The 54,596-nt window shown below is 69.7% G+C and carries 46 protein-coding genes and 1 riboswitch; of the genes, 15 read left to right on the top strand and 31 right to left on the bottom strand.

Annotation, left to right across the window (positions count from 1 at the left end; translation table 11 throughout):
- From gatB to ACFULQ_RS29675, 9 genes are all read right to left on the bottom strand, one after another.
- The coding region (gatB, locus tag ACFULQ_RS29715) for an Asp-tRNA(Asn)/Glu-tRNA(Gln) amidotransferase subunit GatB (protein ID WP_383549683.1) at nucleotides 1–1,346 on the bottom strand (1,346 nt) is incomplete at its 3' end.
- Between the two features lie 15 nt (nucleotides 1,347–1,361).
- Nucleotides 1,362–1,601 carry a hypothetical protein gene (locus tag ACFULQ_RS29710; protein WP_381341263.1) on the bottom strand — a complete coding sequence of 80 codons (240 nt, stop codon included), beginning with the start codon at nucleotides 1,599–1,601 and terminating at the stop codon, nucleotides 1,362–1,364.
- Nucleotides 1,598–3,100, bottom strand: a complete 1,503-nt coding sequence (gene gatA / locus ACFULQ_RS29705) for an Asp-tRNA(Asn)/Glu-tRNA(Gln) amidotransferase subunit GatA (protein WP_383549680.1) — start codon at nucleotides 3,098–3,100, stop codon at nucleotides 1,598–1,600. The genes ACFULQ_RS29710 and gatA overlap by 4 nt, the downstream gene beginning before the upstream one ends.
- A gap of 5 nt (nucleotides 3,101–3,105) precedes the next feature.
- Nucleotides 3,106–3,402 carry an Asp-tRNA(Asn)/Glu-tRNA(Gln) amidotransferase subunit GatC gene (gene gatC / locus ACFULQ_RS29700; RefSeq protein WP_007384860.1) on the bottom strand — a complete coding sequence of 99 codons (297 nt, stop codon included), beginning with the start codon at nucleotides 3,400–3,402 and terminating at the stop codon, nucleotides 3,106–3,108.
- 212 nt (nucleotides 3,403–3,614) lie between these two features.
- Nucleotides 3,615–5,855 (bottom strand): putative bifunctional diguanylate cyclase/phosphodiesterase, encoded by a 2,241-nt coding sequence (locus ACFULQ_RS29695; RefSeq protein WP_383549677.1) that lies wholly within the window; start codon nucleotides 5,853–5,855, stop codon nucleotides 3,615–3,617.
- Between the two features lie 272 nt (nucleotides 5,856–6,127).
- Nucleotides 6,128–8,320: an NAD-dependent DNA ligase LigA gene (gene ligA, locus ACFULQ_RS29690; RefSeq protein WP_383549674.1), complete on the bottom strand. Its 2,193-nt coding sequence runs from the start codon at nucleotides 8,318–8,320 to the stop codon at nucleotides 6,128–6,130.
- A 15-nt stretch (nucleotides 8,321–8,335) separates the two neighbouring features.
- Complete coding sequence (locus tag ACFULQ_RS29685) at nucleotides 8,336–9,334, bottom strand: methionine synthase (protein ID WP_383549671.1); 999 nt, start codon at nucleotides 9,332–9,334, stop codon at nucleotides 8,336–8,338.
- Nucleotides 9,331–10,029, bottom strand: a complete 699-nt coding sequence (locus ACFULQ_RS29680; RefSeq protein WP_383549668.1) for an SDR family oxidoreductase — start codon at nucleotides 10,027–10,029, stop codon at nucleotides 9,331–9,333. The genes ACFULQ_RS29685 and ACFULQ_RS29680 overlap by 4 nt, the downstream gene beginning before the upstream one ends.
- Nucleotides 10,030–10,036: 7 nt before the next feature.
- Complete coding sequence (locus ACFULQ_RS29675) at nucleotides 10,037–10,576, bottom strand: TIGR00730 family Rossman fold protein (RefSeq protein ID WP_383549664.1); 540 nt, start codon at nucleotides 10,574–10,576, stop codon at nucleotides 10,037–10,039.
- A gap of 50 nt (nucleotides 10,577–10,626) precedes the next feature.
- Between ACFULQ_RS29675 and ACFULQ_RS29670 the strand changes: the two genes are divergently transcribed.
- The 5 genes from ACFULQ_RS29670 to ACFULQ_RS29650 all read left to right on the top strand — a co-directional run bounded on the left by ACFULQ_RS29670 (nucleotide 10,627) and on the right by ACFULQ_RS29650 (nucleotide 16,197).
- Nucleotides 10,627–10,950: a DUF427 domain-containing protein gene (locus tag ACFULQ_RS29670; protein WP_383549661.1), complete on the top strand. Its 324-nt coding sequence runs from the start codon at nucleotides 10,627–10,629 to the stop codon at nucleotides 10,948–10,950.
- Nucleotides 10,951–10,987: 37 nt separating this feature from the next.
- Complete coding sequence (locus ACFULQ_RS29665; RefSeq protein WP_383549658.1) at nucleotides 10,988–11,770, top strand: alpha/beta fold hydrolase; 783 nt, start codon at nucleotides 10,988–10,990, stop codon at nucleotides 11,768–11,770.
- Nucleotides 11,771–11,897: 127 nt separating this feature from the next.
- Nucleotides 11,898–13,559, top strand: a complete 1,662-nt coding sequence (locus ACFULQ_RS29660) for a glycosyltransferase family 2 protein (RefSeq protein ID WP_383549656.1) — start codon at nucleotides 11,898–11,900, stop codon at nucleotides 13,557–13,559.
- On the top strand, nucleotides 13,556–14,545 hold the full coding sequence (locus tag ACFULQ_RS29655) for a glycoside hydrolase family 26 protein (protein ID WP_383549653.1): 990 nt from the start codon (nucleotides 13,556–13,558) through the stop codon (nucleotides 14,543–14,545). Before ACFULQ_RS29660 ends, ACFULQ_RS29655 begins: the two co-directional genes overlap by 4 nt.
- A gap of 11 nt (nucleotides 14,546–14,556) precedes the next feature.
- On the top strand, nucleotides 14,557–16,197 hold the full coding sequence (locus ACFULQ_RS29650) for an ArnT family glycosyltransferase (protein ID WP_383549650.1): 1,641 nt from the start codon (nucleotides 14,557–14,559) through the stop codon (nucleotides 16,195–16,197).
- Nucleotides 16,198–16,231: 34 nt separating this feature from the next.
- Here ACFULQ_RS29650 and mnmA read toward each other — a convergent pair whose 3' ends face one another.
- A complete protein-coding gene (mnmA, locus tag ACFULQ_RS29645) occupies nucleotides 16,232–17,362 on the bottom strand; it encodes a tRNA 2-thiouridine(34) synthase MnmA (protein ID WP_383549647.1) in 1,131 nt (376 codons plus the stop codon).
- A 60-nt stretch (nucleotides 17,363–17,422) separates the two neighbouring features.
- Here mnmA and ACFULQ_RS29640 point away from each other — a divergent pair, with 60 nt between their 5' ends.
- Together ACFULQ_RS29640 and ACFULQ_RS29635 are read left to right on the top strand one after the other, a co-directional pair.
- Nucleotides 17,423–18,088 (top strand): N-acetylmuramoyl-L-alanine amidase, encoded by a 666-nt coding sequence (locus ACFULQ_RS29640; RefSeq protein WP_383549644.1) that lies wholly within the window; start codon nucleotides 17,423–17,425, stop codon nucleotides 18,086–18,088.
- Between the two features lie 211 nt (nucleotides 18,089–18,299).
- Complete coding sequence (locus ACFULQ_RS29635) at nucleotides 18,300–19,790, top strand: multicopper oxidase family protein (RefSeq protein ID WP_383549641.1); 1,491 nt, start codon at nucleotides 18,300–18,302, stop codon at nucleotides 19,788–19,790.
- A gap of 22 nt (nucleotides 19,791–19,812) precedes the next feature.
- Here the strand turns inward: ACFULQ_RS29635 and ACFULQ_RS29630 are convergent, their stop codons facing one another.
- The 3 genes from ACFULQ_RS29630 to ACFULQ_RS29620 are packed head-to-tail and all read right to left on the bottom strand — an operon-like array spanning nucleotide 19,813 to nucleotide 21,504.
- Entirely contained in the window at nucleotides 19,813–20,982 is a 1,170-nt protein-coding gene (locus ACFULQ_RS29630) for a cysteine desulfurase family protein (RefSeq protein WP_383549639.1), read from the bottom strand.
- Nucleotides 20,983–21,037: 55 nt separating this feature from the next.
- On the bottom strand, nucleotides 21,038–21,304 hold the full coding sequence (locus ACFULQ_RS29625; protein ID WP_383549636.1) for a DUF4190 domain-containing protein: 267 nt from the start codon (nucleotides 21,302–21,304) through the stop codon (nucleotides 21,038–21,040).
- A 35-nt stretch (nucleotides 21,305–21,339) separates the two neighbouring features.
- Nucleotides 21,340–21,504, bottom strand: coding sequence for a hypothetical protein (locus tag ACFULQ_RS29620; RefSeq protein WP_174269245.1), 165 nt, complete (start codon nucleotides 21,502–21,504; stop codon nucleotides 21,340–21,342).
- Nucleotides 21,505–21,637: 133 nt separating this feature from the next.
- Between ACFULQ_RS29620 and ACFULQ_RS29615 the strand changes: the two genes are divergently transcribed.
- On the top strand, nucleotides 21,638–22,264 hold the full coding sequence (locus ACFULQ_RS29615; RefSeq protein ID WP_383549633.1) for a TetR family transcriptional regulator: 627 nt from the start codon (nucleotides 21,638–21,640) through the stop codon (nucleotides 22,262–22,264).
- Between the two features lie 116 nt (nucleotides 22,265–22,380).
- Here ACFULQ_RS29615 and ACFULQ_RS29610 read toward each other — a convergent pair whose 3' ends face one another.
- From ACFULQ_RS29610 to ACFULQ_RS29600, 3 genes are all read right to left on the bottom strand, one after another.
- Entirely contained in the window at nucleotides 22,381–22,770 is a 390-nt protein-coding gene (locus tag ACFULQ_RS29610; RefSeq protein ID WP_383549630.1) for a hypothetical protein, read from the bottom strand.
- A 114-nt stretch (nucleotides 22,771–22,884) separates the two neighbouring features.
- A complete protein-coding gene (locus ACFULQ_RS29605) occupies nucleotides 22,885–23,889 on the bottom strand; it encodes a helix-turn-helix transcriptional regulator (protein ID WP_383549628.1) in 1,005 nt (334 codons plus the stop codon).
- 28 nt (nucleotides 23,890–23,917) lie between these two features.
- Nucleotides 23,918–24,772, bottom strand: coding sequence for a thioesterase family protein (locus tag ACFULQ_RS29600; RefSeq protein ID WP_383549626.1), 855 nt, complete (start codon nucleotides 24,770–24,772; stop codon nucleotides 23,918–23,920).
- A gap of 142 nt (nucleotides 24,773–24,914) precedes the next feature.
- Between ACFULQ_RS29600 and ACFULQ_RS29595 the strand changes: the two genes are divergently transcribed.
- Complete coding sequence (locus ACFULQ_RS29595) at nucleotides 24,915–26,135, top strand: alpha/beta hydrolase (protein ID WP_383549623.1); 1,221 nt, start codon at nucleotides 24,915–24,917, stop codon at nucleotides 26,133–26,135.
- Here ACFULQ_RS29595 and ACFULQ_RS29590 read toward each other — a convergent pair.
- From ACFULQ_RS29590 to ACFULQ_RS29545, 10 genes are all read right to left on the bottom strand, one after another.
- On the bottom strand, nucleotides 26,044–26,700 hold the full coding sequence (locus ACFULQ_RS29590) for a trimeric intracellular cation channel family protein (protein WP_383549620.1): 657 nt from the start codon (nucleotides 26,698–26,700) through the stop codon (nucleotides 26,044–26,046). The genes ACFULQ_RS29595 and ACFULQ_RS29590 overlap by 92 nt on opposite strands.
- A gap of 23 nt (nucleotides 26,701–26,723) precedes the next feature.
- The gene (locus ACFULQ_RS29585; protein WP_383549617.1) at nucleotides 26,724–28,115 is read right to left on the bottom strand and encodes a M1 family metallopeptidase; all 1,392 of its coding nucleotides are present in this window, start codon (nucleotides 28,113–28,115) and stop codon (nucleotides 26,724–26,726) included.
- A 98-nt stretch (nucleotides 28,116–28,213) separates the two neighbouring features.
- Nucleotides 28,214–29,518 carry an ABC transporter ATP-binding protein gene (locus ACFULQ_RS29580; protein WP_383549614.1) on the bottom strand — a complete coding sequence of 435 codons (1,305 nt, stop codon included), beginning with the start codon at nucleotides 29,516–29,518 and terminating at the stop codon, nucleotides 28,214–28,216.
- Nucleotides 29,515–30,606, bottom strand: coding sequence for an ABC transporter ATP-binding protein (locus ACFULQ_RS29575; RefSeq protein WP_383549612.1), 1,092 nt, complete (start codon nucleotides 30,604–30,606; stop codon nucleotides 29,515–29,517). Before ACFULQ_RS29575 ends, ACFULQ_RS29580 begins: the two co-directional genes overlap by 4 nt.
- On the bottom strand, nucleotides 30,603–31,610 hold the full coding sequence (locus ACFULQ_RS29570; protein WP_020139913.1) for an ABC transporter permease: 1,008 nt from the start codon (nucleotides 31,608–31,610) through the stop codon (nucleotides 30,603–30,605). Before ACFULQ_RS29570 ends, ACFULQ_RS29575 begins: the two co-directional genes overlap by 4 nt.
- A 69-nt stretch (nucleotides 31,611–31,679) precedes the next feature.
- Nucleotides 31,680–33,428 (bottom strand): ABC transporter substrate-binding protein, encoded by a 1,749-nt coding sequence (locus ACFULQ_RS29565; RefSeq protein WP_383549609.1) that lies wholly within the window; start codon nucleotides 33,426–33,428, stop codon nucleotides 31,680–31,682.
- 59 nt (nucleotides 33,429–33,487) lie between these two features.
- Nucleotides 33,488–34,486, bottom strand: a complete 999-nt coding sequence (locus tag ACFULQ_RS29560) for an ABC transporter permease (RefSeq protein WP_383549606.1) — start codon at nucleotides 34,484–34,486, stop codon at nucleotides 33,488–33,490.
- A gap of 335 nt (nucleotides 34,487–34,821) precedes the next feature.
- Nucleotides 34,822–35,616 carry an enhanced serine sensitivity protein SseB C-terminal domain-containing protein gene (locus ACFULQ_RS29555; RefSeq protein WP_383549603.1) on the bottom strand — a complete coding sequence of 265 codons (795 nt, stop codon included), beginning with the start codon at nucleotides 35,614–35,616 and terminating at the stop codon, nucleotides 34,822–34,824.
- A gap of 138 nt (nucleotides 35,617–35,754) precedes the next feature.
- Entirely contained in the window at nucleotides 35,755–36,546 is a 792-nt protein-coding gene (locus ACFULQ_RS29550) for an enhanced serine sensitivity protein SseB (RefSeq protein ID WP_383549600.1), read from the bottom strand.
- A 281-nt stretch (nucleotides 36,547–36,827) separates the two neighbouring features.
- On the bottom strand, nucleotides 36,828–37,496 hold the full coding sequence (locus ACFULQ_RS29545) for an AAA family ATPase (protein ID WP_383549597.1): 669 nt from the start codon (nucleotides 37,494–37,496) through the stop codon (nucleotides 36,828–36,830).
- A gap of 182 nt (nucleotides 37,497–37,678) precedes the next feature.
- Nucleotides 37,679–37,775, top strand: a riboswitch (glycine riboswitch).
- Nucleotides 37,776–37,921: 146 nt separating this feature from the next.
- Here ACFULQ_RS29545 and gcvT point away from each other — a divergent pair.
- From gcvT to ACFULQ_RS29525, 4 genes are all read left to right on the top strand, one after another.
- On the top strand, nucleotides 37,922–39,037 hold the full coding sequence (gcvT, locus tag ACFULQ_RS29540) for a glycine cleavage system aminomethyltransferase GcvT (RefSeq protein ID WP_383549594.1): 1,116 nt from the start codon (nucleotides 37,922–37,924) through the stop codon (nucleotides 39,035–39,037).
- 98 nt (nucleotides 39,038–39,135) lie between these two features.
- Nucleotides 39,136–39,513: a glycine cleavage system protein GcvH gene (gene gcvH / locus ACFULQ_RS29535; RefSeq protein WP_007384830.1), complete on the top strand. Its 378-nt coding sequence runs from the start codon at nucleotides 39,136–39,138 to the stop codon at nucleotides 39,511–39,513.
- Between the two features lie 14 nt (nucleotides 39,514–39,527).
- Nucleotides 39,528–40,805, top strand: coding sequence for a serine hydroxymethyltransferase (gene glyA, locus ACFULQ_RS29530; protein ID WP_383549591.1), 1,278 nt, complete (start codon nucleotides 39,528–39,530; stop codon nucleotides 40,803–40,805).
- A gap of 57 nt (nucleotides 40,806–40,862) precedes the next feature.
- On the top strand, nucleotides 40,863–42,230 hold the full coding sequence (locus ACFULQ_RS29525; RefSeq protein ID WP_383549588.1) for an L-serine ammonia-lyase: 1,368 nt from the start codon (nucleotides 40,863–40,865) through the stop codon (nucleotides 42,228–42,230).
- Between the two features lie 68 nt (nucleotides 42,231–42,298).
- On the opposite strand, the gene ACFULQ_RS29520 is transcribed toward ACFULQ_RS29525, so the two are convergent.
- From ACFULQ_RS29520 to ACFULQ_RS29505, 4 genes are all read right to left on the bottom strand, one after another.
- The gene (locus ACFULQ_RS29520) at nucleotides 42,299–43,165 is read right to left on the bottom strand and encodes a carbohydrate ABC transporter permease (protein WP_383549585.1); all 867 of its coding nucleotides are present in this window, start codon (nucleotides 43,163–43,165) and stop codon (nucleotides 42,299–42,301) included.
- The gene (locus ACFULQ_RS29515; RefSeq protein ID WP_383549582.1) at nucleotides 43,162–44,142 is read right to left on the bottom strand and encodes a carbohydrate ABC transporter permease; all 981 of its coding nucleotides are present in this window, start codon (nucleotides 44,140–44,142) and stop codon (nucleotides 43,162–43,164) included. Before ACFULQ_RS29515 ends, ACFULQ_RS29520 begins: the two co-directional genes overlap by 4 nt.
- A gap of 100 nt (nucleotides 44,143–44,242) precedes the next feature.
- Complete coding sequence (locus tag ACFULQ_RS29510) at nucleotides 44,243–45,568, bottom strand: ABC transporter substrate-binding protein (RefSeq protein ID WP_383549579.1); 1,326 nt, start codon at nucleotides 45,566–45,568, stop codon at nucleotides 44,243–44,245.
- A gap of 671 nt (nucleotides 45,569–46,239) precedes the next feature.
- Nucleotides 46,240–47,235: a LacI family DNA-binding transcriptional regulator gene (locus ACFULQ_RS29505; protein ID WP_383549686.1), complete on the bottom strand. Its 996-nt coding sequence runs from the start codon at nucleotides 47,233–47,235 to the stop codon at nucleotides 46,240–46,242.
- A 384-nt stretch (nucleotides 47,236–47,619) separates the two neighbouring features.
- On the opposite strand from ACFULQ_RS29505, the gene ACFULQ_RS29500 reads away from it, so the two are divergent.
- Together ACFULQ_RS29500 and ACFULQ_RS29495 are read left to right on the top strand one after the other, a co-directional pair.
- A complete protein-coding gene (locus ACFULQ_RS29500; RefSeq protein WP_383549577.1) occupies nucleotides 47,620–50,427 on the top strand; it encodes a DNRLRE domain-containing protein in 2,808 nt (935 codons plus the stop codon).
- 237 nt (nucleotides 50,428–50,664) lie between these two features.
- On the top strand, nucleotides 50,665–53,775 hold the full coding sequence (locus tag ACFULQ_RS29495) for an RICIN domain-containing protein (protein ID WP_383549575.1): 3,111 nt from the start codon (nucleotides 50,665–50,667) through the stop codon (nucleotides 53,773–53,775).
- A gap of 102 nt (nucleotides 53,776–53,877) precedes the next feature.
- Here ACFULQ_RS29495 and ACFULQ_RS29490 read toward each other — a convergent pair whose 3' ends face one another.
- Complete coding sequence (locus ACFULQ_RS29490) at nucleotides 53,878–54,351, bottom strand: MarR family winged helix-turn-helix transcriptional regulator (RefSeq protein ID WP_383549573.1); 474 nt, start codon at nucleotides 54,349–54,351, stop codon at nucleotides 53,878–53,880.
- Nucleotides 54,352–54,596 lie beyond the last annotated feature (245 nt).

Genomic DNA, 54,596 nt, shown 5'->3' with positions numbered 1-54,596 from the left:
ACGGCGGTGCCGAGGGCGCCTTCGTCCGACACGACCTTCAGACCGCGCTTCTCGACGACCTCGTCCGGGGTGCCTTCGCCCGCGAGGACGCCTTCGATGACCTGGCGGGCCAGCTTGTCGTTGAGGTCGCCCTTCGAGACCAGCTCGGTCACCCGGGCGACCTGCGCCGGGGTGATGGCCAGTTCGTCGAGCGCCTTGCCGGACTCGTTGGCGCTGCGGGCGAGTTCGCCCATCCACCACTTGCGGGCGGAGGCCGCGTCGGCACCGGCGTCGATCGTGGCCACGATCGGGTCCAGCGCACCGGCGTTGAGGATCGCCTGCATGTCGAGGGCCGTGATGCCCCACTCCGCGACCAGGCGGTTGCGGCGGGCCAGCGGAAGCTCGGGCAGACCGGCGCGGATCTCCTCGACCCACTCACGCGAGGGGGCCACCGGAACGAGGTCCGGCTCGGGGAAGTACCGGTAGTCCTCGGCCTCTTCCTTCACTCGGCCGGAGGTCGTGGACCCCGTGTCCTCGTGGAAGTGCCGGGTCTCCTGGATGATCGTCCCGCCGGAGGAGAGCACGGCCGCGTGCCGCTGGATCTCGAAGCGGGCCGCGCGCTCCACGGACCGCAGCGAGTTGACGTTCTTGGTCTCGCTCCGCGTGCCGAACTTCTCGGTGCCGATGGGGCGCAGCGACAGGTTCACGTCGCAGCGCATCTGGCCCATCTCCATACGGGCCTCGGAGACGCCGAGCGCCCTGATGACCTCGCGCAGCTCACGGACGTAGGCCCGCGCGACCTCGGGAGCACGCTCGCCCGCGCCCTCGATCGGCTTGGTGACGATCTCGATGAGCGGGATGCCGGCGCGGTTGTAGTCCAGCAGGGAGTGGGACGCGCCATGGATACGGCCCGTCGCGCCGCCCACGTGGGTCGACTTGCCGGTGTCCTCCTCCATGTGGGCGCGCTCGATCTCCACACGGAAGGTCTCGCCGTCCTCCAGCTGCACGTCGAGGTAGCCGTTGAAGGCGATCGGCTCGTCGTACTGGGAGGTCTGGAAGTTCTTCGGCATGTCCGGATAGAAGTAGTTCTTCCGGGCGAAGCGGCACCACTCGGCGATCTCGCAGTTCAGCGCGAGACCGATCTTGATCGCGGACTCGACGCCGGTCGCGTTGACGACCGGGAGCGCGCCGGGCAGGCCGAGGCAGACGGGGCAGGTCTGCGTGTTGGGGTCCTGACCGAGCTCGGTCGAACAGCCGCAGAACATCTTGGTCTTGGTGCCGAGTTCGACATGGACCTCGAGGCCCATGACGGGGTCGTACGACGCGAGAGCGTCCTCGTACGACACCAGGTCGGTCGTGGTGGTCACGGTCTAACTTCCCTCTCAGCCCAGCAGGACGTCGTCGTCGCCCAGCCGCTTCAGCTCGCGGTACAGGATGGCGAGGCCGGTGACGACGGCGACGGCGGACACGGTGGCGTCGATCAGGACCAGCGTGTCGTTCTCGGCGCGCGCCTTCCTGAGCCGCTTGGCGACACCGATGGCGCCGAACGCCGTGGTGGCGATGGACAGGTACGTACCGGACTTGGACTTCTTGAAGTCCTTCGCCTTGGTCAGCTTGCTCACAGCGACGGTGCCTCCTCCAGGAGCGGGTGGCCCCACCTTTCCACGAAGGCGGCCTCGACGGCGGCGCCGACCTTGTAGAGGCGGTCGTCCTTCAGGGCCGGGGCGATGATCTGGAGGCCGACGGGCAGGTTGTCCTCGGGCGCCAGACCGCACGGCAGCGACATGGCCGAGTTGCCCGCGAGGTTGGTCGGGATGGTGCACAGGTCGGCCAGGTACATCGCCATCGGGTCGTCGGCGCGCTCGCCGATCGGGAAGGCGGTGGTCGGGGTCGTCGGGGAGACGATCACGTCGACCTGCTCGAACGCCTTCTCGAAGTCGCGCGTGATGAGCGTGCGGACCTTCTGGGCGCTGCCGTAGTAGGCGTCGTAGTAGCCGGAGCTCAGGGCGTACGTGCCCAGCATGATGCGGCGCTTGACCTCGGGGCCGAAGCCCGCCTCACGGGTGAGGGAGGTGACCTCTTCGGCCGAGTGGGTGCCGTCGTCGCCGACCCGCAGGCCGTAGCGCAGGCCGTCGAAGCGGGCGAGGTTGGAGGAGCACTCGGAGGGCGCGATCAGGTAGTACGCGGAGAGCGCCAGGTCGAAGGACGGGCAGTCCAGCTCGACGATCTCGGCGCCGAGCTCCTTGAGGAGGGCGACCGACTCGTCGAAGCGCTGGATGACACCGGCCTGGTAGCCCTCGCCGCGGAACTGCTTGACGACACCGACGCGCATGCCCTCGACGCTGCCGTTGCGGGCGGCCTCGACGACCGGCGGGACCGGGGCGTCGATCGAGGTGGAGTCCAGCGGGTCGTGTCCGGCGATGACCTCGTGGAGCAGGGCCGCGTCCAGGACCGTACGGGCGCACGGGCCGCCCTGGTCGAGGGAGCTGGAGAAGGCGACCATGCCGTAGCGGGAGACGGCGCCGTAGGTCGGCTTGACGCCGACCGTGCCGGTGACGGCGGCCGGCTGGCGGATGGAGCCGCCGGTGTCGGTGCCGATGGCGAGGGGCGCCTGGTAGGAGGCGAGCGCGGCGGAGGAACCGCCACCGGAGCCACCGGGGATCCTGGTGAGGTCCCAGGGGTTGCCGGTCGGGCCGTAGGCGCTGTTCTCGGTCGAGGACCCCATGGCGAACTCGTCCATGTTGGTCTTGCCGAGGATGACGACGTCAGCGGCCTTCAGCTTCTTGGTGAGGGTCGCGTCGTACGGCGGGATCCAGCCTTCGAGGATCTTCGAGCCGACGGTGGTCGGGATGCCCTCGGTGGTGAAGATGTCCTTCAGCGCGAGGGGCACACCGGCGAGCGGGCCGAGCTTCTCGCCCCGCTCGCGCTTCTCGTCGACGGCGCGGGCCTGCGCGAGGGCGCCCTCGCGGTCGACGTGCAGGAAGGCGTGCACCTTCTCGTCGACGGCCTCGATCCGGGCCAGGTGGGCCTCGGTGACCTGCACGGCCGTGAGTTCACCGGAAGCGATCCTCGCGGCGGTCTCGGCGGCGGTGAGCTTGATGATGGTGACGTTGTCCGTCATGGCGGTTAGTCCTCCCCCAGGATCTGCGGCACCTTGAAACGCTGCTGCTCCTGGGCCGGGGCGCCGGAGAGCGCCTGCTCGGGGGTGAGCGACGGACGGACCTCGTCCGCCCGCATGACGTTCGTCAGCGGGAGCGGGTGCGAGGTCGGCGGTACGTCTTGGTCGGCGACCTCACTGACGCGGGCGACCGCGCCGATGATGTCGTCCAGCTGGCCGGCGAAGTGTTCGAGCTCTTCGGGCTTCAGCTCCAGACGCGCCAGCCGGGCGAGGTGGGCGACCTCCTCGCGCGTGATGCCAGGCATGCAGCGATCCTCTGGGGTGAGTGTGTGTGCTTTGGGCCCAATCCTAGGGGGCGAGGGCCTCCGGCCGTTAAACGGATTCGCCAGGGGATGCCCGCTGGGGTTCGGGAAGCGGCTGCGGGTCCGTCGTGGCTGGTCGCGCCCCGCGGCGGAGCCGCATGTCGATACAGCCCCGCGCCCCTAACAGCGAAAGCCGCACAGGTCGGCCGGAATGTTCACTCCGCCGCGGGCAGCGCTGCCCTTGGCCGCTGCCAGCCCCGCGCGCCCCGCGCCAGCAGCCACGCCGTCGTCTCCTCCGGCGGCATCGCCGCCGCGACCAGCCAGCCCTGTACGGCGTCGCAGCCCATGTCGCGCAGCCGCTCCCAGGTCTCGTCGTCCTCCACGCCCTCCGCCACGACCAGCAGGCCCAGGGAGTGGGCGAGGTCGACCGTGCAGCGGACGATCTCCGCGTCCTCGGTGTCGACGGCCAGTTTGGCCACGAAGGAGCGGTCGATCTTCAGTTCGCTGACGGGGAGGCGGCGGAGGTGGACGAGGGAGGAGTAGCCGGTGCCGAAGTCGTCGAGGGACATCTTGACGCCGTGGCCGGTCAGCGCGGCGAGGGTGTCGGCCGCGCGGGAGGGGTCCTCCAGGAGGACGTGCTCGGTGATCTCCAGTTGGAGCGCTCCCGCGGGAACGCCGTGCCGGGCCAGGCGGGCGGCCACGGAACCGGCGAAGCCGGGGGTGTGGACATCGCGCGGGGAGACATTGACCGCCACCGGGACGAACAGGCCCTGCGCCCGCCACTCGGCGACCTGCGCGAGAGCCGTGTCGAGGACGTACTCGGTGAGGTGCGGCATCAGCCCGGAGGACTCGGCGATCGCGATGAACTCGTCCGGCGGCACCTTCCCGCGCTCCGGGTGCACCCAGCGCACCAGCGCTTCCAGCCCCGCGACCTGCCCGTCGAAGCGCACCTTGGGCTGGTAGTGCAGCTGCACCTCGTGCGCGTCCAGCGCCCGGCGCAGATCGCCCAGGAGGCCGAGGCGGTCGGGGGTGTTGGAGTCCCGCTTGGACTCGTAGACCTCTACGCCCGTGCGGTCCCGCTTGGCCTGGTACATCGCCACGTCCGCCCGCCGCAGCATGCCCTCGGCGTCCACGGCGTGGTCGGGGAAGACGGCGACCCCGGCGCTGGCCTCCAGGACGAGGGTGAGTCCGTCGAGGTCGAGCGGGGAGCTGAGGGCGGCGACCAGGGTGCGGGCGACGCGGGTCGCGGAGGTGGTGGAGTCGGCGACCGGCAGTAACACGGCGAACTCGTCGCCGCCGAGCCGGGCCGCCTCCGCGCCGCGCGGCAGGGCGATCCTCAGCCGGTCGGCGATCTGGAGGAGCAGCCGGTCGCCGGCGAGGTGGCCGAGGGTGTCGTTGACCGAGCGGAAGCGGTCGAGGTCGATGAGCATCAGGGCGGACCGGGCGCCGATGCGTTCGGCGTCGTCCAGGGCGGTCCAGATGCGCTCCAGGAGCCACTGGCGGTTGGGCAGTCCGGTCAGCGGGTCGCGCAGCTGTTCCTCGGCGCGGGCCCGGGCCATCCAGAGCGTGGAGTCGAGGGCGATCAGGGGGATCGCGAACAGCGGGAGGAGCAGGGGCTTGGCGGCGGCGACCACGCAGACCAGCGGGGCGATGCCGAGCAGCGCGACCGCGACCAGGCCCTGTCTGACCAGGGCGGTACGGGCCATGGTGGGCAGTCCCGCGTGGCGCGAGGAGTGCAGGTACCAGCCGAGCGCGCGGGTGACCGCGAGATAGGCGACCGCGACGAGCACCACCTCGGGGCCGGTGTAGAACGTCCAGGTGTCCGGGTTCCACGGGGTCTCGACGGACGGCGACTGGCCGAAGGCGGCGAGGACGAGGGCGCCGGTGGCTATGCCGAGGATGTCCACCGCGCCGTGCAGGATGCCCTGCCGCCAGCGGTGGCGCCTGGCTATGCCGACCAGCAGCACGACGGTGAGGCTGACCATTCCGGCGGCCACCCAGCCGTAGAGCAGCAGGACGGCGAGGGTGAGGGCGGCGCCCGAGCCGGTGCCGCCCCACCAGCGGGCCCGGCCGAGGGCGACCAGATGGCCGACGATGACCCCGGTCAGCACGGCCAGCGACCAGCCGACGGTGCCCGACGGGAAGAGGGCGTGGCTGCCGGTGAAGGCCCGGTAGAAGCCCGCGCCCAGCACGAATCCGGCGGCCGCGACGACCGCCGTGGGCAGCGCGGGCCAGGACAGCTGCCGGTCGGGTTCGGAGTCGGGCCTACCGGGGGCGCGCTCGGCGGTGAGCTGTGCGGCACCGGGGCCGCCGGCCGCGGTGTAGGGTCCGGCGACGCGCCCTTCCGCGCCCGGACGCTCCGAAGGCCGTCCGGACCACCGGCTCGCCCGCCATGCGCCGGTGAGCCGGCGCAGGCGCAGCCGTGAGTCCGGGGCGGCGCTCTCGGTCGGTTCCATTCCCGTCCCTCTCACAGCCGGCGGTGCCCACGCCACGCGGCTCGTTCGCCCGACAAATCCCTCGACGGCGCCGCGTTGGAAAACCCTTCCCCTTGCTCATCAGGAGCACGGGGATGCCCCAACCGCAGCTGGGCACGGCAGGCGCACATCTCAACAGTAGGCCGCAGAAGGCTTCCACGGGCAGCGGTCGTCGACGGTTGCCCGAATGCGCCCCGGCCACCCGTATGCATCTGGTATGCGCCGAACGGGTGGCCTTCAACCGCCGCTCCTCGCTACTCCTGCGTGGGAAGTGCCACATCAGCGGCCGCTTCGGGGCCCTGTTCGAGCAGGACGTCGAAGCCGTCCTCGTTCAGAACCGGCACCTTGAGTTGCATCGCCTTGTCAAATTTCGACCCAGGATTGTCACCTACGACAACGAAAGATGTCTTCTTCGAAACCGAACCGGTCACTTTCGCCCCTCGGGACTGGAGGGCCTCCTTGGCCCCGTCGCGGGTGAAGCGCTCCAGGGTGCCGGTGACGACGACGGTGAGCCCTTCGAGAGGACGCGGCCCCTCGTCCTCCCCCGAGCCCTCCTCCTCCATGCGCACGCCCGCGGCCCTCCACTTGCGCAGGATCTCCTGGTGCCAGTCCTCCGCGAACCACTCCTTGAGGGACTTCGCGATGATCGAGCCGACGCCGTCGGTGGCCGCCAGCTCCTCCTCGCTCGCCTCCTCGATGCGCTCGATCGAGCGGAAGTTGCGGGCCAGGGCCTCGGCGGCGACCGGGCCGACATGGCGGATCGACAGACCGGTGAGGACCCGGGCGAGGGGGCGCTCCTTGGCGGCCGCGATGTTCTCCAGCATGGCGACGGCGTTCTTCTTGGGCTCGCCCTGCTGGTTGGCGAAGACGGTGACGACCTTCTCCTCGCCGGTCTTCGGGTCGCGCTTGGGCAGCCCGCTGTCCTGGTCGAGGACGTACGCCTTGATGGGCAGCAGCTGTTCGATGGTGAGGTCGAACAGGTCGCCCTCGTCCGCCAGCGGCGGGTCCGAGGGCTCCAGCGGCTTGGTGAGCGCGGCCGCGGCGACGTAACCGAAGTGCTCGATGTCCAGGGACTTGCGGCCCGCGAGGTAGAACAGGCGCTCGCGCAGCTGGGCGGGGCAGGTGCGGGCGTTGGGGCAGCGCAGGTCGACGTCGCCCTCCTTCATGGGCCGCAGCGGCGTACCGCACTCGGGGCACTCGTTCGGCATCACGAACTCGCGCTCGCTGCCGTCGCGCAGGTCGACGACCGGGCCGAGGATCTCGGGGATGACGTCACCGGCCTTGCGCAGCACCACGGTGTCGCCGATCAGGACGCCCTTCAGCTTGACGACGTCCTGGTTGTGCAGGGTGGCGAACTCGACCTCGGAGCCGGCCACCGTGACCGGCTCCACCTGGGCGTACGGGGTGACCCGGCCGGTACGGCCCACGCCCACGCGGATGTTGATGAGCTTGGTGTTGACCTCCTCGGGCGCGTACTTGTACGCGATCGCCCAGCGCGGGGCGCGGGAGGTGGAGCCGAGCCTGCCCTGGAGCGGGATCTCGTCGAGCTTGACGACCGCTCCGTCGATCTCGTGCTCCACGGAGTGGCGGTTCTCGCCGAAGTAGGCGATGAACTCCCGGACGCCGTCGAGGTCGTCGACCACCCTGTTGTGCTTCGCGGTGGGCAGGCCCCAGGACTTGAGGAGGTCGTAGGCCTCGGAGAGACGGGTCATGCCGTCGAAGCCCTCCAGGGCGCCGATGCCGTGCACGACCATGTGGAGCGGGCGGGTGGCGGTGACGCGCGGGTCCTTCTGGCGCAGCGAACCGGCCGCCGCGTTGCGCGGGTTGGCGAAGGGCTTGTCGCCGGCCTCGACCAGACGGGCGTTGAGCTCCTCGAACTTCTCCATCGGGAAGTAGACCTCGCCGCGGATCTCCACGAGGTCGGGGACCCGGTCGCCGGTGAGGCGGTCCGGGATCTCGGCGATCGTACGGACGTTGGGCGTGATGTCCTCGCCGGTGCGGCCGTCGCCGCGGGTGGCCGCTCGGGTGAGCCTGCCGTGCTCGTAGGTGAGGTTGACGGCGAGACCGTCGACCTTGAGCTCGCACAGCAGGTGGTAGTCGGTGGTGCCGACGTCCTTGGCGACGCGCTCCGCCCAGGCCGCGAGCTCCTCGTCACTGAAGGCGTTGTCCAGCGAGAGCATGCGGGAGCGGTGCTGGACCGCCGTGAACTCCGTCGCGTACGCCCCCGCGACCTTCTGGGTCGGGGAGTCGGGGGTGCGCAGCTCGGGGTACTCCTCCTCCAGGGCCTCGAGGGAGCGCAGCAGCTTGTCGAAGTCGGCGTCGCTGATGACCGGCGCGTCGTTCACGTAGTACCGGAAGCGGTGCTCCTCGATCTGCTCAGCGAGCTGCGCGTGCTTCTCCCGTGCCTCGGCGGGCACCGTCGTCTCCGCTTGCTTGTCGCCGGCCACCGTGTTGTCCTCCCGTTACTCTGGGTTGTCCGCGAGGGATCTCGCCGCCTGGACGCAGTGGGCGAGCGCCCTGCGCGCGTACTCCGGGGAGGCCCCCGCGAGTCCGCACGCCGGAGTGACCGTGACCGCCTCGGCGAGCAGTCCCGGATGCAGCCCCAGCCTGCGCCACAGCGTCCTGACACCCATGACGCTACCGGCAGGGTCTGACAATGGGCCGTCCGTGGCGGGCACGACACCGGCGAAGAGCCGGGTCCCTCCTTCCACCGCCTCGCCGATCGCGTCGTCGTCACGCTCGGTGAGGAGCGAGAAGTCGAAGGAGATCGCCGCCGCGCCCGCCCTGCGCAGCAGCGCGAAGGGGACGTCCGGTGCGCACGAGTGGACCACGACGGGGCCGTCGCCGTGAACCCCGACGACGTCCCGGAGCGTGGCCTCGACGAGCTGCCGGTCGACGGCCCGGTGGGTGCGGTAGCCGCTGGCGGACTTCACCTGCCCTCTCAGGACCGCGATGAGGGAGGGCTCGTCGAGCTGGAGCACGACCTGCGCGCCGGGGACCCGTCGCCGCACCTCCTCCAGGTGCAGCCGCAGCCCCTCCGCGAGCGAGGCCGCGAGGTCCCGGCAGGCGCCGGGGTCGGAGAGGGCGACCTCGCCGTTCCTGAGCTCCAGCGCGGCGGCGAGCGTCCAGGGCCCGACCGCCTGGACCTTCAGCTGTCCCTCGTACCCCTGGGTGAACTCCTCCAGCGCGTCGAGGTCCTCCCCCAGCCAGGACCGGGCCCGCTTGGTGTCGCGTCCGGGCCGGTCCCCGAGCCGCCATCCGCTGGGCTCCACGCGCGCGTACAGCTCGACGAGCATCCCGGCGGTGCGGCCGATCATGTCGGCGCCGGGGCCGCGGGCGGGCAGTTCGGGCAGGAAGGGAAAGTCCTCGAAGGAGCCGGTGGCGGTCCTGGCGGCCTCCCGGGCGTCGCCGCCGGGGAGCGAGCCGACACCGGTGGCGGGGGCGAAGTCGAACTGTGTCACCGGCCCGGCCTCACCGTCAGGTCGTTGATCTCCGCGTCCCGGGGCAGGTCGAGTGCCGTCAGGATCGTCGTCGCCACCGACTCCGGGTCGATCCAGCGCGAGGCGTCGTAGTCCTTGCCCTCCTGCTGGTGGACCTTGGCCTGCATGGGGCTCGCCGTGCGGCCGGGGTAGACGGAGGTGACCCGGACGCCGTTGCCGTGCTCCTCGTGGCGCAGGGAGTCCGCGAGCGCCTTCAGGCCGTGCTTGGAGGCGGCGTAGGCGGACCAGTCGGCGTGGGCGTTCAGGCCCGCGCCCGAGTTGACGAAGACGACATGGCCGCGCGCGAGGCGGAGTTGGGGCAGGAAGTGGCGGGTCAGCTCGGCCGGCGAGACGAGGTTGACGTTCAGCTGGTGGCGCCAGGTCTTCGGGGTGAGATCGCCGACCGGGCCCAGGTCGACCACGCCCGCGATGTGCAGCAGGGAGTCGACCCGGTCGGGGAGCGACTGGTGGGAGAAGGCCCAGCTCAGCTTGTCGGGGTCGGCGAGGTCGCCGACGAGCGTCCGCGCCCCGGGGAACCCGGCCGCCAGCTCCTTCGCCCGGCCCGCATCGCGCGCGTGCAGCACGAGGTCGTCCCCGCGCGCGTGGAGGCGGCGGGCGACGGCCGCGCCGATACCGGAACCCGCCCCGGTGATCACATGTGTAGCCATGCCCGCCATGCTCGCATCACTCGACGCCCAGGCTCTCCTCGATGTACGCGAGCGCCCCCACCGGCTCCTCCGCGAAGAACACCAGGTCGGTGAGCGGACGCGGCAGGAACCCCTCGGTCTCCATCCGGCGGAACTGCTCCTTCAACCCGTCGTAGAAGCCCGCCGTGTTCAGCAGCACCACCGGCTTCTCGGTGTGCCCGTGCTTCTTCAGCTCCAGGATCTCGGTCGCCTCGTCGAGGGTGCCGGTGCCGCCCACCATGATCACCACGGCGTCAGCCTTCTCCAGGAGCAGCCTCTTGCGCTCGGCGAGGTCCTTGGTGACCACCATCTCGTCGACGCCCGGACGGACCTTGGCGGCCAGGAACTCCACGGAGACCCCGACCAGCCGGCCGCCCGCCTCCTGCACCCCGTCCGCGACCACCTTCATCAGGCCCACGTCCGATCCGCCCCACACCAGCGTGTGGCCGCCCTTGCCCAGCAGCTTCGCGAACTCCCGCGCGGGGCGCGTGTAGCGGTCGTCGAGGTCGGCGGCGGAGAGGAAGACGCAGATTCGCATGCGGCCACCGTACGCGGGAAGAACCGGCGGCCCGCGAGCGCTCTTCCGGTATGGCCGAAGGACACAAGATCACCATCGAGCAAGCAGACCTGCACGTGCGCGTGGTGCACGGCGACCAGATCCTCGCGGAGAGCGACAGCCCGCTGATCCTCAAGGAGACGGGCAGCCCCACGCGGTACTACCTGCCCGCCGAGGACGTACGGCTGGAGCTGCTGACCCCCTCCGACACCCACACCTACTGCCCCTTCAAGGGGACCGCGTCCTACTGGTCCCTGCCGGACGCGCCCGACCTGGTGTGGTCCTACCCCGAGCCCAAGCCCGAGGTCGCGGAGATCAAGGATCATCTCTGCTTCTACGAAGTCGAGGTGTCGTGACGGATGATTTCCGTGCCGTGCGGCAGTCTCGACAGGCATGGACAACACCATCGTTTCGCGCGACGGCACCGCCCTCGCGTACCAGCGCACCGGTGAGGGCCCCGCGGTCGTCCTGGTGAGCGGTGCCATGTCGACGGGCGCCACCGTGGCGCCCCTCGGCCTGCCGCTGTCGGGCGGCTTCACCGTCGTCTCCTACGACCGCCGGGGGCGGGGGCAGAGCGGCGACACGGAGCCCTACGACGTCGCCCGTGAGGTCGAGGACCTCGCCGCCCTGATCGACGCGCTGGGCGGCGAGGCATGGCTCTACGGCCACTCCTCGGGCGGCGCCCTGGTCCTGGAGGCGGCGGCGAGCGGGCTGCCGGTGCGGGGCGTCGCCGTGTACGAGGTGCCGTACGCCGTCTACGAGGGCGGTGCCGAGGAGCGCGCCGAGTACACCGAGAACCTCACCGCCGCGCTCGGCGAGGGCCGCCGCGGGGACGCCGTGGAGCTGTTCCTGCGGCTGACCGGGCTGGCCGACGAGATGATCCAGGGCGCCCGCAACTCCCCCATGTGGCCCGGCATGGAGTCGATCGCGCCGAGTCTCGCCCACGACGACGCGGTGATGGGCGACGGACTGGTGCCGCGGGCCAGGCTGGCCGCCGTCGACGTGCCCGTGCTCTCCCTGGCGGGCGGCGCGAGCCCCGCCTGGATGCGTGAGGCCGCCCGGCTGGTGGCCGAAACCGCGCCCCAGGGGACGTATCGCGTCCTGGAGGGCCAGACGCACATGGTCGATCCGAACGTACTCGCCCCGGCGCTGACGGAGTTCTTCGGAGCAACCTGAGCACAAACCTTGAGCAACCCGAGACCGATCCACACTCATCAGTCACATAAGATTCACCATCAACTCGCGCTTTCGCGGCGAGCCTCCTTGTCCCCCGGCATTCCGGCTCGCTTGTGGAGCACGACCCATGAACACCCCGCACACCCTGCCCGACGGCGACCGACCCACGGTGCCGCCGCCCCGCCGCCGCCGGGCCGAACCCCGCAAGGCCGTTTCCGGCCGTAATCACCCCGGGCTGCTGCCCGCGCCCCCCGACGACCGGGAGAAGGTCTCCTACGTCCGACGGCACACCTGGGTGCTGACGTACTCGTCGCTCGTCGGGTTCGTCTGCCTGGTGATCAGCCAGGTGCGGGCGGCGGCGACGAGCGCCTGGATCTGGGCGTACATCCCGCTTCTGGTGCTGTCCCTGGTCAGCTATCTGATCTCGTTCCGGCTGGACGCCTTCACCCCGAGCTTCGATCTGCGCGCGCACCGGCGGCTGGTCAAGGGGTGGCAGCCGGGGCGGTACCCGGACGTGGACGTCTTCCTGCCGGTGTGCGGCGAGCCCATCGAGGTGCTGCACAACACCTGGCTGCATGTGCGCACCCTGGGCGAGCACTACCCGGGGCGGGTCACACCGATCGTGCTCGACGACTCCGACGACCCGGAGATCGGCGCGATGGCCGCCGACTTCGGCTTCCGGTACCTGGTGCGGCCCAACCGCGGCTGGATGAAGAAGGCCGGCAACCTGCGCCACGGCTTCGAGCGGTCCTCGGGCGACTTCATCCTCATCCTGGACGCCGACTTCGCCCCGCGCGCGGATCTGCTGCACGAGCTGCTGCCGTACATGGACCGCGATCCGCGCACCGCGATCGTCCAGTCCCCCCAGTTCTTCCGTGTCCTGGACCAGCAGAACTGGATCGAGCGCGGGGCGGCGGCCGTGCAGGAGCTGTTCTACCGCAGCGTCCAGGTGTCCCGGCAGCAGAGTGACGGCTCGATCTGCGTGGGCAGTTGCGCGGTCTACCGGCGCGCCGCGCTCGCCGAGATCGGCGGCACCAGCCTGGTCGAGCACTCCGAGGACATGTACACCGGGTTCGAACTGCGCGCCCTGGGCTGGGACCTGACGTACGTGCCGGTCGCGCTGTCCACCGGGGTGTGCCCGGACACCGTGGGCGCCTTCTACAGCCAGCAGTACCGCTGGTGCATGGCCTCGCTGGCGATGCTGGGCAGCAGGGACTTCTGGCGCACGAAGATGCGGTTCGCGAGCCGGCTGTGCTACTTGTCCGGTTTCGTCTACTACATCGAGACCGGACTGCTGACCTTCAGCGGCCCGCTCATCGCGCTCACGATCATGCTGGCGGCCCCTGAGCAGCTGAAGCTCGCGAACATCGGCCTGGTGCTGCCGAGCGTGCTCTACCTGACCGTGATCTATCCGATCTGGCACCGCAACCCGTACCGCCTGGAGGCCTGGGCCACCCGTGTCCTGTACGGCTGGGCGCACGCCTTCGCCATCTGGGACACGGTCCGCCGCCGCCCGATGGGCTGGACGCCGACCGGTGCGGGTGGCGCCAAGGGCAGCAAGACGCGCCGCCTGTGGATCGGCATGTGGGCCTGGAGCGGCACGACGGCGGTCGCGTGGATCGCGGTCGCGGTCTGGCGGATGAGCACCTCCCTCAACCCGTCCGACTACGCCCTGATGCTCGCCTCCGGCCTCTTCTACGGCGTCGCGGTCGCCCGTGCCCTCATCCAGCCGCACGCCGAGGAGGCCGCGCCCGCGCAGGCGCCGCTCGCCGGGGAGGTCGCCGTATGACCGGGCCCCGCCTCCTGCTGCTCGCCCTCGTCGGCTCTCTGCTCGTGACGCTCGGCGCCTGCGCGCCGCCCGCGCCCCAGGTCTCCTCGGCGGCCGCGAAGGCCCAGGTGGAGTCGCCGAGCGCCGAGGCGCCGTACGACATACGTCCGCTGCTGAAGCCGGACCACAAGTACTTCGGGGTCGCCTTCAACGGCTCGCCCCGCGCGGTCTCCCCGCTCACGGCCTTCAGCGAGAAGGCGGGCAAGGAGCCCAACCTGCGCGAGTACTACGCCAAGTGGGGCGACCCGTTCCAGGCGGACGTCAACCGTGCCGTCTGGGACGACGGCCAACTGCCCTTCCTGGTCTGGGAGCCCTTCTCCCACACCGCCGCGCAGATCGCCGACGGCGGACAGGACGCCTACATCCGGGAGTTCGCGGACGCCGTGCGCGACTACAACCGGCCGCTCGCGCTGAGCTTCGGGCACGAGATGAACGGCGGCTGGTACCCCTGGGGCAGCAAGAAGACCGGCGCCGCCGACTTCGCGCGCGCGTGGCGGCACATCCACGACCTGTTCACCGACGAGGGCGCGGCGGACGTCATCTGGGTGTGGAGCCCGAACGTGATCAACCCGGTCCCGGACGTGCGGCTCAAGCCCTACTACCCGGGTGACGCGTACGTCGACTGGATCGGTGTCGTCGGCTACTACGCGCTCAGCGGCCCGACGACCTTCACGACCCTCTTCGAGCCGACGCTGACGGAGATCCGCCGCTTCAGCCGCAAGCCGTTCCTGATCGCGGAGACCGGCGTGCAGGCCGGGGAGCGCAAACCTGCCCAGATCGCCGACCTGTTCGCGGGCGTACGCGCGCGTGCCGACATCCTGGGCCTGGTCTGGTTCAACCTCAAGAAGGAGGCCGACTGGCGCATCGACAGCGGCCCGTTGTCGCTCGCCGCGTTCAAGAAGGCGGCCGCGGACGACTCCTTCGGCTTCGACGTCCGGAAACCGTAGGGGGCCCGTAGATGGAGCACAACGACTCCACCATGCAGATATCCGTGGCCCAGCCGAAGAAGCGGTCCCGGGTTGCGGAAACGATGCAGCTGAGGGTGCTCACGCCGCGCCCGTCCGGCTACTCCCTGAGCCCCGTCCCGGACTCCGGCTGGTCGGCCGCCCCGAGTTCGCGCCGGATCTGGGTCAGCCGGCTCGTCCTGCTCGCCCTGCTCGTGATGCAGGCCGGCCTGTCGCTGCGGTTGCAGAACACGGCCTTCGAGGACGAGGCCCTCTACCTGTTCGCCGGCCACGCGGAGCTCGCCCATCTGCTGCACGGCACCCCGCTCTACGGCGGCTTCGACAGCTACTTCTCCGGCGCGCCCGTCCTCTACCCGGTCCTCGCCGCCGCCGTCGACTCGGTGTTCGGGCTGGCCGGCGCCCGCGCGCTGAGCCTGGCCTGCATGCTGGGCTGCACCTCGCTGCTGTACGCGATGACCCGCCGCCTCTTCAACGAGCGGGCGGGACTGTGCGCGGCCGGTGTGTTCGCGGTGGCCCAGTCCACCGCCTTCATGGGCAACTTCGCGACCTACGACGCCCTCGCCCTGTTCCTGCTGGCGCTGGCCGCCTGGATCGTCGTCCGCACCGCGGACTCGCACCCCCTGCTGACCCTGTTCGCGGCGCCGGTCGCCGCGCTCGCGGTGGCGGTCAAGTACGCCTCGGCCCTGTATCTGCCGACGGTGGTGCTGCTCGGGGTGCTGACGGTCTACCAGCGGCGCGGTCTGCCCAGGGCGCTCGGGCGCGGAGTGCTGCTCACGGTCGCCACCGTGGCGCTGCTGGGCGCCGGGCTGTACGCCTCCGGGTACCTGGCGGCGATCCAGTCCACCACGACGGCCCGTGCGGCCGGTACGACGCCGTCCTGGACCATCGTGAAGGACTCCGCCCGCTGGGGCGGCCTGGCGCTCGCGGTGGCCCTTCTGGGGGCCTTCAGCTACGTCCGCAGCGGCCGCATGAGCGAGATGCCGGGCTGGCGGGGCGCGCTGCCCGGTGCCCGCTGGCGGACCGCGCTCGGGCTGGTCCTGGTCGGCACGGCCCTGCTCGCGCCCGCCTACCAGCTGCATCTGCACACCGAGGTCTCGCTGCACAAGCACATCGGCTACGGGCTGTTCTTCGCCGCACCCCTCGCCGGGGTCGGCGTCACCCGTCTCATGGGCGCGCACTTCAAGTACCCGCAGTGGGCGATCTTCCTGGGCGTGGTGCTGCTCTCCAGCGGGATGTCGCAGTCCTACGACAACTTCCACGCGTGGCCCGACTCCAGGGGCCTGGTGGCGACACTGCGGCCCTACCTGAGCCCGCACGGCAGCTACCTCGCCGACACCTACGAGGTGCCCGTGTACGCGCTGGGCAAGGACACGTCGTACCGGCAGTGGAACTCGACGTACACGATCGACTACACGAGCCGCTCCGGGCGGCACCTGACGGGGGCGGCCGGTTTCAAGGCGGCCGTCGCCGACCGGCACTTCACCCTCGTCGTGCTCGACCGGGGCAATCCGACGGGCGAGAGCACCACGATCCGTGACGCGCTCCTGCACTCGACCGGCTACCGCCTCATCGGGACGGTGCCGTACGCCACGGCGTGGGGGACGAGCCGGTTCGAGCTGTGGGCGCCCTCCTGAAGCGCACAGCCTTACGCGACCGGCGTCGTCGTCCTTACGCGACCGGCGTCGTCGTCTTCGCGCGCGTGGTCGTCGCGATGGTGGCCGAGCCCACCACGCGTGTGTCGTCGTACAGGACGATCGCCTGGCCGGGGGCCACCCCGCGGACCGGCTCGGTGAACGAGACCTCCAGACGGCCGTCGACCAGCTCCGCGGTGACCTCCGTCTCGCCGCCGTGGGCGCGGAGCTGGGCGGTGTAGGTGCCGGGGCCCGCCGGGGCCGTGCCGCACCAGCGGGGCTTGATCGCGGTCAGGGCGGTGACGTCCAGGGCCGCGGCCGGGCCGACCGTGACCGTGTTGTTCACCGGGGAGATGTCGAGGACGTAGCGCGGCTTGCCGTCGGCGGCCGGGGTGCCGATCCGCAGCCCCTTGCGCTGGCCGATCGTGAAGCCGTACGCGCCCTCATGGGTGCCGATCTTCGCGCCCGACTCGTCGACGATGTCGCCCTCCGCCTTGCCGAGGCGGGAGGCGAGGAAGCCCTGGGTGTCGCCGTCGGCGATGAAGCAGATGTCGTGGGAGTCGGGCTTCTTGGCGACGGCCAGCCCCCTGCGCTCGGCCTCCGCGCGGATCTCGTCCTTCGTCGTCACGGTGTCGCCGAGCGGGAACAACGCGTGCGCCAGCTGCTTCTCGTCCAGGACGCCGAGGACGTACGACTGGTCCTTCGCCATGTCGGAGGCGCGGTGCAGCTCCCGGGAGCCGTCCGCGAGCGTGACCACCTTCGCGTAGTGCCCGGTGCACACCGCGTCGAAGCCCAGCGCCAGCGCCTTGTCGAGCAGGGCGGCGAACTTGATCTTCTCGTTGCAGCGCAGACAGGGGTTGGGGGTGCGGCCGGCCTCGTACTCGGCGACGAAATCCTCGACGACGTCCTCGCGGAAGCGGTCGGCGAGGTCCCAGACGTAGAACGGGATGCCGATGACGTCGGCGGCGCGGCGGGCGTCGCGGGAGTCCTCGATGGTGCAACAGCCCCGCGCGCCCGTGCGGAAGGACTGCGGGTTCGCGGAGAGTGCGAGGTGGACGCCGGTCACGTCATGGCCGGCTTCGGCGGCCCGGGCGGCGGCGACGGCGGAGTCCACTCCTCCGGACATGGCGGCGAGAACGCGAAGGGGGCGCTGCGTGGTGTCAGTCATAACCCTTCAAGAGTACGGGGACGCGGGAACCGGGGCCGCCGGGTATCCGTTGACGATCACATGGGGGCGACTGAGGGTTCCAGGGACACCGACCGGCGCATCGGGCGCCGGGCGCTGCTCGTCGGCGGGACGGCGGCCGCGGTGGGCTCCGCCGTGCTCGCCCGGGACGAGCTGGCGCGGCTGTGGTGGCGGGCCCCGGGGGTGGAGAAGCCGCGGGTCGAGGGCGCGGTGGATTTCCGCGGCGCACAGTGGGTGGCGGCGTCGGACGCGAACTGGCGGCGTGCGGACCGCCCCGACGACTACGGTGTGGACATGGTGATCATCCATGTCACCCAGGGCAGCTTCGCGAGCGCCGTGAAGGTGTTCCAGGACCCGGGCCACGGCGCTGCCGCGCACTACGTCGTCCGCAAGGACGGCCACATCACCCAGATGATCCGCGAGCTGGACGTGGCGTACCACGCGGGCAACCGCTCGTACAACGAACGCAGTGTGGGCATCGAGCACGAGGGATTCGTCGACCGGCCCGAGGACTTCACGGACGAGATGTACACGGCCTCGGCGCGGCTCACCGCCGGAATATGCACGCGGTACGACATACCCGTCGACCGCGAGCACATCATCGGCCATGTGGAGGTGCCGGGGACGGATCACACCGATCCGGGCAGGCACTGGGACTGGGACCGGTACATGAAGCTGGTGCGGCAGGCGCGGCGGACCTCCGCGTAGGTATGAACTTCCGGCGCGGATCGCGCGCCCGACATGTCCCGCGCTTCGACCATGACCTGCGGGTCGTCAACTTGGCTTTTTTTCAAGTGAGTTGACCCCGGCTCCCCCTTCACAGCTTCCCGGGCTCGCACCCAGTTTCGCCCCAGGGCGCGCACAGGCCGCGGCCCGAGGCTCCCCGACCATGACACACAGCACAGAGCCGGACACAGGCATGCACACACGAGACGAGAGCCGGGGGCGCAAGAAGGCGCTGCACCGGCGGAAGTTCCTCGGCGGGATGGCCGGGGTGGGCCTCGGCGCCGTCGCGGCGGCGGGAGGCGCCTTCTCCCTGCTGACCGAGGGCACCCGCAGCAAGGCGGCCGCGGCGACGCTCGGCACCCTCCCCATCCCGGACCTGCTGGAGGGCACCACGTCCGACGGCACCACCACCTTCACCCTGGCCGCCCAGACCGGCACCGCCGAGGTGCTCAGCGGCGTCACCAGCAGCACCGCGGGCTACAACCAGTCGTTCCTCGGCCCCACCCTGAAGTGGACCAGCGGCGACACCGTGCTGCTGAACATCACCAACAGCCTCGACGAGGACACCACCGTCCACTTCCACGGCGCCCACGTCCCGCCGAAGATGGACGGCGGCCCGCAGAACGCCTTCTCCGCCGGCGCCACCTGGGCGCCCACCTTCGAGGTCCTCGACGAGGCCAAGACCCTCTGGTACCACCCGCACGCCCTCGGCACCACGGCCAAGCAGGCCACCCACGGCCTGGCCGGGATGATCATCGTGGCGGACGACTCCGAGGCCTCGGCCGCACTGCCCAGCGACTACGGCGTGGACGACATCCCGCTGATCTTCCAGTGCCTCGCCGTCGACAGCGCCGGTGACATCAAGTACAACCAGAGCGGCTACCTGACCAGCGGCCTCAGCTTCCCGCTCCTGGTGAACGGCACCAACGTCGACGACACCACGCTCGGCTTCACCGCCACCAAGACCCGCAACCGCTTCCGGGCGCTCAACGCCTCACCCTCGGACATCATCACGCTCCAGCGCAGCGACGGCGGCACGCTGACCCAGATCGCCACCGAACAGGGCTATCTGACGGAGGCGACCGAGGTCACCAGCATCCGGCTGGTGGCCGGCGCCCGTGCCGAGTTCGTCATGGACGTCACCGAGGACGTCACCCTGGAGGCCGTCATCACGACCGGCTGGATCCGCGGCGGCTCCGGCACCTACGAGTTCCTCACCGTCGGCGCGGGCGGCGCCGACGCCCCGGACGACCTGCCGAGCACCCTCAACACCATCGAGCGGTACGACACCTCCGGCTTCACGGCCCGCACCATCACGCTCAGCAACACGGGCGCGACCATGAAGATCAACGGCTCGGCCGGTCTCACCATGGCCAGCATGGCCATGATCAGCACCACACTGGGCGCGAAGGAGATCTGGACGATCACCAACGCGAGCCAGCTGGAGCACTCGTTCCATCTGCACGACGTGCCCTACCAGTTGATCTCGATCAACGGGGAGGCCCCCACCGGGGTCGACCTGGGCTGGCGCGACACCTACGAGGTCGTCGGCGGCGGCAAGATCGTGATCGCCATGGAGTTCACCGACTTCGCCGACGACACGTACATGTACATGCTCCACTGCCATCTGCTCCAGCACGAGGACGAGGGAATGATGGCCTCCCTCATGGTCACGGAGAGCTGAGAGCGGAGCACGGCCGGCGCCGTTACGTCAGCCCCGCCGCGCGAGCGCGCTCCACGGCGGGGCCGATGGCCTTCGCGACCGCCTCCACGTCGGACTCGGTGGAGGTGTGGCCGAGGGAGAAGCGCAGGGTGCCGCGGGCCAGGTCCGGGTCGGTGCCGGTGGCCAGCAGGACATGGCTGGGCTGGGCGACACCCGCGGTGCAGGCGGAGCCGGTGGAGCACTCGATGCCCTGGGCGTCCAGGAGGAGGAGCAGGGAGTCGCCCTCGCAGCCGGGGAAGGTGAAGTGGGCGTTGGCCGGGAGCCGGCCCCCCGGGGAAGGGTCGCCGCCGAGGATCGCGTCCGGGACCGCCGTACGGACCGCCTCGACCAGGCTGTCGCGCAGGGCGCCGATCTCCGTGGCGAACCACGCGCGCTGTTCGGCGGCGAGGCGGCCGGCCACCGCGAAGGAGGCGATGGCGGGGACGTCGAGGGTGCCGGAGCGCACGTGGCGCTCCTGGCCGCCGCCGTGCAGGACGGGGACGGGGGTCCACTCCCGGCCGAGGACCAGGGCGCCGATGCCGTACGGCCCGCCGATCTTGTGGCCCGAGACGGTCATCGCGGCGAGTCCCGAGGCGGCGAAGTCGACCGGGACCTGACCGAAGGCCTGGACCGCGTCGGCGTGCAGCGGGACGCCGAACTCCACGGCGACGTCGGCGAGTTCGCGGACCGGCAGGACGGTGCCGATCTCGTTGTTGGCCCACATGACCGTGGCCAGGGCGACGTCGTCGGGGTTCTGGGCGATGGCCGCGCGCAGGGCGTCGGGGTGGACCCGGCCGTGCTTGTCGACGGGGAGGTACTCGACGGTGGCGCCCTCGTGCTCGCCGAGCCAGTGGACGGCGTCGAGGACGGCGTGGTGTTCGACCGGGCTGGCGAGGACCCGCGTCCTTGCGGGGTCCGCGTCGCGCCGGGACCAGTACAGGCCCTTCACGGCGAGGTTGTCGGCCTCCGTGCCGCCGGAGGTGAAGACGATCTCGCTGGGGCGGGCGCCGAGCGCCTCCGCGAGGGTCTCGCGGGATTCCTCGACCGTGCGGCGGGCCGTGCGGCCGGATGCGTGGAGCGAAGAGGCGTTGCCGGTGACACCGAGGTGGGCGCTGAGTGCCTCGACCGCCTCGGGAAGCATCGGGGTGGTCGCGGCGTGGTCGAGGTATGCCATGGTGACGCCGATTCTACGGGGCGTACGGCGGCGGCCTCAGGCCGGACCTGCGGCCTCACAGGCTCCAGGACACCGTGCTGTCGAACTGCATGAAGGCGACCAGGACCAGCAGGTCGGCCACGCCGAGACCGAGACCGAGGAAGGCACGGCCGCGGCGGGCGGTGCCGCGCCACAGGGCCACCGAGGCCAGGACGATGGCGATCGGGCCGAGGAAGACATTGAGGACGAGAAGGCCGAGGAGGCCGAGGACGAAGGAGGCCACGGCCATGCCGTCGGCGTCACGGGCGCCGGTGCGGGGGCTGGCCTGTGCGGTGAGCTGCATGGGAATCAGTGCTCCTGGGGACGGCGGGGCGGCGGTCAGTGGGACGGGGTGCGGCGGCGGGCGTGGCGCTCGCGCAGCGCGAAGACGCCCAGCCAGACGGCGATCACGGCGGCGGCGACGGCGGTGAAGGTGAACGGCGCGTGGGCGACGGTGCCCAGGACGACGCCGAGGAGCATGAGTGCGGCGACGAGGAACAGCATGGGACGGATCCCCCTCCGGTTCGGCTGTCGTTACGTTTGGGTGAACAGTTGTGGTTACAGTTGTTCACTGACTCCAGAGTCTAGCGCGTCCTACGGCTTTCCAATTACAGAGAACAGTTGTTAACTGGATGACATGAGTCACACCCTCGGCATCCGGCAGGCACAGAAACAGAAGACCCGGCAGGCGCTCCTGGACGCGGCGTTGGCCCTCCTGGAGGAGCAGAGCCTGAGCAGCCTGGGTCTGCGTGAGGTCACCCGTGCCGTCGGCGTCGCCCCGACCGCCTTCTACCGCCACTTCCGCTCCATCGCGGATCTGGGCGTGGCCCTGGTCGAGGAGGCGCTGGGCAGCCTGCACCCCATGATTCGGACGACGGTGTCCGCGGCCGACGACCACGACCAACGCATCGTGCGCGCCATCGAGTTGATCGCCGGCCATGTACACGCGTACCCCGCTCACGTCCGTTTCATCGCCCGCGAACGACATGGCGGAGTTCAGCCGGTCCGGGAGGCCATCCGGGAGCAACTGGCCCGTTTCGGGCAGGAGGTGAAGGAGGAGCTGGCCAAGGACCCCGTCTCCGACGGCTGGAGCGACGACGACCTGCTCATGCTCGCCAACCTCTACGTCGACCAGATGCTGATCACCGCCTCCCTGTTCCTGGAGGCACAGGAGGCGTCGGACGAGGAGCGGGCCCGGGTCGCCGAGGTGGCGAAGCGGCAGATGCGGTTGATCAGCGTCGGCCGGCATCACTGGCTGGACTGACGCTCCGGCAGCACGCGTCGGCAGCGGACAAGGGCTGTGCACAGGGGCAGCACACAGGGGCGGCACCCCCGTTCACCGGGAGTGCCGCCCCTGCCGTACGGCGATTTCGCGCCAGGTCAGCTCTTGGTGGCCGCCGCGCTCGGGGCGCCGCTGGGCGCGCCGCTCGGGGCCGCGCCGCCGCCGGCTCCGGGACCGCCGCAGCCACCGCCCATCCCGCCACCGGGGCCGCCCTGACCGCCCTGTCCGCCACCGGGCCCGCCGCTCGGCATGCCGGAGGGGTTGCCGCTGGGCGCGCCCGAGGGCCGGGCGGTCGCGTTGCCGGTGGGGGCGCCCGAGGGGGCACCGCTCGGCATGCCGGAGGCGTTGCCGGTCGGGGCCTGGCAGTTCTGCTGACCCGAGGTGCCGCTGTTCGACGTCGACGAGGAGTCGCCCGAGCCGCAGGCCACCAGGGCGAGGGGCGAGAGCGCCAACAGGGCCACGGCGGGGAGAAGACGCACACGCTTCATGAGAGACCGCTCCAGGGAGGATGAGGAAGTCCTGAGGCCCGGAACTCAACCAACGGCCCTTAGGGGCCCCTTGAGTCCGCGCTGTCCCCCGCCTGTGCGCCGGGCAAAGCGCGGCTAAAACACCCTCTCCGAGCTGGGATTCTTCTCCGCCCCGCCGGCAGCTCGCTGGTACAGGTCCGTGACAGAAGCGGCCGCCTCGGCCAGTTCCGCGCGCACCTCGGACGGCGCGAGGACCTCCACCCGGTCGGAGAACATCAGGAGTTGGCGGGCCTCGACGACCGCGCCGAACACCAGCCGGGCCGTCGCCCACCCGCTGTCGCCGCCGTCCTCGGGGAGTTCGGCCAGATACGGCGTCATCAGCCGCCGGAACAGGTCGAGTCGGTCCCGGCGGACCCGCACGGTGACCTCGACACCGGTGGGACGCTCCTCGACCTGGCGGCGCAGCGCCTCCCAGGCGTCGGCGAGTTCGACACCGGGCCGCCGCCGCACGGGGTCGTCCAGCACGGCCGCCGAGCGCACCCGGTCCACGCGGAACAGCCTCGGGAGGCCGCGCCGGTCGGCGACCAGGTACCAGACACCGGCCTTGGCGACCAGGCCGTACGGATCGACGGTGTACGTCCGGGTCGCGCGCTCGCCGCTGTGCCGGTACCGCAGTCGCAGCCGGCGGTCGGTGAACACGGCGTCCTGCAACACGTCCAGGTCGGCGGCGGGTTGGGGCCCGCCCTTCCAGCGGGTGGCGTCGACCAGGACGCGGCGCGAGGTGACCTCGGCGGCCGGGCGGTGCGGGGCGGGGAGCGCCGCCATCACCTTGCGCAGGGCCGAGCCCAGGGCGGAGTCCAGGCCGAGGGCCGCGTGCGCGCCCTGGGCGGCCAGGACGAACAGCGCCCGGGACTCGTCGGCGGTCAGGCCGGTGACGTCGGTGCGGAAGCCTGCGAGGAGTTCGATGCCGCCGTGCCGACCGCGCTCGGCGTAGACCGGGACACCCGATGCGGAAAGGGCTTCGACGTCCCGGTAGACGGTCCGGACGGAGACCTCCAGCCTCTCGGCGAGTTCGGGGGCGGTCACCCGGCCGCGGGTCTGGAGCAGGAGCAGGATCGACAGGAGGCGGTCGGACTTCACCCCACCAGGATCCCTCCCGGGGCCGGGCTCAGCCCAGTCGCACCCGGGCCAGCTGCCGCGACTGCGCCACCAGGCGGTCCGCGGTGTCCCAGACCTCGGCGTCCTCCTCCAGGAAGCCGCCCGCGAGATTGCGGGTGGTGATGGAGACGCGCAGGGGGCCCGGGGCGGGGCGGCACCGCACATGCACGGTCAGCTCGACCGTCGGCACCCAGCCCTTGAGGCCGATCTCGAACGCGGTCGGCGGCAGCGCGTCCACCGCCAGGAGCAGCGAGAGGGGGTCCATGTCCCGGCCGTCCGCGAGGCCGAACCAGGACCGCATCTCGCCCTTGCCGGAGGGCGCGCCGAGGGCCCAGCCCAGGGTGGAGGGGTCCAGCTTGAGCATCAGCCGGTCGGTGATGGCCGAGCTGCCGTCGACCGGGGCCGGCCCGTCCTCGGGGCCGAAGCACTGGTCCATGGGCGGGAACGCGGGCGGCTTCGCCGTCGTACGGACGTCGTCGGGGAGGGTGTCGAGGTCGCCGTAGGAGGCCAGGACGCGGATGCGTTCGACCTCGGCGCCCTGGTCGTCGTACTGGAAGAGCGAGGCCTGGCCGGTGGAGAGGGTGCGGCCGGTGCGGACCACGTCCGTGCGGATCACCGCGGGTCCGGGCTGGGACGCCGTCAGGTAGTGCGCGGAGATGGTGAACGGGTCGGCGTGCGGCAGGGCGTCCGCGAGGGCGCGGCCCAGGACCGCCAGGAGGTAGCCGCCGTTGACGGCGCTGATGATCGTCCAGCCGGCCGAGAGGTCGATGTCGTAGACGCCGGGGGCGCGGCGGGTGACCGCGGTGTCCCGGTCGAACTCGCTGTCGCCGATCGTGGCCCGGGTGGCGGAGGCTGCTTCTGGCATGTCTGAACGGTACAACAACTAACTACTAAGCGGTAGCTTTCTCCGCCATCGAAAGATCGGCCAGGTGAGACCCGGGCAATTTCTCGGTAAGTGTCCGTACTCGCCCGTAAACCCCTCCGCCGGCACCCCCCTCTACAGGTACATGAGCCTCACCGGGACCGCGTTCCTCTACACGCTGATCGTGCTGTCCGTCGTCGCCGTCGTGCTTCCGCTCGCCCTGTGGTCGCGGATTGGAGGACCGCGGGCCCTGCGGGCCACGGCCCGGCTGCTGATGGTGCTGTTCGCCCAGGGCACGGCGGTCGCCCTCGTCTTCGTGCTGGTCAACAACCAGAACAACCTGTACGACAACTGGGCCGACCTGATCGGCACCGGCAACCACGTCCAGCAGGCCGCGAACCTGGGCGCCGACGGCACCGGCGGCATCTCGCTGAAACGGCTGCCCAAGGTGAGGCAGCGCTTCACCGACGCGGGCGGCCCCGGCATGAAGGGCGTGCGGGTGACCCAGCTCAAGGGCCGGGTCTCGGGGGTGAACGCCGAGGTCTACGTCTGGCTGCCCCCGCAGTACCGCGAGCCCGCCTACCGGCACCACAAGTTCCCCGTGGTGGAGCTGCTGTCCGGCTACCCGGGCTCGGCGAAGGCATGGTTCGGGTCGCTGCACGCGGTCCGCCAACTGGAGCCGCTGATGCGCACCGGCAGGGTGGCGCCGTTCATCCTGGTCGCCCCGCGGATGAACCTGCTGGCCGGGGTGGACACCGGATGCGCCAACATCACCGGCACGGTCAACGCCGACACCTGGCTCAGCGTGGACGTGCCGAAGATGGTCACCGACAACTTCCGCGCCCAGGCCGGCCCGGCCGGCTGGGCGGTGGCCGGGTACTCGGCGGGCGGGCACTGCGCGACCAAGCTCGCCGTCGCGCACCCCGACCGCTACCGGGCCGCGGTCAGCATGTCCGGCTACAACGACCCGATCGGCGAACGCAACTCCCTGGCCGCCGAGACCCCCGCGCTGCGCCGCGCCAACAACCCCTATGTGCTGCTGCGCGAGGACCGCACCCCGCCCGCGATCGCGCTCTACGAGTCCGGTCAGCCCGGCGACGGCTACGAGGCGGCCATGGGCCTCGAACAGGTCGCGAAGGCACCGACGACCGTGCACGTCGTCTACGTCCCGAAGAGCGCGGGCGGCCACAACATGGCGCTGTGGCGGCCGCAGGTGGTGCCCTCCTTCGTCTGGCTGACCGAGGAGATGGGGCTGCTGCACGGCCGGGCGGGCGCTACTCCTCACGCACGGTCGAGCGCCGGTTCCAGGCCCGCGGCGCTCGCCAGTGGAACCGCATCGCGAGCAGGCGCAGTACGAAGGCCGTGACCGCCGCGAGCCCGCTGGTCAGCGGGGTGAGGGCGTCGTAGCGGATGCACAGGACGACCATGCTGGCGCCGACGATCGCCGGGACCGCGTACAGGTCGCGGTCCCAGCGCAGCAGCGAGGGCACCTCGTTGGCGAGGACGTCCCTGAGCACTCCGCCGCCGACGGCGGTGGCGAGGCCCAGGGTCGCCGACTGGGTGAGGCCGAGCCCGTACTCGTACGCCTTGGTCGTCCCCGCGACGCAGAACAGGCCGAGGCCCGCCGCGTCGAAGACGTTCACACCGACCTGGATGCGCTCCACGTGCGGGTGCAGGAAGAAGACCAGGAGGGCGGCGAGCAGCGGGGGGATGAAGTAGCCGAGGTCCGTGAAGGCGGCGGGCGGCACAGCGCCGATGATCAGGTCCCGGAACAGCCCTCCGCCCAGCGCGGTGACCTCGGCGAGCACGGCGATGCCGAAGACGTCGAAGTTCTTGCGGACGGCCAGCAGCGCGCCGGAGATGGCGAACACGAAGATGCCGACGAGGTCGAGCGTGTGCTGGACGGAGGGGCTGAACAGTTGCTGGAGCACACCGCATTGTCGCGCAGGTGCTGTCAGAGAGCGGGCTTGCCCTTGGTGAAGAGCCAGGTCGCGAACAGGCCGTCGAGCTGCTGTCCGCTGATCTTCTCGGCGAGCCTGATGAAGTCGGCCGTGTTCGCGTTGCCGTAGCGGTGCAGCTTCGTCCAGGCCGGCAGCAGCTTGAAGAACGCCGTGTCGCCGATCCGCTCGCGCAGCACCTGGAGGGTCATGGCGCCGCGCTGGTAGACGGCGGAGGCGAACATGGTGTCGCGCTGCGGGTCGCCGACGACGGTCTGCCAGAAGGCGCTGTCGGCGGGACGGGCGTCATAGCCCGCGATGAAGGAGTCGTGGGCGCTGCGGGTGCCCTTGTGCTCGGCCCACAGCCACTGGCTGTACGTGGCGAAGCCCTCGTTGAGCCAGATGTCCTTCCAGTGCGCGACGGAGACCGAGTCGCCGAACCACTGGTGGGCCAGCTCGTGCACGATCGTCGTCTCGTTGCGCACGGCCGAGTAGACCGGTTTCGTCTGCACCTCCAGCGAGAACCCCGCCTGCGGCATGTCGTCGACGATCGCGCCGGTCTCCTCGAAGGGGTACGGCCCGAAGACCTCGGACCAGTAGTCGGTGGCCTCGGCGGTGACGCCGTACACGTCGACGTTGTTGCTGTTGCTGAGGACGGGGTCGATGGCGACGTAGATCGGGGTGCCGCCGGGGGTGGTGCCGGTGCGGACGTCGAACTTCCCGATGGTGGCGGTCGCGAGATAGGTCGCCATCGGCTTCTTCTCGCGCCAGTGGGTGTACGTCGAGCCGCCCTTGTCGTACGTCGACACGAGCCGGCCGTTGGAGACCGCCGTCAGGCCCTTGGGAGCCTTGATGCGGATGTCATAAGTGGCCTTGTCGGAGGGGTGGTCGCTGGAGGGGAACCAGGTGGAGGCGGCGTTGGGCTCACAGGCGACGAAGACACCGTCGGGGGTCTTCATCCAGCCGTAGTCGGAGCCGAAGACGATGGGACCGCTGAGGGGTTCGGGGACACCGCCGTAGGTGACGGCGACGGTGAAGTCCCTGTTCTTGTGCAGGGATTGCCGCGGGGTGATCCGGATCTCGTCGCCGTCGCGTGTGAACTGGGCCCGTCTGCCGTCGACTTCGACCTGGGTGACCTCCAGTTTCTGGAGGTCCAGATCGAAGGAGGAGAGGTTCTGGGTGGCGCGGGCGGAGATCGTCGTACGGCCGTCCAGGCGGTCGGTGTCGGGGTCGTACGCCACGTCGAGGGTGTAGTGGCGGGCGTCGTAGCCGCCGTTGCCGAGGAGCGGGAAGTAGGAGTCGCCTGTGCCGGGGGCGCCGGGTTTCGGGGCGGGGGCGGCGGCGATGACACAGAAAGAGGCCACCGCGGTGACGGTGGCCCCTAAGCGTGCTGAACGGGAGAGTCTCATGGTGTCGTCCCTTTCGAACCTGTGCCGATAAGTCGGACACGGACGACTCTTCACTCTCCCGTTCGGGCATGTGCATGACTTTGCCAACTCGTCATGCGTTACTTGTCAGTTGACTCCTGACCGGGGGATTCCGGTTCGTCGGTCGACTGGACCTCGGTCTTGGCGCCGGGACCCGTCTTCGTGGTCTTCACCTCGGGCTTCTCCGGAACTTCCTCGGACGCCTCGGTGTCGGCCACCCCTGCCGTCTCCGGCGAAGCCACCTCCGCCGCCACCGCCGCCGACGTCTCCGCCGACTCCGCCAGGACCTCGTCGGCGACCAGCGAAGCCGCCTCCTTGGCGACCGACAGGAGGACCGTGTCCTGGGGGGCCTGGTCCTCGAAGTTCTCGGGGTGGTGGCAGGCCACGCGCTGGCCGGGGCGGAGCTCGATCAGCTGGGGTTCCGTCGTCTTGCAGATCTCCGTCGCCTTCCAGCAGCGCGTGTGGAAACGGCAGCCGGAGGGCGGGGAGATCGGGGACGGGACGTCGCCGCGCAGCAGGATGCGCTCGGACTTGGCGCCCCGGCGCTTGGGGTCCGGCACCGGGACCGCCGACATCAGGGCCTTGGTGTACGGGTGCATCGGCGCCTCGTACAGCGAGGTGCGGTCGGCGAGTTCGACGATCTTGCCGAGGTACATCACCGCGATCCGGTCCGAGACGTGCCGGACCACCGAGAGGTCGTGCGCGATGATCACGTACGTCAGGCCGAGCTCGTCCTGGAGGTCGTCCATCAGGTTCACGACCTGCGCCTGGATCGACACGTCGAGGGCCGAGACCGGCTCGTCCGCCACCACCAGCTTCGGCTTCAGGGCGAGCGCCCTCGCGATGCCGATGCGCTGGCGCTGACCGCCGGAGAACTCGTGCGGGTAGCGGTTGTAGTGCTCGGGGCTCAGGCCCACCAGCTCCAGAAGGCGCTGGACCTCCTTCTTCACCCCGCCCTCGGGCTCCACGCCCTGGAGGCGGAAGGGTGCCGAGACGATTCCGCCGATGGTGTGCCGGGGGTTCAGGGAGCCGTACGGGTCCTGGAAGATCATCTGGATGTCCCGCCGCAGCGGACGCATCCCGGCCGGCTTCAGCCGCGTGATGTCCTGGCCCTCGAAGTGGATCGTGCCGCCGGTCGGTTCCTGGAGCCGCGTGATGACCCGGCCCATGGTCGACTTGCCGCAGCCCGACTCGCCGACCACGCCGAGCGTCTCGCCCTTGCGGACCTCGAAGTCGATGCCGTCGACCGCCTTGACCGCACCGACCTGGCGCTGGAGGACGCCCTTGCGGATCGGGAAGTGCTTCTGGAGGCCCTCGACCTTGAGCAGTATCTCGCGCTCGTCGGGGGCGGCCGTCACGTCCGCGTCCTTCTTCGTCTCACTCACAGCTTCGGCGCAATCTCTTCGGTCCAGATCCGCGTGCGGTCCTCCTGCGAGAGGTGGCACGCGGAGAAGTGCCCGCCGCCGACCTGCTGGAGCTCCGGGCGCACGGTACGGGTGACATCGCCCTTGGGGATGTCCGCGTACGGGCAGCGCGGGTGGAAGGCGCAGCCCGAGGGGACGTTGATGAGGCTCGGCGGCTGGCCCTTGACGGGGATGAGCCGCTCGGAGGTCTCCCGGTCGATGCGCGGCATCGAGCCCAGCAGACCCCAGGTGTACGGGTGCTGCGGGCGCTCGAAGACGTCGTCGACGCTGCCGCGCTCCACGCACCGGCCGCCGTACATCACGAGGACGTCGTCGGCGATCTCGGCGACCACACCCAGGTCGTGGGTGATGAGGACGACCGCGGAGCCGAACTCCTTCTGCAGGTCCCGGATCAGGTCGAGGATCTGCGCCTGGACGGTCACGTCGAGGGCGGTCGTCGGCTCGTCCGCGATGAGCAGCTCGGGGTTGTTGACGAGCGCCATGGCGATCATCGCGCGCTGGCGCATACCGCCGGAGAACTCGTGCGGGTAGCCGTCCACGCGCTTGTCGGGCTCGGGGATGCCGACCCGGTCGAGCATCTCGATGGCCCGCTTGCGCGCAACCTTCTTGCTGACGTCGTGGTGGACCCGGTACGCCTCCACGATCTGGTTGCCGATCGTGTAGTACGGGTGCATCGCGGACAGCGGGTCCTGGAAGATCATCGCCATCTCGCGGCCGCGCAGCCGGCGCACCTCGTCCGGGTCGGCGGAGACCAGCTCCTTGCCGCCCAGCCAGATCTCGCCGGACATCTGCACGTTCTTGCCGCGCGCCCCGAGCCGGTGCAGGCCCATGATCGCCAGCGAGGTGACGGACTTGCCGGAGCCGGACTCGCCGACGATGCAGAGGGTCTTGCCCTTCTCCACCTGGAAGCTGAGCCCGTCCACGGACTTGACCAGGCCGTCGTCGGTCGGGAAGTGCACCTTGAGGTCGCGGACCGCGAGGAAGGCGTCGGGAGCGTTGCCGGGCGCGGGCTCGCCCAGGGCGGCACCGGTCTTGGACAGTTCGGTCACGAGAGCCTCACCCGCGGGTCGGCGGCGGCGTACAACAGGTCCACCAGGAGATTTGCGACTACGACGAAGATGGCGGCCAGCAGGGTCACGCCGAGGATCGGGGGCAGGTCGTTGTCGGTGATGCCCTGGACCGCGTACTGGCCGATGCCGGGCAGCGAGAAGACGGTCTCGGTGATCACCGCACCGCCGAGCAGCAGACCCAGGTCCATGCCGAACACGGTGATGATCGGCGTCAGCGCTGCCCTGAGGCCGTGCCGGCCGACCACGTTGCGCTCGCGCAGGCCCTTGGCGCGGGCCGTGCGGATGAAGTCCTCGTTCATCGTCTCCAGCATGCCCGAACGGGTCAGCCGCGCGTAGATGGCGGAGTACAGCAGAGCCAGCGAGCACCAGGCCGGGAAGAGCGTGTTGGCCCACTGGGCCGGGTTCTCCGTGAACGGCACATAGGTGCGGCCGAAGATCGGCCACTGGTAGGTGAAGAGCAGCAGCGCCAGGTTGCCCGTGAAGAACATGGGCAGCGAGACACCGGCGAGCGCGACGCCCATGAAGCTGCGGTCGAAGAAGCTGCCGGGCTTGAGCGCGGAGATCACACCGATCACGACACCGGAGACCAGCCACAGCACGGCGGCACCGAGGGCCAGCGACGCCGTCACCGGGATCCGAGAGGTGAGCTGCGGCCAGACCGCCTCGTGGGTCTTGAAGGAGTAGCCGAAGCACGGCGCGTCGCAGTGCGCGGTGGTGGGACCCAGGTTGTAGGTGGCCCCGGACACGACACCCTTGATGAAGTGCCAGTACTGGAGGTACAGGGGGTCGTCCAGACCCAGGTTCTGCTTGACCGCGAGGATGTCGGCCTTCGAGGGGCTCTTGCCCAGGTACTGCTGCGCCAGCTGGTCGGCGGTCTGACCGGCCATCCGTGGCAGCAGGAAGAAGATCGCGAAGGTGACCGCGGTGACGACCAACAGCAGGATCACTGCCGCGAACGTCCGACGGAGGATGTACGAGATCACGGGGACCGGCGCTGGTGCCCGTGGGCCGCGAAGCCCACGGGCACCAATGCCTTCACCTGCCTTCCGGGGCTACTTCTTGGTCGTGCCGATGTTGAGGTAGTCGTACTGACCGCTGAAGGCCGCCGTGGACACCAGGTTGGTGAAGCCGGCCGGACGGTACAGCAGGACCTTGAAGTAGGTCAGCGGGACCAGCGCCGCCAGGTCCATCGCACGCTTGTCGATCTGGGCGTACAGGGCGTTGCGCGCCGTGTCGTCCTCGGTGGCGATGGCCTTCTCCAGCATCTCGTTGATCTGCTTGTCGTTCAGGTACGAGAGGTTGGTGTTGCCGGAGGCACCGATCGCGTCACCGTGCAGGATCTGCTGCAGGAAGCCGTAGCCGGAGGGCCAGTCGGCACCCCACTGCATCATGTGCAGACCGATGTTCTGCTTCTTGTCGAACGTCGGCACACCGGCGTAGTCGGTGAAGTACTTGCCCGACGGGTACTGCTTCAGGCTGGCGTTGATGCCGGCCTTCTTCAGCGAGGCGATGATCGCGGTGGCCGCGTCGATCTCCTGCGGACGGTCGCTGCGCGCCGAGATGTTGGTGCTGATGGTCGACTTGCCGCAGGCCTTCAGCTGGTCCTTGGCCTTGGCCACGTCGCCCTTGTTGCCGGTCGTCGCGTAGACGTCCGCCTTCTGGTAGCCGGGGATGTCCGGCGGCAGGACGGTGGTGGCGATGTCACCGCGGATCGGGCCGCCCTCGGCGGTCTGCACGGAGACCTTGTCGATGGCGTACTCGACGGCCTTGCGGCACTCGACCTTGTCGAACGGCGCGACCTGGGTGTTGATCGCCATGTAGACCAGACGGCCACCGTAGGTGTTGTCCGTGTTGGCCTTCAGGTTGGAGTCGTTGACGACCTTGGCCTGGGTGGCGGCCTGGACACCGGTACCACCGAGGTCGATGGCGTCGCCGGCCTGGACGTCCTGGTCGATCGTCTCGGCGTTGACCTTCAGCTTGACGACGATCTTGTCCGGGTACTGCTTGCGCAGCGGGTCGGTCTTCGCGTCCCAGTTCTCGTTGCGCACGAGGACGGCCTGCTGGCCCTCCTTGTAGCTCTGGAACTTGTACGAGCCCGAGGAGACGATGCTCTTGACGTAGTCGACGCCGGTGTCCTTGGCCTGCGGGACCGGAGCCGTCTGCGGCGTGGCGACCAGGTAGTCGAACTCCTGGAAGGCGCGGTTGAGCTTGAAGACGATGGTGGTGTCGTCCGGCGTCTCGATGGACTTCAGGCCCTCGGGGCTCTTGTCCTTGTAGGGACCCTTGTACTTGTCGCCGCCGTCCAGGAACTGCTGGAAGTAGTTCGGGCCGAGGGAGAGCACGTCACGCGCGAAGTTCGAGCGCTCGACGGCGTACTTGACGTCCTTCGAGGTGATCGCGGTGCCGTCCTGGTACTTCAGACCCGAACGGATCTTGTACGTCCAGGTCTTGCCGCCGTCGCTGGGCACACCGGCGCTCGCGGCGAGGTCCGGGACCAGCTTGTTGCCCTCCTCGCCCGGACCGGGCGCGAAGGTCATCAGCGGGCGGGCGTACAGCCGGCTGAGGTTGTACATGTAGGCGTAGTACGTGTTGCCGGGGTCGAAGGAGTCCGGCACGTCGGAGTACTCGTACGTGACCGTCCCACCCTTCTGGGTGGAGGCGTTGACGACACCCTTCGTCGCTGCGTTGGCCCCTGCCGACTTGTTTTCGTCTCCACCGTTGTCATCGGCCTTGCTGCAAGCCGAGAGCAACAGGCTCGCACTGCCGATGGCCGCCACTGCGGCCAGCGCTGACCTTCGCATGATGGTCTGCTTCCCCTTCAATTGTCGGAAATCTTGTGGACTCTCACCGTGGCCGCGGGTCAGCGGCTGCGTGGGTCGAGAGCGTCGCGGAGACCGTCGCCGAGCAGGTTGAACGCAAGGACGGTCACGAAGATGGCCAGACCAGGCACGATCATGAACTGGGGGTCGACCTGGTAGTAGTCGACCGCCTGGTTGATCATGCCGCCCCAGGACGCCTGCGGAGGCTGGATGCCGACGCCGAGGAAACTGAGGGACGCCTCGAAGAGGATGTTGGTCGGGATGAGCAGCGTCGAGTAGACGATGATCGGGCCGACGAGGTTCGGCAGCAGTTCCCGGAAGAGGATGTAGGGCCCCTTGGCCCCCATCCCCCGGGACGCGTCGACGAACTCCCGCTCGCGCAGGGCCAGGGTCTGGCCGCGCACGATACGGCCCAGGTAGGGCCAGTTGAAGAAGCCGATGATGAAGATCAGCACGCTGATGTGCAGCGGCAGGCCCTCCAGCCCGAAGGCACCGCCCTGCAGGGTGGCCGAGATGGCGATGGCGAACAGCAGCAGCGGGAACGCCAGGAAGGTGTCCATCAGCCGGCTGATGATCGTGTCGACCCGGCCGCCGTAGTACCCGGCGACCACGCCGAGGACCGCTCCGATGGTGTTCGACAGGATGGTGGCACCGAAGGCCACGACCAGCGAGACCCAGGAGCCCTCGAGGATGCGGGTGGCGATGTCGCGGCCGAACTTCGGCTCCACGCCGAGCGGGTGGTCCCAGCTCATGCCACCCCAGGCGCCCTTGGGCAGCGAGGTGTTGGGGTCGATCAGATCCTGGTGCAGGGCGTTCGGGTCCAGGCCGAAGAGGGCCTGGATGGGACGGGCCAGCACCGCGATGAGGATCAGCAGGATGACGATCACACCGCCGGCGACCGCCACTCTGTCCCTCTTGAAACGGGACCAGGCGATCTGCCCCAGGGAACGGCCCTCGATCTGCCCCTTGCCGGCGCCGGCGAGGACAGCCTCCGGCTGCGCCTCGGCCTGCGCCCCGGTGGTCTCGATCGGTGCGGTCACAGTGACCCGACCCCTCTCGCCGGTGGTGACCGGCCTACACCTGCCGTGGATTACGGCTTTGTCGACTTGCTCAGCTCACAGGAACGTCTGATCCTGCGTCTGCCTGGGGAGTCTTCAGCTTCGCTGCGATCACCCGCCAGGCCTGGCGAAGAAAGTATGCGTAACCGTGATGCAGTACGAGGGATTCCGTTATCCGAACAGCGGGTAACGCCTCCCGGACGCATGTCAGTTGGGACAAAACGGCACAATAGGCGAGGTTCGTGATGATCCGCCGCTATCTACGCGCGAAGAAATGTGGCTGTTACGTAAACGAGCCGAACGGGTTGCTTTGACTCTCAGTAACCACCACGGGCCGGCGGATAGCCGTACCCCGCCGCCGGGGCCTGGGCCGGCGCGCCGTGCGCCTCGCGGTCGTAGAAGGGCCGGGCCCCCGCGCGCATCCACAGCGCCACCGGGTCGTACTCGTCGGACATCGCCACGGTCGACACCGGCAGCCCCTCCGGCACCGCGCCGATGGACTGCTGCATCATCGCGCGCACCGAGTCCACGGCCGAGGGGCTGGTGTCGTACACATCCAGGCCGATGGCGAGATACGGCGCCCCGAGCGCGGGCTGCACCCAGGCGCGGCGCAGTGAGCGGACCGCCGGGGTGCGGTGGGCGTTCTGCACGAGCAGGGCGTAGAACTGCGGGACCTCGATGCCGGGTTCCGAGAGCCGGAGCGGGCCCGCGGGCTGGCGCTCCAGGCCGGTGGCGATGCGGCGCAGGTCGAGCCAGGGGATGCCGACGCCGCCGCCCGGGGCGTGCGGGTTGAGCCAGAGGCCGTAGTGGTCGGGGTAGAGGGTGCGGGCGACGTCGACTCCGTCGACGACCTCGTAGGAACGGTTCCAGCCGCTCGCGGAGAGTTCCTGGGCCGAGGTCACGCAGGGGGCGTAGCCGTGGCCGTCGACCTCCATGTTTCCGTACTGGGCGTCCGGAGACCCGGACTGGCCGTGCCACAGCAGCATCCAGATCTGGCCGGCGGTCGGGGTCGCGAGGGCGCGCAGCAGTGCCTCGTAGGCGTCGTAGCGCCCGGGGGTCACCTGGCGCAGCATGTGCTCGACCGTGCCGGTCGCGGTGCCGCTGGCGCTCACGTCGTATCGCCCTTCTTGAAAGTTCCCCGAGTATGAAACCAGCTTAAGCGCCCAAGAGCTCGGCACCCGTGCGTCGTCGGCGGGTGCGGGTCCGTGGGGGTTGATCGCGCAGTTCCCCGCGCCCCTGGGTGGGTTGGGCTAACCCTGGGTGTAGAAGGGGCGTACCTGGGCTCGCATCCAGTGGCCGACCGGGTCGTCCGCCACGTCCAGCAGGACCAGGTTGACCGGCCACTTCACCGGGGTGGTGCCGAGGGCGCGGCCCAGGGCGTCCATCGGGAGGGTGCGCAAGTCGCCCTCCCACTGGGAGAGTTCGACGCCGATGAACATGACCGGGTCGGCCGTCTCGATGGCGGCCAGGCAGCGGCGGGCGGTGAGGACCACGCCGGTCGCCGCGAACTCCGCGGACGCGGCCGCGAGGAAGTCGACCGGGTCGTCCTGCCAGTCGGGCTCGTAGAGCTTGACGCGGCCGCCGGTGTTGGGGCCGTCCAGCGGGGTGCGGCCGACGCGGCAGAGGTCGGCCACCGCGGCGGGCGGCAGCGGGACGCCGACCACGCCGTCGGGGTTCACGGCGATGCCCACGTGCGGGGGGAGCCCCCGGGCGAACTCCACCGCGGGGGCGATGGTGTACGACAGGTGCGAGCCGACGACCTGGCGGAACTGCTCCTCGGAGCTGAAGACCGGGACGTACGCCTGGCCCGCGATCTCCAGCGTGGGCAGGTCGAGGGGGCCGCTGTGCGGGCCGCCGCCGTTGGGCAGCGGGACCCAGACGAAGCTGCGGCCGAGCACCTCGATGATCCGGCCGCCCGCCGAGGGCATGCCGAGGGAGGCCGAGAGCACCTCCTCCAGCTCGTTGCCCGGCCACCCGCCGTGCGGGTGGGGGTGTGCCGACTGCGCCGGGAAGTCCGCGGGAAGATCCGCCGGGAAGTCCATCTGTCTGACCGCCTGCTGTGAACCACTGATGTGGCTGAAAGGCTAGCGGGTACGGGGGGTGTGTGGCTCAGCCCGTGAAGCGGATCCATGGCTGGGCGTACGGCTGCGCGGGTGGCTCAGCCGTACGCCCAGCCGTGGATCCACCGCAGGCCGCGCGGTTCGCCCATGAAGCCGGTGCACCGGAGCCGATGCGCCGCAGGCCGCGCGGCCCCGCAGTGAAACCGATGCGCCGCAGGCCTCGTGGCCCCGCAGTGAAACCGGTCCGCCGCAGGCCGTGGCGCTCAGCCCGTGAAGCCGATGCGTCGTAGGACGTCTGCTGCTTCGCGGTCGAGCAGGACCGCTGAGCCGCAGCCCGGGGGCAGGTCGCCGTGTTCCACGGAGCGGATCAGGCGGGCGGCCGCGCCCCGGTGTCGTAGGAAGGCGTATCGCGAGACGCCCCGGCCGCGCTCGCGCTGGCCCTCGAGGGCGGTGTCCGCCGGGACGTCCAGGAGCAGCAGGTGCAGGGTGCCGCCGCGGCGGCGGGCCTCGCGGGCCAGCCAGCCGCGCACCCAGGTCTGGGTCCCGCAGTCGTGCACCACCACTCCCTCGCCGGAGCGCAGGGCGCGGCGCAGTGCGGCGTAGTGCGCGAGCCGGACCAGAGGCCGGTAGACGGCGTACGGCAGGAAGCGGGACAGCCGGCCGTCCCACCGGTCGCGGGTGTCCTGGGAGTCGACCCGGGTCCCGGTGACCGCCCGCTTCATCAGGGTGGACTTGCCGCTGCCGGGCAGGCCGGTGATGACGACGAGGTCCTCGGGGCCGAAGAGCAGGGCGTGCGGGCTGTGGCCGGCGCGCTCGCGCAGGTCACGGACGACCGGGTGGGCGCCGCGGGCCTCGACGGCCGGGGCCGCGGGCTGCTTGGGCAGCGCGATGCCCGAGGTCGTCGCGTACGCGGTGGTCCTGTTCACCGTCATCGTCCTCCTCCGGGTTCGGGGTTTCCCTCCCCACCGAGCGTAAAGAGAAGGTAATGGATGATCTCTCGCGTTTCTGTATGCGTACCGCCACAAGCCGGTTACAGAAGGAGGCGGCGGAGGCGGCCCTGCCGTCGGCGTCCGATGCGTGCAATGATGTCCGCGCCAACTGCATACCGGCCGTTTGAATCCGCGCGGGAGAGTCCCGGGTACATGTACCCGGGCGCCGAAGGAGCAAGTCCCTCCCTTGAATCTCTCAGGCCCCGTTACCGCGCGGGCGAGGCACATCTGAAAAGCGGGCCGCCGACGCCGGTGGCCCCACCCACGGTGCAAGCCATGTCCTTCATGGCGAACCTCTCAGGTTCCGATGACAGATGGGGAGGAAAGCCCTCGCCTGTCATGCCTTGGATTCTGGAGACGACCGCTCTATGACCAGTTCTGCGCCCCGGCACACCGCGCTCGACGCCCTGCACCGCTCCCTCGGTGCCACGATGACCGACTTCGCCGGCTGGGACATGCCCCTGCGCTACGGCTCCGAGCGCGACGAGCACAACGCGGTGCGCACCAGGGCCGGGCTGTTCGACCTCTCCCACATGGGCGAGATCACCGTGACCGGACCGCAGGCCGCCGAGCTGCTGAACTTCGCCCTCGTCGGCAACATCGCCTCCGTCGGGGTGGGCCGGGCCCGCTACACCATGATCTGTCGCGAGGACGGCGGCATCCTGGACGACCTGATCGTCTACCGGCTGGGCGAGACCGAGTACATGGTGGTCGCCAACGCCTCCAACGCCCAGGTCGTCCTCGACGCGCTGACCGAGCGCGCCGCCGGCTTCGACGCCGAGGTGCGGGACGACCGGGACGCGTACGCGCTGATCGCCGTACAGGGGCCCGAGTCCCCGGGCATCGTGAAGTCGCTGACCGACGCCGACCTCGACGGCCTCAAGTACTACGCCGGTCTCCCCGGCACGGTCGCGGGGGTCCCCGCCCTCATCGCGCGCACCGGCTACACCGGCGAGGACGGCTTCGAGCTGTTCGTGAAGCCCGAGCACGCGGTCGAGCTGTGGCAGGCGCTGACCAAGGCGGGCGAGGGCGTCGGCCTGGTCCCCTGCGGGCTGTCCTGCCGGGACACGCTGCGCCTTGAGGCGGGCATGCCGCTGTACGGGCACGAGCTCACCGCGGAGCTGACCCCCTACGACGCGGGCCTCGGCCGGGTCGTGAAGTTCGACAAGGGCGACTTCGTGGGCCGTGAGGCCCTGCGCGAGGCCGCCGAGGGCAGCAACCACGAGGGGCCGCGCGTCCTGGTCGGCCTGATCGCCGAGGGCCGCCGGGTCCCCCGCGCCGGGTACGCCGTCGTCGCCGAGGGCAAGGTGATCGGCGAGGTCACCTCCGGGGCGCCCTCCCCCACGCTGGGCAAGCCGATCGCGATGGCCTACGTCGACCCCAGGTACGCCGCGCCGGGCACGACGGGTGTCGGTGTGGACATCCGGGGCAGCCACGAGCCGTACGAGGTCGTGGCCCTGCCGTTCTACAAGCGCCAGAAGTAGCCGCCGTAGGTGATGCTGAGCACAGGTTCGCTGCTCACGCACGCCTTCCGCAGTCCCCCCTTCATCAGCACTCCCCCGCGTACAGGAGAATTCAGGCCATGAGCAACCCCCAGCAGCTGCGTTACAGCAAGGAGCACGAGTGGCTGTCGGGCGCCGAGGACGGCGTCTCGACGGTCGGCATCACGGAGCACGCGGCCAACGCGCTCGGCGATGTCGTCTTCGTCCAGCTCCCCGAGGTCGGTGACACGGTGACCGCGGGCGAGACCTGCGGCGAGCTGGAGTCGACCAAGTCGGTCTCCGACCTGTACTCCCCCGTCTCCGGTGAGGTCACCGAGGTCAACGAGGACGTCGTCAGCGACCCGGCGCTGGTGAACTCCGCCCCCTTCGAGGGCGGCTGGCTGTTCAAGGTACGCGTCGCCGAGGAGCCGGCCGATCTGCTCTCCGCCGACGAGTACACCGCCTTTTCCGCCGGCTGAGGAGTCCGCACCTGATGTCCGCACTGAACACGCCCCTGCACGAGCTCGACCCGGAGATCGCCGCCGCGGTCGACGCCGAGCTGGTCAGGCAGCAGTCCACGCTCGAGATGATCGCCTCGGAGAACTTCGCTCCGCTCGCGGTCATGGAGGCGCAGGGCTCGGTCCTCACCAACAAGTACGCCGAGGGCTACCCGGGCCGCCGCTACTACGGCGGCTGCGAGCACGTCGACGTGGCCGAGCAGATCGCCATCGACCGGCTCAAGGAGCTGTTCGGCGCCGAGTACGCCAACGTGCAGCCCCACTCCGGTGCCTCCGCCAACCAGGCCGCGCTGTTCGCGCTGGCCCAGCCCGGCGACACCATCCTCGGGCTCGACCTCGCGCACGGCGGTCACCTGACCCACGGGATGCGGCTGAACTTCTCCGGCAAGCAGTTCGACGTCGTGGCCTACCACGTGGACGAGTCGGGCCTCGTCGACATGGCCGAGCTGGAGAAGCTCGCGCGCGAGCACCGGCCGAAGGTGATCATCGCGGGCTGGTCCGCGTACCCGCGGCAGCTGGACTTCGCGGAGTTCCGCCGGATCGCCGACGAGGTCGGGGCGTACCTGTGGGTCGACATGGCCCACTTCGCGGGTCTGGTGGCGGCGGGGCTGCACCCGAACCCCGTCGAGCACGCGGACGTGGTCACCTCCACCACCCACAAGACGCTGGGCGGACCGCGCGGCGGGATCATCCTCGCCAAGCAGGAGTTCGCGAAGAAGCTGAACTCCTCCGTCTTCCCCGGCTTCCAGGGCGGTCCCCTGGAGCATGTGATCGCGGCGAAGGCGGTGTCCTTCAAGGTCGCGGCCTCCGAGGACTTCAAGGAGCGCCAGCGGCGTACGGTTGAGGGTGCGCGCATCCTCGCCGAGCGTCTGACGGCCGACGACGCCCGGGAGGCCGGGGTCAACGTGCTCTCCGGCGGCACCGACGTGCACCTCATCCTCGTCGACCTGCGCGAGTCCGAGCTGGACGGCAAGCAGGCCGAGGACCGCCTCCACGAGGTCGGCATCACGGTCAACCGCAACGCCGTCCCGAACGACCCGCGCCCGCCGATGGTCACCTCGGGCCTCCGGATCGGCACGCCCGCCCTGGCGACCCGCGGCTTCACGGCCGAGGACTTCGCCGAGGTCGCGGACGTCATCGCGGCGGCCCTGAAGGCGCCCTCTCCCTTTGAGGGGGCCGACGTGGAGTCGCTCAAGGCCCGGGTCAGGGCCCTGGCGGACAAGCACCCGCTGTACCCGGGTCTGAACAAGTAGTTCCACAGGTGGGGGCACCCGACGACGTGTGCCCCCACCCCATGTGAAGGAGTTCCCGTGGCCATCTCGGTCTTCGACCTGTTCTCGATCGGCATAGGCCCGTCGAGCTCCCACACGGTCGGCCCGATGCGCGCGGCCCGCATGTTCGCCCGCCGCCTGCGCAACGAGGACCTGCTGCCGGCCGTCGCCTCGGTCCGCTGCGAGCTCTACGGCTCCCTGGGCGCGACCGGCCACGGCCACGGCACCCCGAAGGCGGTGCTGCTGGGCCTGGAGGGGGCGTCCCCCCGGACGGTCGAGGTGGAGACGGCGGACGACAGGGTCGCGGAGATCCGGTCCGCGGGGCGGCTGAAGCTGCTCGGTGAGCACGAGATCCCGTTCTCCTTCGACGACGACCTGGTGCTGCACCGGCGCAAGGCGCTTCCGTACCACGCCAACGGCATGACGGTGTGGGCGTACGACGCCTCGGGCGCCGAACTCCTGTCCAAGACGTACTACTCGGTCGGCGGCGGCTTCGTCGTGGACGAGGACGCGGTCGGCGAGGACCGCATCAAGCTCGACGACACGGCGCTGAAGTACCCCTTCCGCACGGGTGACGAGCTGCTGCGCCTGACCAAGGAGACCGGGCTGTCGATCTCCTCCCTGATGCTGGAGAACGAGCGCGCCTGGCGCACGGAGGACGAGATCCGGTCCGGGCTGCTGGACATCTGGCAGGTGATGCGGGCCTGTGTATCCCGGGGCATGTCCCAGGAGGGCATCCTGCCGGGCGGTCTGCGGGTGCGCCGGCGTGCCGCCATGACGGCCCGTCAACTGCGGGCGGAGGGCGACGCGTTGGCCCACTCCATGGAGTGGATCACGCTGTACGCGATGGCCGTCAACGAGGAGAACGCGGCCGGCGGCCGGGTGGTGACCGCCCCGACGAACGGCGCGGCCGGCATCATCCCCGCGGTCCTGCACTACTACATGAACTTCGTCCCCGGCGCCGACGAGGACGGCGTGGTCCGCTTCCTGCTCGCCGCGGGCGCGATCGGCATGCTCTTCAAGGAGAACGCGTCCATCTCGGGCGCCGAGGTCGGCTGCCAGGGCGAGGTCGGCTCGGCCTGCTCGATGGCGGCGGGCGCGCTGGCGGAGGTGCTGGGCGGCAGCCCCGAACAGGTCGAGAACGCCGCCGAGATCGGCATGGAGCACAACCTGGGCCTGACCTGCGACCCGGTCGGCGGGCTGGTCCAGATCCCCTGCATCGAGCGCAACGGCATGGCCGCGGTGAAGGCGGTCACGGCGGCGAGGATGGCGCTGCGGGGGGACGGCTCGCACATGGTGTCCCTGGACAAGGTCATCAAGACCATGAAGGACACCGGGGCGGACATGAGCGTGAAGTACAAGGAGACGGCCCGGGGCGGGCTGGCGGTGAACATCATCGAGTGCTGAGGGCGTAGGCCCTGACCAGCGTGTTCGTGTCCTTCGGCGCGGTCAGGGCCTTTCCTCGCGCTCTCGTGCTACTTGACCGCGCCGGCGGTCAGGCCCTTGCGCCAGAACCGTTGGAGAGAGACGAAGGCGATCACCAGGGGGATCAGCGACAGGAACGCGCCGGTGATCGGCAGCAGGGGCGGCACGCCGTTGGCGAACTCCGAGCGCCACTGGACCAGGCCCACCGTGACGGGCAGCCGTGAGGTCGAGTTGAGCATGAGCGACGGCAGCAGGTAGTTGTTCCAGATGCTGACGAACTGGAACAGGAAGACGGTCACCAGTGCCGGGCCCATCAGCGGCAGAGCGATCCTGAAGAACGTGCGCTGTTCGCCCGCGCCGTCGAGCCGGGCCGCCTCCAGCAGTTCGTCCGGGACGGACGCCGCGGCGAAGATCCGGCACAGGTAGACGCCGAACGGGCTGACACAGCTGGGCAGCAGCACCGACAGGTAGGAGTTGGTGAGGTCGAGCTTCGCCATCAGCAGGAACAGCGGCAGGGCGAACATCGGCATCGGGATGAGAACCGAGGCGAGGACGACGTTGAAGATGCTCTCCCGGCCGCGGAAGCGGAACTTGGACAGCGCGTAGCCCGCCATCGCCGACAGCAGGGTGCTGACGGTCGCGCCGACAAGGCTGTACAGCGCGCTGTTGCCGAGCCAGGTGGTGAAGACGCCGCCGTCGAAGCTGAACACCGCTCTGATGTTGGCGAACAGGTCGAAATGGGAGAACCACAGCGGTGCACCGGTGTAGAGGTAGCCGGAGCCCTTGGTCGCGGAGACGAACAGCCACCACAGCGGGATCAGGGTGTACAGCGCCATCAGGCCAAGCACCGCGTTGACGACGACCTTGCTCGCGGCCTCGGTGCCGCGGCGGGGCCGGCTGCCAAGGACCACGCTCATGCCACTGCTCCCTTGCGCTGGTTGTACTTGAGGAACCCGAACGAGAGCACGAGGGTGACCAGGGCGAGCACGACCGACTCGGCGGCGGCCAGGTTCTGGCTGCCCAGGTCCATGCCCAGGGTGGTGTTCATGATCGGTGAGAACTTCGGTGAGACGCCCGGGATCCGCGCGCCGACCAGCACCGCGGGCTCGGTGTACAGCTGGGCCGTCCCGATGATGGAGAAGACCGTGGTCAGTACCAGTGCCGGACGCACCAGGGGGATCTTCACGTACCACGCGAGGCGCCAGCCGGTGCAGTCGTCGAGCGCGGCGGCCTCCACCACCTCGGCCGGGATCGTCTGGAGCGCGGAGTAGATGATCAGCATGTTGTAGCCGGTCCAGCCCCACGTGATCATGTTCCCGATCGAGACCGGGACCCATGACGGCGACAGGAAGTCGATGTGTATCCCGAAGTGGGACAGCGGTCCGGTGAACGGCGAGAGGTCCCTGCTCAGGAGGAAGGACCACATCACCGCGGCGATCGCGCCCGGCAGCGCGTAGGGCAGGAAGAACGTGAGCCGGAAGGACTTCCTCAGCCGGGCCGAGCGGGAGTCCAGCAGCAGCGCCAGCAGGAGGGCCAGGCCGAGCATGACAGGGACCTGGACCAGGCCGAGCAGCAGGACGCGGATGATCGACGCGATGAAGTCGTGGTCGCCGAAGGCGTCGGCGTAGTTGGACAGGCCCGCGAACTGCGTGGACTGCGTACCGCCGAACAGCCCGGCCCGGTGGACGGTGAGGAAGCTCTGGTAGATCGCGTAACCGATCGGAGCGACCATCATGGTGACGAAGAGCGCTGCGAAAGGTGCCAGGAAACCGGACACGGTCAACGCGGTACGGCGGCCGGTCCGCCGACGCCGACCGGCCGTGGGGACGCGGCGGGGAACCGTGCGCACCGACTGCGGCGGCGGCACGGTCGGTGCGCTGCTGGGACTGCTCATGGAAACCTCGCTGGACGGTTCAAGGTGAGGGGGTTTCCCGCGGCGCCGGGCAGGGGCGGCCGCGGGAAACCTTCGGGACTGCGGCGGGAGTCGGTCTGCCTCAGCCGCCGTTCACCGACAGTCCGAGCTTCTTGATCGCGGCGATGGTCGAGGCCTGCACCTTGGTGACCGCGTCGGGGAGGCTGCCCTGGCCGATGGCGGTGGTGAAGTCGGTCTCGACCTGCTGGTAGGTCGGGCCGTTGGTCCAGGTGGTGGGGACCTTCGCGGCGGAGGCCTTGTACAGGTCGCCGACCTTCTGGCCGCCGAAGTAGGGGTCGCCCGCCGCGAGCAGCGCGTTGTTCTGCCCGGCCACCGACGCCGGGTACAGGCCGCCGACGCCGATGCCGGTGCTCACGGCCTTCGCGTCGGTGGACAGGAAGGCGGCGAACTGCTCGGCTTCGCGGGGGGTCTTGCATCCGGTCAGCACCGAGGTGGCCGAGCCGCCGTTGCTGGAGGTCCTGGTGTCGCCGGAGCTCCAGGTCGGCATCGGGGCGACCTTCCACTTGCCGGACTGGTTCTTCAGGTCGCTCTTCAGGCCGCCGGCGGCCCAGGCCGCGTTGACGAAGGTGAGAACCTTGCCGTTCTCGGCGGCCTTGTCGAACTGCGGGTCCCAGGCGTTGCCGTTGTTCATCACCAGGCCCTTGTCCTTCAGGTCCTGCCAGTAGGCGGCGACCTTGCGGGTGCCGGGGTTGTCGATGCTGACAGTCCAGCTGTCCCCGCTGGTCGAGTACCAGGACTGGCCGGTCTGGAGGCTGAAGGCCGCGAGGTCGTTGCCGTCCATGGGGGCGGTGCCGAACTTCACGCCGGGGTGGGCCGCGGCCACCTTCTTGGCGTCGGCCCGGTACTCGTCCCAGGTGGCCGGCGGCTTGGTGATGCCGTACTTGGCGAACAGGTCCGCGCGGTAGAACAGGACCATCGGGCCGACGTCCACCGGGACGCCGTAGATCTTGCCGCCGATGCTGGAGGCCGAGACGGAGGACGCGACGTACTTGTCCATGTCGGCGCGCGCGTACTGGGTGATGTCCATGACGGCGTTCTTCGTCAGCATCGACGGGATGGTGCCGTACTCGATCTGGGCCAGACACGGGCCCTTGCCGGCGGTGAGCGCGTTGGTGATCTGCGTGTAGCCGCCCTTGCCGCCCGACGGGATCTGCTTGAAGGTGACCTTGGTGTTCGGGTGGGCGGCGTTCCACTCGTCGACGATCTTGTCGTAGCCCGGGGCCCAGCCCCAGAACTCCATGCTCACCGGCCCGGACCGGCTCGGTTCCGCGGACGATCCCGAGGCGGAGCTGCTCTTGGCGCCGCCGCAGGCGCTGAGACCGAATGCGAGGACCGCAGCGGTGGTGAGCGTCAGGAGTCTGCGCGTGCGTATGGTGGTGCTGTCCATGTGAGGGAGACCCTTCGTGATGGGGGACTGACTTGCTGGGCGGCCGGTGGGTGGGCGGCCAATGCCCGCCCACCGGCAGATGCTGAACTCCACGCCGAACGCCGTCGGAGGGCGTGGTCGAGGAGCAGATGCGGTCCGCCGTCACCGACAAGGTCGTACCTGTCGGCCGCGGCGGCCAGGACTGCGGTGCTCCGAGGACGCACGGTCAGGTCGATGACCGGGGCGCCCGTGAGGAGCACGGGGGTGCCGTCCGGAGTGGTGATCCGGGTGCGGCGGTCTTGGTGACGGATTCTGATCTCCGGCGGGCGGACACGGGGTGTCCGCGTCGCCGGGACGGTCGACCGGTGGCGGCCGACACGAGCCGTTGTACGGAAGTCGCCGACCGCGGGGTGGATGCCGAGCCGGTTGCCGTTGCGTACGCCGTACGGGAGTTCGCCGGGCAGCCCGGTCGCCTGTCGGCAGGAGGGCACGCCGAGCTCGTCCCGGTCGGCGGCGTCGAAGCCCGGTGCTGTGAAGCGATCGGTGCCGGGCCGGTCTTCGACGTGGGCAAGGGGGGCGGGGCGGTTCATCAGCGGCGGTGCTCTTCCTCGGAAGTCGCCGGGGTGGCGGAAAACGGCTGGGAAGGACTGTTCCGGCGGCTCACGAGGTGGGGCGTGGCGGGTCAGGCGGTGTCAGGGGCGGTCGGGTCGGACGGGACCGCTGCTGTCCCTGACGGTCAGGGTCGGGCGCAGCAGCGAAATGACGTTGGTCGGCGGCCGGCCGGAGTCGACCGCCCGCAGCAGTAGTTCCACGGCCTGCTGGGCCATCTCGCGCTTGGGTATGGTGACCGTGGTCAGTGCCGGATGGAGCCGCCCGACCTGGGCGATGTCGTCGAAGCCGACGACGCTGACGTCTTCGGGGACCCGGCGCCCGGACCGGACCACCGCCTCGATGGCGCCGACGGCCAGGACGTCGTGGGTGGCGAAGATCGCCGTCAGCTCCGGATCCGCCTCCAGCGCCGCGCCCGCCGCGGCGAACCCGCCGGCGGGGTCGTCGCTGGTACAGGTCAGCACCTGACGGTCGTCCAGCCCGTCGCCGGCGAACGCCCGGCGCAACCCCGCGACACGCGGCGCGTGCGCGGGCAGGTCGGCGATCACCGCCACGTTCCGGTGGCCGAGATCCCGCAGGTGGCGTCCGGCCAGGAAGCCGGCGTGCTCGTAGTCGATGGACACCACGGGGAGTGTGGTCGGCGGATCGCCCTCCCAGGCGAACAGCGCCACTGGGAAGGTGGCCTCGGCGAGCATCGGCACCTGCTGTACGACGCCGTGGTCCCCGGCGACCAGCAGTGCGTCCACCGAGCGCGCGGTCAGGTTCTCCAGGTGGGCCCGGGTGTAGTCGGGATCGTCGCGCGTCGTGGCGAGCAGCAGGTTGTAGCCGCGGCCGACCAGGACGTTCTCCACCTCCTCGACCACCTCCGAATAGAACGGGTTGGCCACCGACGGCACGAACAGCCCCACCGTCGACGTGCTGCCGGTGCGCAGCGAGCGCGCCACCAGGTTCGGCTTGTAGCCGAGCTCGGCGATCGCCTTGTTCACCTTGGCCAAGGTCTCCGGCCGCACCTTCTTGCCGGACACCACGTTGGAGACGGTCTGCTTGGTCACTCCTGCCCTGGCCGCCACCTCCGCCATTGTCACCACGTCCAGTCCCCCGAACTTTTATCGATCCATGAAGTGGCGTCAGCGTAGGGCGGCTGTGGCAGCAGGGCAAGGCTTCGCTCGACGGCCGTGATTCAGCCGTTACGTAAGCAGGTGAGGCCGTGACACACAGGTCGCTGCTGTCTCGGGCATTTGAAGTGCGCGAGGCATTGACGGTTTCCGAAATGCGGCAGTAACGTCCCCGCCACGCCAGTCACGTGGATCGGTCAACGAGACGGTGTCACCCGAAGCGTCGTAGTGGTCCCCTCACCCCCGACGGCCTCAGTCCGCCGCGGCATCACGAATGCTCGGCGCCGTCTCCCGCGGACGGCGCGCCTGAACAGACCTGGAAGGGTCTCGTCCTGAGGAGAGACAGGCATGATCAGACCGGCCGGCGGCGACGCCGACTCGAACCCCGCCGCGGCTGGAGGCCGCTCGCGCGCCCGCCGTTTCATCTCGGCCGCTGTCGGCGCCACCCTCACGGTGGCGAGCCTCATGCTCACCGGCGTCGTCCCCGCACACGCCGCCACGACCGTCCACACGTACGCACCCACGGGAGTGGGGGGCACGACGACGACCTCCCCGGACGTGGTGTCCACCAAGTACCAGGTGCAGGCGGCCGGTACCTCCGTCGATGCCGTGCAGTACACCGCCAACGGCCACAACTTCGACATCGCGCGCTTCGCGTCGAGCTCCCGGACACCGACGATCACGGTCACGCTGCCCAGCACCACGATCAGCACGGTGAACGTCTATCCGGCGCGCTACTACCCCTCCAGCAGCATCACGGTGAGCTCGGACAAGCACACCCTGACGTTCCAGATGTCGGCCGCCGCCAACCTGAACGAAGCGATCGTGATGGTCAACGGCGACTCGACCAACGCCGCGGGACAGCCCTATCTGGCGGTCGTCAACGACCCTCTGGAGGACACCTCGCAGCGTCCTGACACCACGAGTGCGGCGGACGGTTCCGGCGTCAACCTGCAGACCGGTGTCCTCAACTTCCAGGAGTTCGCCGCGCAGTACCTCGCGGCGCACCCGAACAGCGCGGCGCAGACGGCTCCCGCCGCGACGACGAGCTCCGTGGCCGGCCAGACCGTCGACGGCACCGCCATCCCCGCCGGTCAGCAGACCGCGGCCGGGAGCCTGGTGAGCGCGAGCAGCGTCAACGTGCGCTATCCGAATGTGCGGGTGATGTCCGCCGACGACGACACGTACGCCCTGCAGGCCGCCCTCCAGACCATCGAGGCCAACCCCACGGCGCTCAACACGCTCTACTTCCCGAACGGCACGTACGTGTGGTCCGGTCTGCTGGTCAACGGCCTGGACGGCAGCACCCTCAAGGGCGGCAAGCTGAAGATCTACACCGACGAGGGCGCCCTGCTGAAGAACCGCGTCCAGGCCTACATGGAGGCCTTCGAGCCGGCGATCGGGATCATCGACTCCAGCAACATCGAGATCGACGGCCGCGGCGTCTTCGACGGCAACGGCGTGGCGAACTACAACGCCTCCAGCAGCGGAGACCTGCACGATGCCTACCGCAGCCAGCACCAGGGCGGCGTCATGGTCATGCACTCGTCGAACATCACGTTCAACGACACCTACGAGCGCAACGCCAAGCAGTGGAACTTCGAGACCCACAGCGCCCACAGCGTGACGTTCAACAACATCAAGGCCCTCACCCCGTACCGCCAGCCGTGGGTGGACGGGACGGACTTCGCCAGCGGCCAGGACATCACCGCCAACAAGGTCTTCACCCTCGGCAACGACGACGCGTTCGCCTCCGGCCACTACAACCCCAGCAACGGATTCACCCCGATCGCCTCCGGCGTGTGGAACAACTTCCAGCTCGGCACCTCCAGCGCCAACGTCCAGGGCTATGTCAACGCGGTGGCCGCCTACGACACCGTCACCGCCCAACTCGGGTTCAACGCCAACCAGTGGGACAACGAGGACTCCAAGAACATCTCGGTCAGCAACACGCTGAACTGGAGCGTCGCCGCCGGAAACGCGATCCGGCTCGGATACCAGACCAACGGATACCGGCTCACCAACTACACCTTCGACAACTTCAACTCCCTGTCGGCCACAGCCGGCGGCATCACCGTGATGAACAGCCCGAACACGTACCCGCGCATCCAGAGCCTCGTGGTGAAGAACAGCTCGATAGACACCTCCCGGTTCACGACGGGAGGGCTCAGCGTCAACGGCGGCAACGGAACCACCCAGACCATCACCGCCGACCAGCAGGCGAAGAACGGGTTCGCCCCCAACCCCGACGGGTCGGGCACGACGTACACGTACACCAAGACCCCCATCGGCACGGTGAACCTCGACAACGTGTGGTTCTCGAAGCAGAACACCAGCAACACGATGACCGGGGTCACGAACGCGACGCTGAACAACCTCCACGTCGCGGGCCAGCTCGTCGAGTACACCAGCCAGCAGCTCCCACTGACGACCAGCGGGATCGGCACGCTGACCACCACCTACACGGACGCGAACGGCCAGACCCAGAACGTCAAGGCCGGCGCCCCCACCAACGGCGACACCTGGGTGGGCGCGTGGTCCGGCGACCAGACCGCGAACAACTCCTCGGACCTGATGCTCATCACCCGCAACAGCGGGGTCGGTCTGATGGGCGAGCAGTACACCACGGGGTCCGGAGACGGAAAGCTCTCCTACCTCCAGTTCCCCCTCAGCATCCTCACCAAATCGCCCAGCCAGGCGACGCTCCACCTCACCTACGTCGGCCACCGCTACTCGTCGGTGCCGTCGACCGACACCGACCAGCTCCTCGTGCAGCCCGTCACCGACACCACCTGCACCGGCGGCGGCACATCCTGCCCGATCAGCACGATGACCTGGCAGAACCGGCCGAGCTTCACCGCCACGAGCTCCTCCGTCGCGAGGTCGGCCACCTTCACCCTCGGTTCGACCCTCATCCCCGAAGGCGGCGGCACTCACCAGAGCAACGCCATCGACGGCCGTGACATCACCGTCGACATCACCTCCTTCGTCCAGAGTGCCTACGCGGCCAGCCAGTCCACGCTCCTGCTCGCCGTCGGCGACGCGGGCGCGACCAACCACGAGCTGCGCTTCGTCAGCTCCGAAGGCGCCACCGGCGCGGTGAAGCTCACCAACGGGAACGCCGACATGGCGCCCGCGATCACCATCACCCCGTAGACACCCGAGGCCGGCACGCCCCCGAGGGGATGTGCCGGCCTCAGCCGTCCGGTTCCGCCCCACCCACCCCGGCACCGCCGACGCCACCCTCGGCATGCGCACCCATCGACGCTCCTCGGCCCTCGGACGCTCCCGGGCCGTAGGCGATGAAGATCCGTGTCAATCGCACCGACCACACCCCCGGAGCCGCCCGATGAACACCTGCTCGACCATCCCGACCCGCGGAGGGGGCAGACGATGAAGACAGTCGCCTCCGCCCTCCGCAGATTCTCGGCAGTCCTCGCCATGGTCCTGTCGGTCGTGCTGCTCTCAGCAGTCACCGCACCGACCACGGCCTCGGCCGCGACCCAGGCGACGTACTACGTCGCTCCCGACGGCGACGACGCCAACCCCGGGACGATCGCAGCGCCGTTCAAGACCCTTCAGCACGCACGCGACGTCGTGCGCACGGTCAACGGCAGCATGACCGGGGACATCTACGTCTACCTCCGCGGCGGAAACTACCCGGTGACCAGCACGATCGGCTTCACCTCGGCCGACTCGGGAACGAACGGCCACCGTGTCGTGTACGCCGCCTACCAGGACGAGAAGCCGGTCCTGAACGGTGGTGTCCAGGTGACCGGCTGGACCCAGCACAGCGGGAACATCTGGCAGGCCCCGCTGAACCGCGACGACAAGCTCCGCGCGCTCTACGTCAACGACAAGCGCGCCGTGATGGCCTCGAAAACGGTCACGTCGACCGGCTGCTACGGGACCTACACCGTCACGGCCGGGCAGGCTGCCTGGGCCTGGGAGTCGGGTTCGCAGTGCGACGGGTCCAAGTACAGCCTCACCGATGTGCCCGCCATCGCGTCCAACCAGGACGATTTGGAGATCAAGACGTCCACGACCTGGGACACGGCCATCGTGGGAGTCCGCCAGATCACCACGACCTCGGACGGTTCCAGTCGCGTGGCCCTGTTCCAGGAGCCGGGCGCGGCCATCGCCCAGGCAGTCGCGTACACGCCCTTCAAGGCCACCGGCACCCAGACGATCTCGAACGCGTACGAGTTCCTGGACAAGCCGGGGGAGTTCTACTTCGACAAGACGAACCACGTCGTCTACTACTACAAGTCCAGCTCAGAGGACATGACAACGGCACAGGTCTTCGCGCCGAACAACGTGTCCACGCTGATCAAGGTCGCCGGCACGTCCACGACGGACCACGCGGAGAACATCACGTTCTCCGGGCTCACCGTCGAGCACTCCGACTGGAACCTGGTCAACGTGGCCGGCTCCGTCTTCCGGCAGAGCCAGCAGGGCAACACCAACGCGCAGGTGTACGCGAAGAAGAACTTCCACGACTACACCTACCGCAACGTGGACCTCGGGCCGGGGGCCATCCAGATCGAGAACGCCGACGGGATCATCCTGCAGCGCAACACGGTGCAGCACACCGGCGGCGACGGGATCAACCTGGTCAACGACGTGACGGACTCCCAGCTGATCGGCAACTACACCAACGACATCGGCGGCAGCGCCATCACGGTCGGGCATCCCCAGCACGTGTACATCGGGGACTACACCGCGACGAACAACGAGAAGTACCCGGTGAACGTCGAGGGGGTCTGCAAGAACATCTCGATCACCGACAACTACCTCTACGACAGCGCGGTGCTCTTCGAAGCGTCCAGCCCCATCTCGGCGTACTTCGTCGACTCGCTGTCGGTGCAGCACAACCGGATCGAGAAGTCCCCGTGGGCGGGCATCACGCTCGGCTGGGGCTGGTGGAACTTCGACGGATCGGCGAACTCGGAACAGCCCGGCAACCCGACCACCACGGCGCAGAACAACACCGTCCGCTACAACCAGATCATCGACATCATGCAGACGCTCGGCGACTCCGCTCCCATCTACACGCTGGGCAGCCAGCCGGGAACGGACATCGGCTACAACTACATCCAGGGTGTTCCGGCCGGCCACAAGTACGGACTGCATCCCGATGAGGGCTCCGCCTACATCACCTTCCACGACAACGTGCTCGACGTGGACCCGAACGTCGCGTACGCCATCAACTCCGGCACGTGGGGACGGCAGCACGACCTGAGCATCACCAACACCTACGGCACCGTCAATACGATCGCCAACAAGAGCGTCCCGAACAGCACCATAGAGAACGTGCACGCGTACTCGGACGACGTGTGGCCGTCCCAGGCGTACAGCATCGCAGTGAACTCCGGCCTGGAGGACGCCTACAAGGACATCGTCCCGCAGAGCCACCTGCCGTTGCAGGACTACGTCCTGCCTGCCAGCACGTTCGCCGGCAAGGGAGTGACGTCCATTCCGCTGCGCAGTCCCGGTGACGCGACCAAGACCCTCTGGCTGGCACCCGCCGGCACGACGACGTTCACCGCCGGCGCCACCATGACGAAGGCAGCCGGCACAGCGACGACCATCAAGGTCCCGCAGACGGCCGGCGACTACCACCTCTACGTAGTGGACGCGCAGGGGAACGTGTCCGCCGCGTCGAAGGCACTCGTGCGGCAGCGATGGGCCTACGTCGACGACAAGGACTCCGGCCTGACCTACTCCTCCGGGTGGTCGAACTGGAACGACACGGCGGACTTCAAGGGGTCGGAGCACTTCACCAGCAGGGCGGGCGACAGCGTCCAGTACTCCTTCACCGGCACGGCCGTTCGCTACCTCGCCATGACGCAGCCGAACATGGGCAAGGTGGACGTCTACATCGACGGCACCCTCGCCCAGGCGGGCATCGACGCCTACGCGGCGTCGGTGACGAAGCAGGTGGTGCTCTTCGAGAAGACGGATCTGGCCGCGGGACCGCACACGATCAAGATCGTCTGCACCGGCACGAAGAACGCGTCCTCCTCCAACACCGTCTGCGGGCTGGACGCGTTCGCCTCCATCTCCTTCCCGGCCACGAACGCCTTCTACAAGGTCGCCAACAAGAACAGCGCCAAGGTGATCGACGTCTCCGGCGCATCCGCCGCCGACGGAGCGAGCGTCATCCAGTGGAAGGCCACCGGAGGACAGAACCAGAACTGGCGGTTCGTCCCGGTGGGCGACGGCAGCTACAAGATCATCAACCAGAACAGCGGCAAGCTGCTGGACGTCAGTGGGGCTTCCACCACTGACGGCGCTGTCATCGTCCAGTCCTCCGACAGCGGCGGCGCCGATCAGCACTGGACACTGACGGCCGACGGAAACGGGTACTACAAGATCAAGAACGTCAACAGCGGCTACCTCCTGACGGTGCCCAACTCCTCGACGACAGCGGGCACCCAGCTCGTCCAGACGGCCGACACGAACAGCGACAGCCAGCTCTGGCAGGCGTTCAGCACGGACTGACCCGGCACGCCGGTGACGGCGCGGCCATGCGCATGACCCACGGGACGATCCCGGCCACGGCGGCCGGGACCGTCCCGTGGGCGTGTTCGTCGCCGGCGGGCTTCAGTTGTCGAGGACGTGCCTGATCTGGTCGTCGGCGGCCGACTCGAACGTCCGGATCTTGACCAGCAGGTCTTTGAGCTGCTGCTGCTCCTCGGTGGAGAGCTTGAAGATCGGTGAGCGTTCGAAGAGCTGGGCGAGGATCTCGCGGTACAGCGCATCGCCACGCTCGGTGAGCCGCAGCACGCGCCGGCGGCCGTCGGTGGGGTGGGGAAGGCGTTGCACCAGGCCCATCGCGACGAGCCGGTCGGCGAGCAGCGAGACGTTCGAGGGGTCGTAGTTCAGCTTGACCGCGAGCTCGCGCATCGACATGTCGCTGCTCGGCTGGAGAACCCACAGCATCGTGATCATGGGCTCGGTGAGCTCGGTCTGGCTCAGCGCCAGTTCGGTCTGGCGCCGGACCAGGTCCGAGGCGGAGACCACCAACCGCAGCAGCCTCACTCGCTCGGCGCCCGGGTCGACTTCTGCTCCCGTCACGGGGGACCTCCCGTCCGTATCGAAATAGCTTCTTGACTTCATTGAATCACTCATGCTTATATTCGGGCAACTCATTGAGCAACTCATTGATTGGACCCGAGATGGATGTGCAGGCCGAGGCGGCGCCGACCGGCGCCCGTGGTGGAAGGGCCGCGTCGTCCGCGGCGAGCACGCAGTCCGTACCCGACCGGCGTCGCTGGTGGGTCCTGGCGGTCATGTCACTGGCGCAGCTGATCATCGCGCTC

The organism is Streptomyces sp. NPDC057253 (genome assembly GCF_042669125.1).
In the GTDB taxonomy this organism is placed as follows: Bacteria; Actinomycetota; Actinomycetes; order Streptomycetales; family Streptomycetaceae; genus Streptomyces.
This window is presented reverse-complemented; position numbering and strand designations above follow the sequence as displayed.

Coding starts and splice junctions, on each gene's coding strand:
- gatA (WP_383549680.1), bottom strand. CDS start 3,100: ATGACGGACAACGTCACCATCATCAAGCTCACCGCCGCCGAGACCGCC.
- gatC (WP_007384860.1), bottom strand. CDS start 3,402: ATGCCTGGCATCACGCGCGAGGAGGTCGCCCACCTCGCCCGGCTGGCG.
- ACFULQ_RS29695 (WP_383549677.1), bottom strand. CDS start 5,855: ATGGAACCGACCGAGAGCGCCGCCCCGGACTCACGGCTGCGCCTGCGC.
- ACFULQ_RS29680 (WP_383549668.1), bottom strand. CDS start 10,029: ATGGCGGGCATGGCTACACATGTGATCACCGGGGCGGGTTCCGGTATC.
- ACFULQ_RS29675 (WP_383549664.1), bottom strand. CDS start 10,576: ATGCGAATCTGCGTCTTCCTCTCCGCCGCCGACCTCGACGACCGCTAC.
- ACFULQ_RS29670 (WP_383549661.1), top strand. CDS start 10,627: ATGGCCGAAGGACACAAGATCACCATCGAGCAAGCAGACCTGCACGTG.
- ACFULQ_RS29665 (WP_383549658.1), top strand. CDS start 10,988: ATGGACAACACCATCGTTTCGCGCGACGGCACCGCCCTCGCGTACCAG.
- ACFULQ_RS29660 (WP_383549656.1), top strand. CDS start 11,898: ATGAACACCCCGCACACCCTGCCCGACGGCGACCGACCCACGGTGCCG.
- ACFULQ_RS29655 (WP_383549653.1), top strand. CDS start 13,556: ATGACCGGGCCCCGCCTCCTGCTGCTCGCCCTCGTCGGCTCTCTGCTC.
- ACFULQ_RS29650 (WP_383549650.1), top strand. CDS start 14,557: ATGGAGCACAACGACTCCACCATGCAGATATCCGTGGCCCAGCCGAAG.
- mnmA (WP_383549647.1), bottom strand. CDS start 17,362: ATGACTGACACCACGCAGCGCCCCCTTCGCGTTCTCGCCGCCATGTCC.
- ACFULQ_RS29640 (WP_383549644.1), top strand. CDS start 17,423: ATGGGGGCGACTGAGGGTTCCAGGGACACCGACCGGCGCATCGGGCGC.
- ACFULQ_RS29635 (WP_383549641.1), top strand. CDS start 18,300: ATGCACACACGAGACGAGAGCCGGGGGCGCAAGAAGGCGCTGCACCGG.
- ACFULQ_RS29630 (WP_383549639.1), bottom strand. CDS start 20,982: ATGGCATACCTCGACCACGCCGCGACCACCCCGATGCTTCCCGAGGCG.
- ACFULQ_RS29625 (WP_383549636.1), bottom strand. CDS start 21,304: ATGCAGCTCACCGCACAGGCCAGCCCCCGCACCGGCGCCCGTGACGCC.
- ACFULQ_RS29620 (WP_174269245.1), bottom strand. CDS start 21,504: ATGCTGTTCCTCGTCGCCGCACTCATGCTCCTCGGCGTCGTCCTGGGC.
- ACFULQ_RS29615 (WP_383549633.1), top strand. CDS start 21,638: ATGAGTCACACCCTCGGCATCCGGCAGGCACAGAAACAGAAGACCCGG.
- ACFULQ_RS29610 (WP_383549630.1), bottom strand. CDS start 22,770: ATGAAGCGTGTGCGTCTTCTCCCCGCCGTGGCCCTGTTGGCGCTCTCG.
- ACFULQ_RS29600 (WP_383549626.1), bottom strand. CDS start 24,772: ATGCCAGAAGCAGCCTCCGCCACCCGGGCCACGATCGGCGACAGCGAG.
- ACFULQ_RS29595 (WP_383549623.1), top strand. CDS start 24,915: ATGAGCCTCACCGGGACCGCGTTCCTCTACACGCTGATCGTGCTGTCC.
- ACFULQ_RS29585 (WP_383549617.1), bottom strand. CDS start 28,115: ATGAGACTCTCCCGTTCAGCACGCTTAGGGGCCACCGTCACCGCGGTG.
- ACFULQ_RS29565 (WP_383549609.1), bottom strand. CDS start 33,428: ATGCGAAGGTCAGCGCTGGCCGCAGTGGCGGCCATCGGCAGTGCGAGC.
- ACFULQ_RS29550 (WP_383549600.1), bottom strand. CDS start 36,546: ATGGACTTCCCGGCGGATCTTCCCGCGGACTTCCCGGCGCAGTCGGCA.
- ACFULQ_RS29545 (WP_383549597.1), bottom strand. CDS start 37,496: ATGACGGTGAACAGGACCACCGCGTACGCGACGACCTCGGGCATCGCG.
- gcvT (WP_383549594.1), top strand. CDS start 37,922: ATGACCAGTTCTGCGCCCCGGCACACCGCGCTCGACGCCCTGCACCGC.
- gcvH (WP_007384830.1), top strand. CDS start 39,136: ATGAGCAACCCCCAGCAGCTGCGTTACAGCAAGGAGCACGAGTGGCTG.
- glyA (WP_383549591.1), top strand. CDS start 39,528: ATGTCCGCACTGAACACGCCCCTGCACGAGCTCGACCCGGAGATCGCC.
- ACFULQ_RS29520 (WP_383549585.1), bottom strand. CDS start 43,165: ATGAGCGTGGTCCTTGGCAGCCGGCCCCGCCGCGGCACCGAGGCCGCG.
- ACFULQ_RS29515 (WP_383549582.1), bottom strand. CDS start 44,142: ATGAGCAGTCCCAGCAGCGCACCGACCGTGCCGCCGCCGCAGTCGGTG.
- ACFULQ_RS29510 (WP_383549579.1), bottom strand. CDS start 45,568: ATGGACAGCACCACCATACGCACGCGCAGACTCCTGACGCTCACCACC.
- ACFULQ_RS29505 (WP_383549686.1), bottom strand. CDS start 47,235: ATGGCGGAGGTGGCGGCCAGGGCAGGAGTGACCAAGCAGACCGTCTCC.
- ACFULQ_RS29500 (WP_383549577.1), top strand. CDS start 47,620: ATGATCAGACCGGCCGGCGGCGACGCCGACTCGAACCCCGCCGCGGCT.
- ACFULQ_RS29495 (WP_383549575.1), top strand. CDS start 50,665: ATGAAGACAGTCGCCTCCGCCCTCCGCAGATTCTCGGCAGTCCTCGCC.